The 57,161-nt window shown below is 61.2% G+C and carries 53 protein-coding genes and 1 pseudogene (2 of these 54 running past the window's edge); 29 read left to right on the top strand and 25 right to left on the bottom strand.

What is annotated here, in order from left to right; all coding sequences use genetic code 11:
- The 9 genes from L0U82_RS36830 to zigA form a co-directional block, all read left to right on the top strand.
- Nucleotides 1-843 carry the 3' portion of an aldehyde dehydrogenase gene (locus L0U82_RS36830; RefSeq protein ID WP_326489808.1) on the top strand. The gene continues 669 nt to the left of window position 1, outside the view, so only the last 843 of its 1,512 coding nucleotides appear in the window; its start codon lies off the left edge, out of view; it ends in the stop codon at nt 841-843.
- 49 nt (nt 844-892) lie between these two features.
- Nucleotides 893-1,984, top strand: a complete 1,092-nt coding sequence (locus tag L0U82_RS36825) for an LLM class flavin-dependent oxidoreductase (RefSeq protein ID WP_233838758.1) — start codon at nt 893-895, stop codon at nt 1,982-1,984.
- 27 nt (nt 1,985-2,011) lie between these two features.
- Entirely contained in the window at nt 2,012-2,857 is an 846-nt protein-coding gene (locus L0U82_RS36820) for an alpha/beta fold hydrolase (protein WP_233838757.1), read from the top strand.
- A 345-nt stretch (nt 2,858-3,202) separates the two neighbouring features.
- The gene (locus tag L0U82_RS36815; RefSeq protein WP_233838756.1) at nt 3,203-4,387 is read left to right on the top strand and encodes a quaternary amine ABC transporter ATP-binding protein; all 1,185 of its coding nucleotides are present in this window, start codon (nt 3,203-3,205) and stop codon (nt 4,385-4,387) included.
- The gene (locus L0U82_RS36810) at nt 4,380-5,354 is read left to right on the top strand and encodes an ABC transporter permease (RefSeq protein ID WP_233838755.1); all 975 of its coding nucleotides are present in this window, start codon (nt 4,380-4,382) and stop codon (nt 5,352-5,354) included. Before L0U82_RS36815 ends, L0U82_RS36810 begins: the two co-directional genes overlap by 8 nt.
- A gap of 68 nt (nt 5,355-5,422) precedes the next feature.
- Entirely contained in the window at nt 5,423-6,451 is a 1,029-nt protein-coding gene (proX, locus tag L0U82_RS36805; protein WP_233838754.1) for a glycine betaine/L-proline ABC transporter substrate-binding protein ProX, read from the top strand.
- Nucleotides 6,452-6,502: 51 nt separating this feature from the next.
- Entirely contained in the window at nt 6,503-7,975 is a 1,473-nt protein-coding gene (locus L0U82_RS36800; RefSeq protein ID WP_233838753.1) for an NAD-dependent succinate-semialdehyde dehydrogenase, read from the top strand.
- 25 nt (nt 7,976-8,000) lie between these two features.
- Nucleotides 8,001-9,386 carry an aspartate aminotransferase family protein gene (locus L0U82_RS36795; RefSeq protein WP_233838752.1) on the top strand — a complete coding sequence of 462 codons (1,386 nt, stop codon included), beginning with the start codon at nt 8,001-8,003 and terminating at the stop codon, nt 9,384-9,386.
- Between the two features lie 395 nt (nt 9,387-9,781).
- Nucleotides 9,782-10,999, top strand: a complete 1,218-nt coding sequence (zigA, locus tag L0U82_RS36790; protein ID WP_233839366.1) for a zinc metallochaperone GTPase ZigA — start codon at nt 9,782-9,784, stop codon at nt 10,997-10,999.
- 51 nt (nt 11,000-11,050) lie between these two features.
- Here the strand turns inward: zigA and L0U82_RS36785 are convergent, their stop codons facing one another.
- On the bottom strand, nt 11,051-11,950 hold the full coding sequence (locus L0U82_RS36785) for a LysR family transcriptional regulator (RefSeq protein WP_233838751.1): 900 nt from the start codon (nt 11,948-11,950) through the stop codon (nt 11,051-11,053).
- A gap of 77 nt (nt 11,951-12,027) precedes the next feature.
- Between L0U82_RS36785 and L0U82_RS36780 the strand changes: the two genes are divergently transcribed.
- On the top strand, nt 12,028-13,329 hold the full coding sequence (locus L0U82_RS36780; protein WP_233838750.1) for an aspartate aminotransferase family protein: 1,302 nt from the start codon (nt 12,028-12,030) through the stop codon (nt 13,327-13,329).
- Between the two features lie 365 nt (nt 13,330-13,694).
- Here L0U82_RS36780 and L0U82_RS36775 read toward each other — a convergent pair whose 3' ends face one another.
- The gene (locus L0U82_RS36775) at nt 13,695-15,131 is read right to left on the bottom strand and encodes an ISNCY family transposase (RefSeq protein WP_233838749.1); all 1,437 of its coding nucleotides are present in this window, start codon (nt 15,129-15,131) and stop codon (nt 13,695-13,697) included.
- On the opposite strand from L0U82_RS36775, the gene L0U82_RS36770 reads away from it, so the two are divergent.
- Together L0U82_RS36770 and L0U82_RS36765 are read left to right on the top strand one after the other, a co-directional pair.
- Nucleotides 15,130-15,528, top strand: coding sequence for a hypothetical protein (locus L0U82_RS36770; protein WP_233838748.1), 399 nt, complete (start codon nt 15,130-15,132; stop codon nt 15,526-15,528). The genes L0U82_RS36775 and L0U82_RS36770 overlap by 2 nt on opposite strands.
- 318 nt (nt 15,529-15,846) lie before the next feature.
- Entirely contained in the window at nt 15,847-16,695 is an 849-nt protein-coding gene (locus L0U82_RS36765) for a carbon-nitrogen hydrolase family protein (RefSeq protein WP_233838747.1), read from the top strand.
- Between the two features lie 33 nt (nt 16,696-16,728).
- Here the strand turns inward: L0U82_RS36765 and L0U82_RS36760 are convergent, their stop codons facing one another.
- The 4 genes from L0U82_RS36760 to L0U82_RS36745 form a co-directional block, all read right to left on the bottom strand.
- Nucleotides 16,729-17,289, bottom strand: coding sequence for a hypothetical protein (locus L0U82_RS36760; protein WP_233838746.1), 561 nt, complete (start codon nt 17,287-17,289; stop codon nt 16,729-16,731).
- A gap of 811 nt (nt 17,290-18,100) precedes the next feature.
- Complete coding sequence (locus L0U82_RS36755) at nt 18,101-19,111, bottom strand: hypothetical protein (protein WP_233838745.1); 1,011 nt, start codon at nt 19,109-19,111, stop codon at nt 18,101-18,103.
- Between the two features lie 19 nt (nt 19,112-19,130).
- Nucleotides 19,131-21,815: a hypothetical protein gene (locus tag L0U82_RS36750; protein ID WP_233838744.1), complete on the bottom strand. Its 2,685-nt coding sequence runs from the start codon at nt 21,813-21,815 to the stop codon at nt 19,131-19,133.
- 845 nt (nt 21,816-22,660) lie between these two features.
- On the bottom strand, nt 22,661-22,906 hold the full coding sequence (locus L0U82_RS36745) for a helix-turn-helix domain-containing protein (RefSeq protein ID WP_233838743.1): 246 nt from the start codon (nt 22,904-22,906) through the stop codon (nt 22,661-22,663).
- Nucleotides 22,907-23,296: 390 nt separating this feature from the next.
- On the opposite strand from L0U82_RS36745, the gene L0U82_RS36740 reads away from it, so the two are divergent.
- On the top strand, nt 23,297-23,497 hold the full coding sequence (locus tag L0U82_RS36740; RefSeq protein ID WP_233838742.1) for an XRE family transcriptional regulator: 201 nt from the start codon (nt 23,297-23,299) through the stop codon (nt 23,495-23,497).
- 287 nt (nt 23,498-23,784) lie between these two features.
- Here L0U82_RS36740 and L0U82_RS36735 read toward each other — a convergent pair whose 3' ends face one another.
- Both L0U82_RS36735 and L0U82_RS36730 read right to left on the bottom strand, forming a co-directional pair.
- Nucleotides 23,785-24,195, bottom strand: coding sequence for a hypothetical protein (locus tag L0U82_RS36735; protein ID WP_233838741.1), 411 nt, complete (start codon nt 24,193-24,195; stop codon nt 23,785-23,787).
- Between the two features lie 250 nt (nt 24,196-24,445).
- A complete protein-coding gene (locus L0U82_RS36730; RefSeq protein WP_233838740.1) occupies nt 24,446-26,137 on the bottom strand; it encodes a phage integrase family protein in 1,692 nt (563 codons plus the stop codon).
- 487 nt (nt 26,138-26,624) lie between these two features.
- Between L0U82_RS36730 and L0U82_RS36725 the strand changes: the two genes are divergently transcribed.
- Nucleotides 26,625-26,819 (top strand): type II toxin-antitoxin system VapB family antitoxin, encoded by a 195-nt coding sequence (locus L0U82_RS36725; RefSeq protein WP_326489796.1) that lies wholly within the window; start codon nt 26,625-26,627, stop codon nt 26,817-26,819.
- Entirely contained in the window at nt 26,816-27,256 is a 441-nt protein-coding gene (locus tag L0U82_RS36720) for a VapC toxin family PIN domain ribonuclease (protein ID WP_233838739.1), read from the top strand. Before L0U82_RS36725 ends, L0U82_RS36720 begins: the two co-directional genes overlap by 4 nt.
- Before the next feature lie 282 nt (nt 27,257-27,538).
- Here the strand turns inward: L0U82_RS36720 and L0U82_RS36715 are convergent, their stop codons facing one another.
- The 3 genes and pseudogenes from L0U82_RS36715 to L0U82_RS36705 all read right to left on the bottom strand — a co-directional run.
- Nucleotides 27,539-28,012, bottom strand: coding sequence for an RES family NAD+ phosphorylase (locus L0U82_RS36715; RefSeq protein ID WP_233839361.1), 474 nt, complete (start codon nt 28,010-28,012; stop codon nt 27,539-27,541).
- On the bottom strand, nt 28,012-28,452 hold the full coding sequence (gene parS, locus L0U82_RS36710) for a type II RES/Xre toxin-antitoxin system antitoxin (RefSeq protein ID WP_233838738.1): 441 nt from the start codon (nt 28,450-28,452) through the stop codon (nt 28,012-28,014). Before parS ends, L0U82_RS36715 begins: the two co-directional genes overlap by 1 nt.
- A gap of 270 nt (nt 28,453-28,722) precedes the next feature.
- A pseudogene (locus tag L0U82_RS36705) lies at nt 28,723-28,892 on the bottom strand (IS256 family transposase); the annotation flags it as partial.
- 497 nt (nt 28,893-29,389) lie between these two features.
- Between L0U82_RS36705 and L0U82_RS36700 the strand changes: the two are divergent.
- Both L0U82_RS36700 and L0U82_RS36695 read left to right on the top strand, forming a co-directional pair.
- Nucleotides 29,390-29,626, top strand: a complete 237-nt coding sequence (locus L0U82_RS36700; RefSeq protein WP_233838737.1) for a helix-turn-helix domain-containing protein — start codon at nt 29,390-29,392, stop codon at nt 29,624-29,626.
- 5 nt (nt 29,627-29,631) lie between these two features.
- A complete protein-coding gene (locus L0U82_RS36695) occupies nt 29,632-30,462 on the top strand; it encodes a shikimate dehydrogenase family protein (protein WP_233838736.1) in 831 nt (276 codons plus the stop codon).
- A gap of 677 nt (nt 30,463-31,139) precedes the next feature.
- On the opposite strand, the gene L0U82_RS36690 is transcribed toward L0U82_RS36695, so the two are convergent.
- Nucleotides 31,140-31,841 carry a TetR/AcrR family transcriptional regulator gene (locus L0U82_RS36690; RefSeq protein ID WP_233838735.1) on the bottom strand — a complete coding sequence of 234 codons (702 nt, stop codon included), beginning with the start codon at nt 31,839-31,841 and terminating at the stop codon, nt 31,140-31,142.
- A 212-nt stretch (nt 31,842-32,053) separates the two neighbouring features.
- On the opposite strand from L0U82_RS36690, the gene L0U82_RS36685 reads away from it, so the two are divergent.
- The gene (locus tag L0U82_RS36685; RefSeq protein WP_233838734.1) at nt 32,054-32,845 is read left to right on the top strand and encodes an SDR family NAD(P)-dependent oxidoreductase; all 792 of its coding nucleotides are present in this window, start codon (nt 32,054-32,056) and stop codon (nt 32,843-32,845) included.
- Between the two features lie 51 nt (nt 32,846-32,896).
- Here the strand turns inward: L0U82_RS36685 and L0U82_RS36680 are convergent, their stop codons facing one another.
- A complete protein-coding gene (locus L0U82_RS36680) occupies nt 32,897-33,682 on the bottom strand; it encodes an enoyl-CoA hydratase/isomerase family protein (protein ID WP_233838732.1) in 786 nt (261 codons plus the stop codon).
- Nucleotides 33,683-34,176: 494 nt separating this feature from the next.
- Here L0U82_RS36680 and L0U82_RS36675 point away from each other — a divergent pair, with 494 nt between their 5' ends.
- The 8 genes from L0U82_RS36675 to L0U82_RS36640 are packed head-to-tail and all read left to right on the top strand — an operon-like array spanning nt 34,177 to nt 42,006.
- Entirely contained in the window at nt 34,177-35,346 is a 1,170-nt protein-coding gene (locus L0U82_RS36675) for an ABC transporter substrate-binding protein (protein WP_233838731.1), read from the top strand.
- A complete protein-coding gene (locus L0U82_RS36670; protein WP_233838729.1) occupies nt 35,343-36,158 on the top strand; it encodes a CoA transferase subunit A in 816 nt (271 codons plus the stop codon). Before L0U82_RS36675 ends, L0U82_RS36670 begins: the two co-directional genes overlap by 4 nt.
- Nucleotides 36,155-37,033, top strand: a complete 879-nt coding sequence (locus L0U82_RS36665) for a ketoacid-CoA transferase (RefSeq protein WP_233838727.1) — start codon at nt 36,155-36,157, stop codon at nt 37,031-37,033. The genes L0U82_RS36670 and L0U82_RS36665 overlap by 4 nt, the downstream gene beginning before the upstream one ends.
- A complete protein-coding gene (locus tag L0U82_RS36660) occupies nt 37,030-37,902 on the top strand; it encodes a branched-chain amino acid ABC transporter permease (protein WP_233838726.1) in 873 nt (290 codons plus the stop codon). Before L0U82_RS36665 ends, L0U82_RS36660 begins: the two co-directional genes overlap by 4 nt.
- Nucleotides 37,903-37,912: 10 nt before the next feature.
- Entirely contained in the window at nt 37,913-38,896 is a 984-nt protein-coding gene (locus tag L0U82_RS36655) for a branched-chain amino acid ABC transporter permease (protein ID WP_233838725.1), read from the top strand.
- Complete coding sequence (locus tag L0U82_RS36650) at nt 38,893-39,675, top strand: ABC transporter ATP-binding protein (protein WP_233838724.1); 783 nt, start codon at nt 38,893-38,895, stop codon at nt 39,673-39,675. Before L0U82_RS36655 ends, L0U82_RS36650 begins: the two co-directional genes overlap by 4 nt.
- Entirely contained in the window at nt 39,668-40,372 is a 705-nt protein-coding gene (locus L0U82_RS36645) for an ABC transporter ATP-binding protein (RefSeq protein WP_233838723.1), read from the top strand. The genes L0U82_RS36650 and L0U82_RS36645 overlap by 8 nt, the downstream gene beginning before the upstream one ends.
- Nucleotides 40,373-40,389: 17 nt before the next feature.
- The gene (locus L0U82_RS36640; protein WP_233838722.1) at nt 40,390-42,006 is read left to right on the top strand and encodes an AMP-binding protein; all 1,617 of its coding nucleotides are present in this window, start codon (nt 40,390-40,392) and stop codon (nt 42,004-42,006) included.
- Nucleotides 42,007-42,102: 96 nt separating this feature from the next.
- Here L0U82_RS36640 and L0U82_RS36635 read toward each other — a convergent pair whose 3' ends face one another.
- Genes L0U82_RS36635 through L0U82_RS36605 form a run of 7 tightly spaced genes read right to left on the bottom strand, consistent with a single transcriptional unit; the run spans nt 42,103 to nt 49,837 of the window.
- Nucleotides 42,103-42,945 (bottom strand): HpcH/HpaI aldolase/citrate lyase family protein, encoded by an 843-nt coding sequence (locus L0U82_RS36635; RefSeq protein ID WP_233838721.1) that lies wholly within the window; start codon nt 42,943-42,945, stop codon nt 42,103-42,105.
- The gene (locus L0U82_RS36630) at nt 42,942-43,394 is read right to left on the bottom strand and encodes a MaoC family dehydratase (RefSeq protein WP_144113822.1); all 453 of its coding nucleotides are present in this window, start codon (nt 43,392-43,394) and stop codon (nt 42,942-42,944) included. Before L0U82_RS36630 ends, L0U82_RS36635 begins: the two co-directional genes overlap by 4 nt.
- Before the next feature lie 10 nt (nt 43,395-43,404).
- Nucleotides 43,405-45,471, bottom strand: coding sequence for an acetyl/propionyl/methylcrotonyl-CoA carboxylase subunit alpha (locus L0U82_RS36625; protein ID WP_233838719.1), 2,067 nt, complete (start codon nt 45,469-45,471; stop codon nt 43,405-43,407).
- Between the two features lie 9 nt (nt 45,472-45,480).
- The gene (locus L0U82_RS36620) at nt 45,481-47,079 is read right to left on the bottom strand and encodes an acyl-CoA carboxylase subunit beta (protein WP_233838717.1); all 1,599 of its coding nucleotides are present in this window, start codon (nt 47,077-47,079) and stop codon (nt 45,481-45,483) included.
- The gene (locus L0U82_RS36615) at nt 47,076-47,552 is read right to left on the bottom strand and encodes a Zn-ribbon domain-containing OB-fold protein (RefSeq protein WP_233838716.1); all 477 of its coding nucleotides are present in this window, start codon (nt 47,550-47,552) and stop codon (nt 47,076-47,078) included. The genes L0U82_RS36620 and L0U82_RS36615 overlap by 4 nt, the downstream gene beginning before the upstream one ends.
- Nucleotides 47,553-47,591: 39 nt before the next feature.
- A complete protein-coding gene (locus tag L0U82_RS36610) occupies nt 47,592-48,815 on the bottom strand; it encodes a thiolase family protein (protein WP_233838710.1) in 1,224 nt (407 codons plus the stop codon).
- Complete coding sequence (locus L0U82_RS36605; protein ID WP_233838709.1) at nt 48,812-49,837, bottom strand: thiolase C-terminal domain-containing protein; 1,026 nt, start codon at nt 49,835-49,837, stop codon at nt 48,812-48,814. Before L0U82_RS36605 ends, L0U82_RS36610 begins: the two co-directional genes overlap by 4 nt.
- A 359-nt stretch (nt 49,838-50,196) precedes the next feature.
- Between L0U82_RS36605 and L0U82_RS36600 the strand changes: the two genes are divergently transcribed.
- Nucleotides 50,197-51,021, top strand: coding sequence for an enoyl-CoA hydratase/isomerase family protein (locus L0U82_RS36600; RefSeq protein ID WP_233838708.1), 825 nt, complete (start codon nt 50,197-50,199; stop codon nt 51,019-51,021).
- A 60-nt stretch (nt 51,022-51,081) separates the two neighbouring features.
- The gene (locus L0U82_RS36595; RefSeq protein WP_233838707.1) at nt 51,082-51,957 is read left to right on the top strand and encodes an alpha/beta fold hydrolase; all 876 of its coding nucleotides are present in this window, start codon (nt 51,082-51,084) and stop codon (nt 51,955-51,957) included.
- Nucleotides 51,958-51,984: 27 nt separating this feature from the next.
- Here the strand turns inward: L0U82_RS36595 and L0U82_RS36590 are convergent, their stop codons facing one another.
- The 3 genes from L0U82_RS36590 to L0U82_RS36580 all read right to left on the bottom strand — a co-directional run bounded on the left by L0U82_RS36590 (nt 51,985) and on the right by L0U82_RS36580 (nt 54,777).
- Nucleotides 51,985-52,434, bottom strand: coding sequence for a PaaI family thioesterase (locus L0U82_RS36590; protein WP_233838706.1), 450 nt, complete (start codon nt 52,432-52,434; stop codon nt 51,985-51,987).
- 36 nt (nt 52,435-52,470) lie between these two features.
- The gene (locus L0U82_RS36585; protein WP_233838705.1) at nt 52,471-53,034 is read right to left on the bottom strand and encodes an AMP-binding enzyme; all 564 of its coding nucleotides are present in this window, start codon (nt 53,032-53,034) and stop codon (nt 52,471-52,473) included.
- Nucleotides 53,035-53,463: 429 nt separating this feature from the next.
- Complete coding sequence (locus L0U82_RS36580) at nt 53,464-54,777, bottom strand: serine hydrolase domain-containing protein (protein WP_267929941.1); 1,314 nt, start codon at nt 54,775-54,777, stop codon at nt 53,464-53,466.
- A 694-nt stretch (nt 54,778-55,471) separates the two neighbouring features.
- Between L0U82_RS36580 and L0U82_RS36575 the strand changes: the two genes are divergently transcribed.
- Nucleotides 55,472-55,696, top strand: a complete 225-nt coding sequence (locus L0U82_RS36575) for a hypothetical protein (RefSeq protein ID WP_233838703.1) — start codon at nt 55,472-55,474, stop codon at nt 55,694-55,696.
- Nucleotides 55,697-55,895: 199 nt separating this feature from the next.
- On the opposite strand, the gene L0U82_RS36570 is transcribed toward L0U82_RS36575, so the two are convergent.
- Together L0U82_RS36570 and L0U82_RS36565 are read right to left on the bottom strand one after the other, a co-directional pair.
- The gene (locus tag L0U82_RS36570) at nt 55,896-57,020 is read right to left on the bottom strand and encodes a biotin/lipoyl-binding protein (RefSeq protein WP_233838701.1); all 1,125 of its coding nucleotides are present in this window, start codon (nt 57,018-57,020) and stop codon (nt 55,896-55,898) included.
- A 16-nt stretch (nt 57,021-57,036) separates the two neighbouring features.
- On the bottom strand, nt 57,037-57,161 hold the final stretch of the coding sequence (locus L0U82_RS36565) for a type I secretion system permease/ATPase (RefSeq protein WP_326489795.1). The gene runs 2,020 nt beyond the window's last position; the window shows 125 of its 2,145 coding nt (coding positions 2,021-2,145); its start codon lies beyond the right edge, outside the window — the gene reads right to left on this strand; it ends in the stop codon at nt 57,037-57,039.

The following is a 57,161-nucleotide window of genomic DNA, read 5'->3' as shown; positions in this document are numbered from 1 at the left end:
CTGACGCGGCACCCCGGCATCGCCCGATTCGTCTTCACCGGCAGCACGTCGACCGGCCGCAAGATCGCCGGCAATGCCGCGCAAAACCTCGTGCCGTGTCAGATGGAACTGGGCGGCAAGTCGCCCCACGTGGTGTTCTCGGATGCCGACGTCGAACGCGCGGTGAACGGCGTGGTGGCAGGCGTGTTTGCGGCGGCCGGGCAGACCTGCGTCGCCGGCTCGCGCTGTTTCGTCGAGGCGCCGGTCTACGAGCGTTTCGTCGAGGCGCTGGTCGAGCGCACGCGTCGCATCACGGTCGGCCATCCGACGAGCGAGGCCACCGATATCGGACCACTCGCACTGGCCGCGCAGCTCGACAAGGTGCAGGGCTACGTCGCCTCGGGCGTGCAGGAAGGCGCGCGGATCGCGATCGGCGGCCGCAAGCCGCTCGACACCGCGCTGCAACGCGGCTGGTACTTCGAACCGACGGTGATGACGCAGGCGCGCAACGACATGCGCTTCATGCGTGACGAAATTTTCGGTCCGGTGGTCGGGGTGGTGCCGTTCAACACCGAAGAAGAATTGATCGAGCTCGCCAACGATACCGAATACGGACTCGCGTCGGGTATCTGGACGAACGACATCGACCGCGCGTTGCGCTTCGCACGCGACGTGGATGCGGGCACCGTCTGGATCAACACCTTCCGCTCGGCTGCCTACATGTCGCCGAACGGCGGCAGCAAGCACAGTGGGTATGGCTACCGTGGTGGCTTCGAAGTGATGCGCGAATTCTCACGTCTGAAGAACGTCGTGGTCGACTACTCGGGCGCGATGCAGGACCCGTTCGTGATTCGTCTGCGCTAAGCAGCAGCCGTTTCGACGCGTGTCCGCACAACAGATCAGGAGGTTGTAAATGAAATTTGCCGTCTCGCTCAGCATGGAGCGCTTCTCGCCGGCCGATTCGATGGCCGAGAACATGTCCCGGATGCTCACGCTGGTCCGCATGGCCGATGAGGGCGGTTTCGAGACGCTCTGGACAGCGGAGCATCACACGATCGAATGCACGGTGTCGCCCAACCCGTTTACCGTGCTGACGTGGCTCTCGCAGCACACGCAGCGCATCCGGCTCGGCACCGCGACACTCGTCGCGCCGTACTGGTCGCCGATCCGCCTCGCGGGCGAGGCCGCGATGTGCGATCACCTGACCGGCGGGCGTCTCGAGTTCGGCATTGCGCGCGGTGCCTATCAATACGAGTTCGACCGGATGGCGGGCGGCATCCCCCAGCAGGAAGGTGTGGCCTATATGAAGGAGCTCGTGCCGGCCGTGCAGAAGCTCTGGGCGGGCGATTACGCGCATGACGGGCACTACTGGAAGTTTCCGCTCGCGACCTCCGTGCCCAAGCCATTGCAGCAGCCGCATCCGCCGATCTGGGTCGCCACGCGCGATCCAGGCAGTTTCGACTGGGCCGTGGGAATCGGCGCGAACATTCTGTCGACGCCGTTGTCCGCGCCGCCGTCCGAGGTGGCCGTGCTGGGCGACAAGTTTCGCAAGGCGGTGGCCGATCATCCCGAGCGTGCGCGTCCGCGGTTCATGATGCAGCGGCGTACCTGCGTCTACGACCGGCCCGAGGAGTGGGAAGCCGTCGTGAGGCACAGCGTCGACTATGGCCGCACCTTCGAAAACCTGATGCAGAACATCGGCACGGTCACGAACGGCTTCCCCGAGGCGGTGCCCTACGAAATCGTCGCGAACCGCGCCAACTACGATCCGGCCGCGCTGCGCGACAACCTGATGTTCGGCACACCGGACGAAGTGATCAGAAAGCTGCAGATTTACGAGGACCAGGGCGTCGATCAGTTCTGTCTCGGTCTTTCGTTCAATCTGCCGTTCGAGATGCAACGCAGAACCTTGCGTCTGTTCATCGACGAGGTGATGCCGCACTTCGCCGCCCGCGAGCGTGAGCGTGAACGACAGCTCGAAACGAACCTCGCGGCCCAGGGTTGAGTGGCGATGACAGCGACAGGGTCCGACATGACTCCAACGACAGACAGCCGGCGGTTTTCCGCGCGCGGCGTCGAATTAAACTACCGGCTTCAGGGCGACGGGCCGCGGACGCTAGTCTGCATTCATGGCGTCGGGTCCTATCTTGAAGCGTGGGACGGCGTAGTGGCGCGGCTCGGCGACGGCTTTCGCGTGCTGAGCTTCGATCTGCGCGGCCACGGCCGCTCGTCGCGTGTGAAGGGGCGCTACGAGATCGACGATTTCGTCGGCGACGTGCTGGCGCTCGCCGATCACGCGGGGTTCGGCCAATTCGACCTCGCCGGCTTTTCGCTCGGCGGACTGATCGCGCAGCGACTTGCGCTCACGCATCCGCAGCGTCTGCGCAAGCTCGTGCTGCTGGCGACCGTCGCGGGCCGTACAGTAGAAGAGCGCGAACAGGTTGCGTCCCGGCTCGCGGCGCTCGAGTCCGGCGAGCGCGGAGCGCACCACGATGCGTCGCTGTCGCGTTGGCTCACCGAAGATTTCCAGCAGCGCAACCCCGAACTGATCGCGCAACTGCGCCGTCGCGATGCCGACAATGATCCGGACTGTTACGCCGCCGCTTACCGTGTGCTGGCGCAAACGGATTTCGGTGGTCTGATCGACCGGATCGCCATGCCGACGCTGATCGCGACCGGCGAGGACGATCAGGGCTCGAGCCCGCGCATGGCGAAGTTCATGCACCAGTGCATTCGCCAATCGCAACTGGCGATCCTGCCGGGTCTGCGGCATTCGATTCTGATCGAGGCACCGGACACAGTGGCGGCGCTGATGCGCGGCTTTTTGGGCAACGGGGCGGATGAGGGGGCGAACAACGATAGCGAGGAGACGCACTGATGATGGTCGATCAGCGTTATCGAATCCGAAGCGGCAGGTTAGCCAATCGTCAGCGTCCTGTATCGAACGAAAGCCTCGCGATCGAAGCCGTTGGAGATCGATCCGCGCGCCTGTTTTCCGGGTGGGCCCGGCACGTTGAGTCAGGTGACGCAACTATGGTAATAGGCTGACTAAGAGGACCGCGCGGCGCCGTCGGCACTGACGAATGCCAACGGAGGGCCGGCCTTCCTGCCGACGATGTCAGAGAACATCGGGCAGGGCGGAAACAGAATGCAGGTGCCGGGTAGCTGTGCTGCCGTTGCGGCTACCGTCCGGTTTCTCCCATCAATGCGAGGAGACGAGACAATGACTGAGCGTTTGAAGATTGACCATCTGTACAAGGTGTTTGCCGATAAGCCGGCGCGTGCGCTGGCGATGTTGCGCGGCGGTAAGACCAAGTCCGACGTGCAGCAGGAACTGGGGCAGGTCGTCGGTCTCGACGATGTATCGCTGAGCGTGCCTTCCGGCGCGATGTACATGATCATGGGCCTGTCGGGCTCCGGCAAGTCGACGCTCGCGCGTTGCATCAACCGGCTCAACGAGCCGAGTGCCGGCAAGATTCTGCTGGACGATCAAGATCTCTGCACGCTCGACGAAGCCGGCCTGCGCGACGTGCGGCGCAAGCGGATTTCGATGGTGTTCCAGCATTTTGCGTTGCTGCCTAACCGGCGCGTGATCGACAACGTCGAGTTCGGCCTGAAGCTGCGCGGTATGCCGGCGCAGCAACGGCGCAAGCGCGCCGAGGAAGTGCTGAACGTTGTCGGCCTCGCGCGCTGGGCTTATCACTTGCCGCACGAACTCAGCGGCGGGATGCGGCAACGCGTCGGTCTCGCACGCGCGCTTGCTACCGACGCCGACGTTCTGATCATGGACGAAGCGTTCAGCGCACTCGATCCGCTGATCCGTACCGAGATGCAGGACGAGTTGTTGCGGCTGCAACGCACGCTCAACAAGACCATCCTCTTTATCACGCACGACTTCCAGGAAGCGCTCAAGCTCGGCACGCGCATCGCGATCATGTCGGAGGGACGACTGGTTCGCGAAGGCACGCCGCAATCGATCGTGCTCGAACCCGGCAGCGATTACGTCGCTGCTTTCACCCGCGAAGTCGACCGCGCGCGGCTGTTCGATGCGGGCTCGGTCATGACTTCGCTGGTGACGGTACTGAGCGGGCCGACCGGCATCCTCAAATGCGATGCTTCTGGCCAGCCAGGACCGGGCTTCGTCCTCGACTTCGACGAACGGATTCTCGGCACCGTGACGGCCTCTGAGATCGAGCGAGCCCGCGGCAGCGGTTTGCTGCCGCGGCCAGATCTGCGCTTCACCTGCGTGCGCGCCGATACGCGGCTCGTCGACGTAGCGGGCTGCTGCAATACCGACGAACCGATCGGTGTGCTAGACAACGCCGGCCGCTTGATCGGCCGCCTGGAAGCAGGGCAGATTCTTGCCCGTATCGGCGCCCAGAGCGCCGTGAGAGCACACCATGTTTAAGGCCGACGATCTCGCAGTGCTGCCCATTGCCCAGTGGATCCAGCAGGGCGTGCAGTGGGTCGCGCTCCATTTGCGCCCAACCTTCCTCGCCATCAAATGGCCGATCGAAAAGCTGCTGGCATTCAACGACGGCGTGCTGCATGCGATTCCATTTCCGCTCATGGTGCTGTTGACGTTCCTGCTGGCATGGCGCCTGGCGAGTCTCGGCGTGGCTGCGTTCAGCGCGGCGGGGCTGATCGCGATCGCGGTGCTCGGCGTATGGAGCGACGCGATGACGACACTGTCGCTGATCACCACGGCGATCGTCTTCTGCGCGCTGCTCGGCATTCCGATCGGCATCTGTTGCGCGCGCAGCGAGCGCGTCTGGCGAGTCGTGCGACCCATTCTCGACATCATGCAGACCACGCCGACCTTCGTGTATCTGGTGCCGGTCGTCATGCTGTTCGGTGTCGGCACGGTACCTGGGGAAGTCGCGGTCGTGCTCACCGCGATGCCGCCGCTGATCCGCTTTACGAACCTCGGCATCCGCATGGTCGAGCACGAGATCGTCGAAGCGGGCCTCGCGTTCGGTGCGGACCGGCGTCAGCTGCTATGGGAGGTGCAGTTGCCGCTCGCGATTCCCACCATTCTCGGCGGTTTGAACCAGACGGTGCTGACGGCAATGGTGATGTCGGTGGTCGTGGCGATGATCGGCGCGGAAGGACTGGGACTCGTCGTGCTTCAGGGCCTGGGACGTCTCGACGTCGGGCAGGCCGCGGTGGGCGGCATCGCGATCGTGCTGCTGGCCATGATGCTCGATCGCGTCACGCAGAAGCTCGCGCAGCCGCGGCCCGGCAAACGCGGCGCGTTGCTATCGAGCGTCAGACGGCTGTTCTTCGGTAACCGCAACGCCGCCGCCGACGCGGCGGCACAGGTAGTCGCGCATCCGGCGGCCCATCGTCTCCGTGACGGGGAAAAGGCACTGTGATGTAAAGCACGTAACACGCATCTAACACATGCTGGACTTACCACAAGAGATAAGGATAGGAGACATTCATGAAGATGTTGGCAAAGACATTCGCAATCGCGGCGCTCAGCGTATTGACTTCGCTGGGCACGGCAGCCTCGGCGCAGACCTTGCCCGGCAAGGGCAAGACCGTGCACTTCGCGCAGAGCGACAGCCTGGGCGGCAATTACGTCGAGGTGCAGATCGTCACGAAAGCGCTCAAGGCACTCGGCTACGACGTGACGATGACCACGATGAGCACGCCGTTGTTCTTCCAGGCCATCGGGCAAGGCGACGCCGATCTCGGAACGGACGCCAACTTTCCGCAGAGCGACCCGTACCTGCACGCGGTCGACAAGCAGGCTGAACGGGTCGGCAACGGCATGATCGGCGGCGGCGGCATCAACGGTTATCTGATCGACCGGAAAACGGCGCTGGCCTACAACATCACCAGCCTCGACCAACTCAAGGATCCGAAGATCGCCGCGTTGTTCGGCGACGACGGCAAAGCCCAGTTGATCAGTTGCGATCCGGGCTGGAGTTGCGGCGACGTGGTCGAGTATCAGCTCGATAAATTCGGTCTGCGGCAGACCGTGCATCCGGTGCGCGGCAAATACGAGGCGCTGATGGCCGACGCCGTGACGCGCGTGAAGGACGGCAAGCCGGCGTTGTTCTATGCGTGGAGTCCATCGTGGATGACGAATGTGCTGGTGCCCGGCAAGGATGTCGTGTGGCTGCCCACGCCTGCCGATGCGCTGCCGGCGAATGTTCCGAACCGCGGTTCCGCGCTCGTGAAAGGCGTCGAAGGCTGTGCCGGCGGTGCCAATCCGTGCCGGATGGCGATGGCGTCGTGGAACTACGGCTCGGTGGCGAATCGCAGCTTCCTTGCCGCGAATCCTGCCATCAAGACGCTGGTCGAACAGATCGCATTCCCGGGCCAGACATGGTCGGGCTGGGAGCTAGCAATCAGCAAGGACGGCGGCTCGCCGGCGGAGATCATGAAGCTCGCGGACGAATGGGTCGCGGCGAACAAGCCGCAGTTCGATCAATGGGTCGCTACGGCGAGCAAGGTGCATTAAAGGCGACGGGACACGGTAATGGAACACGTTGCGTGTAATCAGGAGACTTGCGTGTCGCTGGATCACCCGGGTCTGTTCAAATCGCTGTGCTACGTCGACGGTCGCTGGGTTCGCGGCGACGCCGTTCGCAGCATCGCGGTGCGGAACCCCGCGAACCAGCAGGAGATCGGCGCGGTGCCGATGCTCGAAGCGCCACAAATCTCGCAAGCCGTCACTGCCGCGCAGCGCGCGTTCGAAAGCTGGCGCCATGTGCCGGTCGCGAAGCGCGCGGCGTTGCTGCTGCGCTGGCATGAACTCGTGATGCGTCATCGGCATGACCTTGCCCGCATTCTGTCGCTCGAGCAGGGCAAGCCGCTCGCCGAAGCGAGCGGCGAAATCGGTTACGGCGCGAGTTTCATCGAATGGTTTGCTCATGAAAGCAGGCGTCTGAATGGCCGCACGATTCCGACGCATATCGATGGCGCGCATCTGGGCACGATACTCGAACCGGTAGGCGTCGCCGCGTTGATCACGCCGTGGAACTTCCCGAACGCGATGATCGCGCGTAAGGCCGCCGCGGCGCTCGCGGCCGGCTGCACGGTCGTCGTCAAGCCCGCGCACGAAACGCCGTTTTCGGCGCTCTCTCTCGCGCAGCTCGCGCAAGAGGCGGGCTTCCCGCCCGGCGTCTTCAACGTCGTGCTCGGCGAGCCGCAGATGACGATGGAAACACTCGTGCGCGACCCGCGCGTGCGCACGGTCAGCTTCACCGGATCGACGCGCGTCGGTGGTCTGGTGATGCAGGCGGCAGCCCGCTCGAACATCAAGAAGATCTCGCTGGAACTCGGCGGCAACGCGCCGTTCATCGTGACCGAAGATGCGGATCTCGAACAGGCGGTGCGCGTTGCGCTCGCCGCGAAGTTTCAGACCTCGGGCCAGGATTGCTGCGCGGCGAATCGCACGCTCGTTGCACGGCCGCTGTATGAGCCGTTCGTCGAACGGTACACGGAGGCCGTGCGCGCGCTGCGAGTCGGCGCCGCATTCGAGGCGGACGTGGAAGTCGGTCCGCTAATGCATCAGGCTGCATTCGATACGACCGTCGCCCGCGTCGAAGATGCGCGTGCGAAAGGCGCGCGTATCACGGTCGGCGGCATGCCGCATGCGCGCGGCGGCTGGTTTTTCGAACCCACCGTCATCGCGGACGCGACCCCCGGCATGCGCGCCTATGACGAGGAAGATTTCGCGCCGATCTCCGCGGTCTCGCCGTTCGATACGCTCGACGAAGCGATCGGGCGCGCCAACGACACCGAGTACGGGCTGGCCGCCTACGTCTGCGCGACGCGTGCCGACACGATCTTTCAGCTGGTGCGGCGACTCGATTTCGCGATGATTTCCGTCAACGGCGTGAGGTTCACCGGTGCGCCGATTCCGTTCGGCGGGATGAAAGCGTCGGGTCTTGGCCGCGAAGGGGGACTGGAAGGTTTCGAGCCTTTTGTCGAAACCAAATACTTTTGCCTGGGCGATCTCGGCTTACCGCTGACCGTCTAGGCTGATCTGATAAATGGAGCCATTCATGCAGCAGCGACTCGACCAACTGTTCGCCGAAGACCGCGCACACTTCATGCACCCATCCACCCACGCGCACGATCACGCGACGGGTGCGTTGCCGGGCAAGATCATCAAAGGTGCAAAAGGAATCCGCATCGAGGATCATGCAGGCAAAACCTATATCGACGCCTTTGCGGGGCTGTATTGCGTCAATATCGGCTACGGCCGCACCGAAGTCGCGGACGCGATCTACGAGCAGGCGAAGGAGCTCGCGTATTATCACACGTACGTCGGGCATTCGACCGACACGATCATCGAGCTGTCGTCGCGCATCATCGACTGGTCGCCGGCGGGCATGAAAAAGGTCTATTACGGCATGTCGGGTTCGGACGCCAACGAAACGCAGATCAAGATCGTCTGGTACTACAACAACGTACTGGGACGGCCGAACAAGAAGAAGATCATTTCGCGTCAGCGCGGCTATCACGGCTCGGGCATCGTCACCGGCAGTCTGACCGGGCTGCCGAGCTTTCATCAGAACTTCGATCTGCCGATCGACCGCTTCATGCACACGGTTTGCCCGCATTGGTATCGTCAGGCACCTGCCGGCATGAACGAACAGCAGTTCGTCGCCTATTGCGTCGACGAACTCGAAAATCTGATCGCGCGCGAGGGCGCCGATACAATTGCCGCATTCATCGCCGAACCGGTGATGGGAACCGGCGGCATCATCGTTCCGCCGCAAGGCTATTGGGCAGCGATCCAGCAGGTGCTCAGGAAACACGACATCCTGCTGATTTCCGACGAAGTGGTATGCGGGTTCGGCCGCCTCGGCTCGAAGATGGGCGCGCAGCACTACGGCATCGAGCCGGATCTGATCACCATCGCCAAAGGTTTGACGAGCGCTTATGCGCCGTTGTCGGGGGTCATCGTCGGCGAGCGGGTCTGGGACGTGATCGAACGGGGCTCGCACGAATACGGCGCGATGGGCCACGGCTGGACTTACTCCGGGCATCCGGTCTGTGCGGCGGCGGCGCTCGCGAATCTCGACATTCTTGCGCGCGAAAACCTGACGCAGAATGCCGCGGATGTCGGCAGCTATTTCGGCGAACGGCTGCATGCGGCTTTCGACACTCATCCGCTGGTCGGCGAGGTTCGGAGCGTTGGCATGCTAGCGGCGCTCGAATTCATGGAGAACAAGGCCGAACGTCGGCCGTTCGATGCCGCGCTGAAAGTCGGACCGAAGATGTCGGCCGCGGCACTTCAACGCGGCGTGATAGCCCGTGCGATGCCGCACGGCGACATTCTCGGCTTTGCGCCGCCGCTCGTCACGACGCGCTCCGATGTGGACGAAATCGTCGGCATCGTGCGCGAGGCAGTCGACGAGGTGGCGCAAAGCGTCTTGAAGTAACCGCATCGAAGGGACACACCGCCGCCGGGTCACGGCGGTGCGCCTCTCGCATTGCGGACATGCATCCGATAGATGCGCACTCTCCTAAGCACACGCGCACCGGTCGATTCGAGACCGGCTTCAGCGCGCTGTGCCCGCTGACGTACCGGCCTGCGCATCGATGCGCGGACGCCTGATACCGATCTACGTCGCGATTCCAAAACGAAAAATCGCCGAAATGGAAATCGGCGGGGCCGTGTCCGCTCATGTGGCGTCGTGAAGCGGACATCACCCCAACAATGATATAACATAACACTATCGCAGTGCTCCGGATAGAGCACGATCGCAAGCGCCCGCCCCCGGAGCGCCCCCACAACCGTGATGACTACCGCCCCCGTCTTTCACGAGACATCTCAATGAATATCGACGCCCAGACCCTACCCAACAACACGAAGCTTCCTGTCACCGTCCTGTCAGGTTTTCTCGGAGCAGGCAAGACGACGCTGCTCAATCACATCCTCAACAACCGCGAAGGCCGTCGCGTGGCGGTCATCGTCAACGATATGAGCGAGGTCAATATCGACGCCGCGCTGGTGCGCGACGGCGGGGCCGAGTTGTCGCGTACCGACGAAAAACTGGTGGAGATGAGTAACGGCTGCATCTGCTGCACGCTGCGCGAGGATCTGCTGATGGAAGTCGATCGGCTGGCGAAAGAAGGGCGCTTCGATCAGCTCGTCATCGAATCCACCGGTATTTCCGAGCCTCTGCCGGTGGCCGAGACGTTTACTTTCGAAGGCGAGGACGGTCGTAGCCTGAATGAAGTGGCGCGACTCGATACGATGGTCACGGTGGTCGATGCCTACAATTTCCTGCGCGATTACGGTTCGCAAGACAGCTTGCAGGCTCGTGGCGAATCGCTGGGAGAACAGGACGAACGCACGGTCGTCGATCTGCTGATCAATCAGATCGAGTTCTGCGACGTGATCGTGCTCAACAAGATCGACCTGATCGGCGACGCGGAGCGCGAGCGGCTGATGGCGATCTTGCGCCGCCTCAATCCACGTGCCCGCATCGAGATTGCCGAGTTCGGCAAGGTGGCGTTGGACAGAGTGTTGAACACCGGCATGTTCGATTTCGAGGAAGCCTCGAGGGCGCCGGGCTGGCTGCAGGAACTGCGCGGCGCGCACACGCCCGAAACCGAAGAGTACGGCATCCGCAGCTTTGTCTACCGCGCGCGCCGGCCGTTTCATCCGCAACGATTCTTCGATCTGGTCGAAAGCGAATGGCCTGGTGTCGTGCGTTCCAAAGGCTTCTTCTGGCTCGCCAGCCATCCGACCTCAGCCGGTTCCTGGTCGCAGGCCGGCGCGATGGCCCGGCATGGCGAGACTGGCTACTGGTGGGCAGCGGTGCCGCCCGAACGCTGGCCGCAGGAGCTGGAAGCCGTTGCCTTCATTCGCGCTAAATGGGATGACCAGGTCGGCGATGCCCGCCAGGAACTCGTGCTGATCGGCGTGGATATGGACGAAGCCGCGTTGCGCGCGCGCTTCGATCACTGCCTGCTGACCGATGAGGAAATGGCGCGCGGCCCCGCGGTGTGGACGACCTGGCACAACCCGTTTCCCAACTGGTCCTGACGCGGATCGCGCTGCCTGCGCGAGTGCGATCGCCTCTGACGTACCGGCCGCTCACAGCAGCGGCAACGTCAGTCTGATGTGCTGCGCGAAGATCTCGGTCAGATGAGCGGGATGCTCGCGCCCGAACTTCAGCGCGATGCCGACCGCGGGCAGTGCCGGCAGCCCGGAATCGGTGTTGAGAATCGCGAGGTCCGGCGCAACGGCCGTCTGCGTCATGACGGCGAAGGCGAGGCCCGAGCGTACCAGGGCCGTGAGACCCGACAGGCTGCTGCTCGCGCAAGCGATGCGGTAGGCGCGGCCTGCGCGCCGCAGCGCCGCGCAGGCCGCGATGTGATCGAGCGTATCGGGATCGGAAAGCGCCAGCGGCAGCACGTCGAACTGCGCGGAGTCGAGCCCCGGGTAGCCGATCCAGACTAGCTGTTCGCGGCGGATCACGTCATTGTCGGTGGAGCCGTCCGCGCGACTGTCGTCGGGCAACGAAATCATCGCGAGGTCGATCGCGCGATTCTCCAGATGTTCGAGCAGACGCGGCGTCGGTTCGCAGACGACCTCGACGAGCGCGTGCGGATGCTGGCTCGAAAACTGGCGCAACAGCGCGGGCAGGAAGACCGCGGCGTAGTCGTCGGGGCAGCCGAAGCGGATCGTTCCCGACAACCCCGTGCCGCACAGATCGGCCATTGCCTCATCGTGTGCCCGCAGAATCCGCTGCGCGTGGATCAGCAGGCGCTCGCCCGGATCGGTCAGTACTACGCCGCGACCGGTGCGCTGAAACAGCGGCTGATCGACGATTTCTTCGAGCCGCTTCATCTGCTGGCTCAGTGCGGACTGGGTCCGGCCGACGAGATGGGCCGCGCGGCTCAGCGCTCGCACCTCGGTCACGACGGCAAAGGAACGCAACAGATCGATATCGAGCGAAAGGCTCAAGATAGTAGCTCCTCTTATACCTTGCATTAGAACTATTCGTTTCTATAAAACCAGAGCGCTGACTAAACTGCAAGGCAATCTCATCACCCTTCGGGAGAAGTCGCGTGTCCCTGAACAACGACGCCACGTTCTGGCACAACGCCAGGCAGCACCTCATCCGCTACGGCGGCACATTCGAGCCGATGATCATCGAGCGTGCCCAGGGCAGTTTCGTCTACGACGCCGACGGCCGCGCGATCCTCGATTTCACGTCCGGGCAGATGAGCGCCGTGCTCGGGCACAGTCATCCCGAGATCGTTGCGGTCATCAACGAATACGCGGGCAAGCTCGATCACCTGTTCAGCGGAATGCTGTCGCGGCCCGTCGTCGATCTCGCAACACGCCTCGCCGACATCACGCCCGAAGGGCTCGATCGCGCGCTGTTGCTCAGCACGGGCGCGGAGTCGAACGAGGCCGCCATCCGCATGGCGAAGCTCGTCACGGGACGATACGAAATCGTCGGCTTCGCGCAGTCGTGGCATGGGATGACCGGTGGCGCGGCGTCGGCGACCTACAGCGCCGGCCGCAAGGGAGTCGGTCCCGCCGCCGTCGGCTCGTTCGCGATCCCCGCGCCGTTCTCGTACCGGCCGCGCTTCGAGCGCAACGGCCAGTACGACTGGCAGGCCGAACTCGACTACGCGTTCGACCTCGTCGATCGTCAGTCGAGCGGCAATCTCGCGGCCTTCATCGCGGAGCCGATCCTCAGTTCCGGCGGAATCATCGAGCTTCCCGAAGGCTACATGGCGGCGCTCAAACGCAAGTGCGAAGAGCGCGGCATGCTGCTGATCCTGGACGAGGCGCAGACCGGCGTGGGGCGCACCGGCACGATGTTCGCCTTCGAACGCGATGGCGTCGTGCCCGACATCCTGACGCTATCGAAGACGCTCGGCGCCGGTCTGCCGCTCGCTGCCATGGTGACCTCGGCGCAGATCGAGGAGCGCGCTCACGAGCGCGGCTTCCTGTTCTACACGACGCACGTGTCCGATCCGCTGCCGGCTGCCGTCGGGCTGCGCGTACTGGACGTGGTCCAGCGCGAGGGGCTGGCGGCGCGCGCGGGCGTGATCGGCGCCCGGCTCAGGCGTGGCTTGCTCGATCTGATGGAGCGCTTCGAGTGCATCGGCGACGTTCGCGGGCGCGGCTTGCTGCTCGGCATGGAGATCGTCAAGGATCGCCGCACGAAGGAGCCGGCGGACGGCCTCGGTGCAAAGATCACGCGCGAGTGCATGAACCTCGGCCTCAGTATGAACATCGTGCAGTTGCCCGGCATGGGCGGCGTGTTCCGGATCGCGCCGCCGCTAACCGTCAGCGAGGACGAGATCGATCTGGGGCTGTCGCTGATCGAGCAGGCGATCCGGCGTTCGCTGTGATTTGCTTGCGCGTTGGTGGATGAATCTGCCGGTGTTGCGTTCGTGCGTGTGCGAGCGCAACACCGGCACCTGCAGCGGGCGCCGCGCACCGGCATCCGCAATCATGCTTCACCTGTCTTCATTCGCGCGATTCAGCACGGGCTCCGTCATATGCAAGCACCCGAAGGATGCGGCACGAAGAACACCAAACCGGACATTTGAACCTGGCTAGAACACGACATTAGGATATAGCCACTACAGACAATGTCGAGGCCAGTTACAGATGTCGTAGCGCCAGCTAAATACAGATGTCGTATCTGTTCATGCTGTGAAGCTCATGCAGTGTCGAAGGATGCCAGTTGAACGGGCAGGGCGTGTCAGTCCGTTCAGCGAGTGCGTGCAGACCGCGGGCCCGGTGTGGCGTGCAGCTTTGGCGCGAGCTGTGCAATGGCCTGATCGACGTCGGCCCGCGTGAACTCGCGCGGCTTTTTTGTGCCGGCCCTGCGTTCGGGCTTGCGGACCTCGATGCCACGGTTGGTCCGCGATGGCGAGCCCGAGATGCGCCGGTCATCCCGCTGCGCCTGCAGCGCCTGCGCCACCTGCAGCGCCTGCGCCACCTGCAGCGCGTGCGCCAGCCGCTTGTGTTCAATCACCGCGCCCTGATCGACTTCCGCCAGCTTGTCGTAGCGGCGGCACGCCAGCACGCGGCCATCGGCCCGGATCTCGATGCGTCCGTCCGGATACTCCCACACGTCGATGTAGCGGTGAATGAGCCCGCGGTTCGCCGGCGTGTCGTCAAGCAGGTACAGCACCCGGTCATACAGCACCGTCAGCGCTTTCGACACGCGGCGCGTCTCGCGCCACGTCATCAGCCGGTCCAGATCCTCGTCCTCCCGCAACGGCCGGTGCGCATCGAACGCGCTCCTGGGCGGCCGGGCAAAGCGCGTGTTGTAGGCCGCGATGAAGGCGGGCGCGTACACGTTGGCTTCGGTGAGGGTGCTGATGCCGCGCAGCCGCAGCTCCTTCACCAGCCGGTCCTGCAGCGTCAGGTGCGCGCGCTCCACGCGCCCCTTGGCCGGACTGCTGTTCGCGCAGAACGTGTCGATGTTGAGCTCGTACATCGCCCGCCCGAAGTGCGTCACGCTGCGCCCGGTGCTGGCCGCGGCCGTGCTGCGGAATACGCTGGCCCGGTCGCTGTAGAACGCCACCGGCTTGCCGTACCGGTCGAGATAGGCCCGGGTCGCCTCGAAGTAGCTGAAGGTCGACTCGGTGGCCGTGAAATGCAGCACCATCAGCCGGCTGGTCGCATCGTCGACAAACACCAGCAGCGTGCAGGCCGGCGCGCGGTCCTCGAACCAGCGATGGTCGCTGCCGTCGATCTGCACCAGCTCGCCTAGGCACGCGCGCCGCGCCCGCGGCTGGTAGACCTTCGGCGGACGCCGCGCACGCGGCGTCCACAGCCCGGCCTCCGTCATCAGGTGCCGCACGGTTTCCTTCGACAACGTGAGGCCATGACACTCGCGCAGCTTCTCGCAGGCCAGCGTCGGCCCGAAATCGGCGTAGCGCTCATGGATCAGACCCAGCGCACGGTCCAGCAGAAGCTCGGACAGATGGTGGTTGCTGCGACAGCCGCGCCGGCGCGACACCAGCCCCGCAACGCCTTCGCTGCGATAGCGGATCACCAGCCGCTCGACCTGACGCCGGCTCAGGCCGAGCCGTTCAGCCGCACGCCACGTCATCATCCGCGACTCGGCGACCGCCTCGATGACCTTCAGCCGGTCCAGCTCCTGCATGCTCATCGTGATCGTCCCGGAGCGCGTCATGACCGGTCTCCACAGGCGGGAAAACCGCACCAGCATGCGCTACCAACAGGCGTGGGTACGACATCTGTACTTTGCCAAAGTACGACACTACTACTTTGTTCCTACAGACAAACTGTTGATAATTTATCTTATGTCAACTCGCATCAGCCAAACCAAACTCAAAAATCCGCACACAGTCGACCAGCCCTTAGCTAATAATGCCCGACAGCAAAACCATGTTGAAAATATCCGAAATCAGGCTTTTCGCTCTTACGACATGGCTTTGCTCCCGCGCTACGGCGGCAGCAAAACTATGTGGAAATGCTCGAAACTGATCACTTCGCTTCTACAACATATCTTTGCTTTCGCAAGCCCGGCCACGCTCTTACGACATATCTTTGCTGCGAGCACGCCATAGCCGTTCGCGTGGTCTCGGTTGGCGATGCCCGGCGCGGTTGCTGCACTTCATGTAAGTGAGCTGATGCGTAGGAAACGACCGAGCCACCCGCAGTCGTGACGACTCTTGACAACGGCGGTTGGCGATGGTGAATTGAGGTCTGTTTGGCGGATATTCTTGACCGCAGGCCGACCGATTCCTGGCCGGTGTCTGGTCGCCGCCGGCTTGGAAACAATCCGGGGCTGGCTGACGGGGCGTTGTTTCGAACTTTTATCAGCGCCAAGACGGATGGACACATCGCCTGTACACGCAGCACGACCAGGACCTCAGGAAACTTTGATGCTAGTGGCCACGCTTCAGCCTCCCGCTTCTGTATGGTTCTGCGGGAAGGACGATGTTATCACTGCGTGGGTAGAATCAGAGGTCGTCAATAAGGAGTTCGACATACTGGTTCTGCCGGAGTGCGCGGCACATCTGGCCGTCAGACTCGACGGAATCGGCTCGGAAGGTCTTGTGACGCCATCAGCAACGCTGCGGTACTGGCTCAGTTTGAGTTACCGCAAGCATGCAGTCGTGGTCGTGGGCGCCGTGGAAAGCGCACGAAACAAACGCGGGAAAGAAAGTAGTTTCTTGACGACTCTGGTTGCTTTCGAAGGAAAGCTCATCGCGCGTTACGTCAAGGTGCATCTTGATGCCGTCGAAAAGAAATACTTCAAACCGGGCCACCAGTACCACTGTATTGTCAAGCTGCCCTTCTTCACGGCCGCCGTTACGTCGGGTTCCGAATTGTTGAATCCCCTGTCGACCGCTGCGTTTGACGGACCCGGCATAACGATCGCCCTGGTTTCGGGCGCGATTTCCAACGAGAGCGTCGCCAGACAGATCATTCTCACCGCCAAACAGTTCGGGATCTATATTGTCTTTTCGAATCCGGTTGGCTCGTGCGGCGTCGGTCAAAGGAAGAAACACTTTTGCGGGCGTAGCGGAGTCTACACCCGGCTCGAAGAACCGCTTGCGGAGACCGTGGACGGATCCGCGATCGGGATCGCGAGTATTCCGGATATTCCGAAGCAACGACAGAATCAAGGCCGCATCTGGTATTCCGCGCCAAAGAGCACTCTCCGTTATCATCGCTCCATCTGGTCAAACGATACGATGTGGCGCGACGGATTTGCGGACCCAATCTAGGTAGCTCTTACGGACCTGTGATAGTTATGTCCGCTAGACGCGGTTCGGGGTATGCCGGTCGTAGCGGTTCGTCAGAAACAGTAGCTCAAGTCCGTCCTTCACGCTGATCTGCGGGTTCTTGAATCTTCCCAGCGGCAGCCCATCGATCGTCGGGAAGGTAACATTCCCCACCCGTGGCCAGGTGTTGTACACGAACCTGGAAATGATCCTGTCGGCCGGCAGAAAGTCCCCCCTGGATGGGCGCGACAATCTTTCTATCGACCAGAAAAAAGTGGCAAACTGGGCGAGAACAATAGCCTGCACGGAGAGGTCACTACTGGGTGCTTCCCAAGTCCTGAGCGTGTCCACAGGCGCACACCCTCTGCCGAAATGAAATTCCGGAGGCCGAAGTTCGGAATGGACGGTAAGGTCGTCGCTGTATTCCCAGACATGTCGCACCAGTGCGTACGCCAGGGCGGCTGACGGCCAGTGGCCCCGACGAAGGGCTCCCTCACCGTCAAAGATTGACCAGCGTGTGATGGAGACGGGTGGCAGCCGCCCTGCGCTTTTGATCCAGTTCCTGATTTCGCCGAGCAGCGCCGTGTATGCCAGCACGCTATACGGATCATTATCGCAGTACGACGAACTCGATATTGGCCAGCATAACCACGTCATGGCCCTGTCCGGATTGCCGGCGTCATGCTCGCGACCGGGCGGGAGGCGGCATAATTGTGCGCACATCCGGTAATACATGTCGGAAGGCGGCCACCATCTATCTATTCGTTGAAAATATTGCCGTTGTGGGCGAGCGACCTGAATGGCCTGCCCAATCAGCGGTAGATGGCGTCTTCTCCACCTCTGAAGTGGTGCGAACGCGCGCCTGATCGCGTCGGGGTCCTCTCTAAAGGCGACATGAGCGCCGAGTGAAGGGTCTTGAGCGCAGATCCATTTCCGGCAAACGGAGCAGCGGTAGGGATGATTTGGCGGATTCCGCTCGGCCACTCCGAGTTGGTGCATTGCGGCCCCGCAGCGCTCACAGGCAGACTTCAACGCACAACCGTGCAGCGGGCACATAAGGAGTCCTTTAAGCTGATACCACCCGCTGTGATATAGCGCTGCGGCACAGGCTGGGCAGTACTTCAGATTCTGCTCAAAATGCCCGCTGCCCCAGTAGTCCAGAGACTGCACTGGATCACGATGTTCGGCGATCGCCTTCATTACCTCCGGCACAAAGAACGGTGTCAGTTGTAGCCTTCCGCTGGCATCTCGCGCGCACTGGGCATCCCAGTTATCCGCATGGAAGTGCTCCCCCCGTCTGATTTCTCCCATGGTGATCCTGTTGAACACGCACACGCGCCCAAAGATCGAATACTCGGACTCGTACGGCAACGGACCCCAGAATTTGCCTACATAGTCCCGCCGTCTATTATCGGGCATCGTTGTGTCCATCGGAATTCTCGAGCAACGGAACGAATCTGGCAGATTGCGCGATCAGTAACGCGTCGTTCCAGATCCGCTCAGGTAGCATGAAGCTACTCTGGTCGTTGCCGCTGCTCGTAACGAGGACCCAGCGAATCGAGTCAAAAACGGTGTGAGTTGTTACAGTGCCTTGCGGAATGTCTGCCATCGCGGCGAGGAGCCTGGCAGACTGGTCTTTCAGACTGAACCCATTCTGGTAGGCTTTGGGGAGAAAGGATTCACCCCAGTGGCGGGGATCTTCCGGTCCGATGATCTGCGTATCGATCTCTTCGAGGATCACCGCAAGATCCTCTTCACTATTCAGCGCGCGTAATGCGAAAGGTGATCCGAGGAGCGACCGCATGTCGTTCGCAGCCTCGACGCCGACCGTCGAGAGATTCAGGCCAAATCGTGCGATTTGTCCGCAACTGACGACGAACATTCTGAAGCCCTTTCGGTTCAATGCGTCCGACAGGTCCAGCAGAATTCGAGTCAGATCGCCATCAAGATATTCAACGTTTCTTATAAACAGAACGAGGTGTGGTAGCGGGCTACCATAGAGCCTCTCTTCAAGCATCCATAAGACCCGGCTACGTAAGTCCTCATTGCTGCCCTTCAGCGCGCGGTGCCCCAGATCTGAAAGAAGGGCCTGCCAGCGCGCGCGCGTAGTATGGGGCGCATCTCTGCGCAGCGTGATCTCCGCCACGGCGAGCGATGGGAAATCGCGAAAAAGCTGGGACCTTATTGAGATCATGGCGGACTTGCGCCCCATTCCCGATTCAGCAAGTAGCGAAAATCCGTTGAGCCCAAAGCACAAACGCCGCTTGAATTCGAGATAGGCTTCGAGACACGGTTCCGTCCGGATAACTGTGCCGCGAATCAGTGGATGATCGAGCAGGCGTTCTTCGGGAAGAAGACCTAGTGTGAGTTCGTCGGCTACGTCGCGATGAGCGCTTGGGTCACCATTCACCCCTGTCATGTCAAGATGCGAAGTCCGTCTAGGCATGGCGGCCCCTCGTCGATCTCCGGCCAAACAGCCCGAACGGGTCGTTGACTTCTGCCGATCGCGTATCGCGGGCCGGCGCAGAGCTTACGCTGCGCAGGTGATCGCCGCTGGATTGCGGCGCCTGAGCCTGACGGTTGTTGGAAATGTGACCTGAGTCATCTTGGCCAGTGCCATGCCGTCGTTGATTCTCGTGATGCTTCGCCTCCTGCATTGCGTCCGCGTCCGATTTCTCTCGCTTTGCCCTGTATGCCCTCTTCTCGGTTGATTTCCCTGGCTGCCGTTCGCGCCACCGGTTCGGATCACGGCTGCGGCATCGCGCCCCACTCGATGAGATCAGTTTGTCGATGCGGATGGAAACGCACTCGTTTCGTCTACGGTCCGGACGTAATTCTCCGAGGTAGCTGGTCTTGCCTGTTGAATCTGCGATGAATATCCAGTCGCGCGAATCCATGATCGATGCAACCATCTGTCTGACGTCGAACCGTCTCACGTGACAGAGCAGCTTTTTCCCAATCAATTCTGGATGGCTGCGTAGCAGATCGTTCGTGAAATGGCGACTTCTGAACTTGATGTATGGGCGAACGCCTTTCGCGAGATTTCCTCGCACCGTAGCGGGGAAAGTGTAATCGAGAAGTCTTGCGGCCTTCAGCGTCGCCGCGGGCAATGGTTGTCGAAGCAACCCGCCTGACGAACTCGTGAGCGCGGCCTGGAGGGCTTCAACGGGGGAAGAGTAATTCAAACCCTGCGTCGGAGTGAGGTTGATACCCCGCGCCGCCGCCTGAAACGAGTCGGCGAGCTCTTCGACGGCTATCGCAATGTTTCCCCTCTCGTCCGGTTTCGTACGACGGGCCAACTCTTCCGTGACCCGTTCGACGGTGTCACGCGAAACCCACGTGTACGTCGGGCCGAAGTGAACAGCGCAGCCGAAGGTGTAAATGGAGTTACGCACGAAACCATCGGCGATGTTTCCCAGCGCGTTGTCGACGCGCAGTACGCAGAAGGAACTGCCCTTCAGCGAATCCACGATGTCGTAAGCGAATGCAGGGCTGTGCCCATCATCCGCACTGTTACCGTCCGTGCAGTAGCGACGTGAGTTGAGAAAGCAGTCGAGGGTTTCGAGTCCGCTGTCGGCGCTTGGCGTCTGCTCTAACGTTGCCACGCAGGCGAGAACAGCCGAGTACAGTTCCTCGACAAAGACAGAAAAGTACCACCTCGGTATGAGCTTGAAGAGCGTTTTTCCGTAACCATTGTCCACCGATACTTTCGTCGGCTGGGAGTGACGGTGAAAGTCAAGTATCGCGAAGGAGCCAGGTCTGATCGGGCGGATGAGCCTGGGCGGCACGCCCCCAGTCATCCGCCATCGTTTGGATACTGTTTCTCCCCCGTAGATTGACTGGTAAGTGTCAGGATCGGCGGCTATCAACGTTTTCACATATCTGGCAAAGGCCCCCTTCCCCTGGTCACCATTTGATAATGGATAGCTATCCTCTGCGATGCCACACTCCTCGATCTCCCTGCGTACGCGGACCCAACTGTCGTCGATATTGAATTCTTGGCCATCCGCACACGGCTCACGACCAAACAGTTCCTCGTAGATCTTGACGCGAACGTTGTCGTGCTTTTCCAGAAACGCGGTCCACGCGCCGGCGAGTCCCGTTCGCATGCCTTCGACCGGCGTGATTTCGTTCTTTCTTTGATAGCGTTTCAACCGTGCTCCCGGAACCAGGCCGTAATAGCCAGCGAATGTGCCGCTTACCTTCCGGTTGACGCAACGGCCGACAAGGCGCCTGACTTCATTTTCCGACAGTGTCGTGAGATCCCTTATGTGCGTGAAGGTCGCATCCTGACGGTACAGCTCCACAGCCCGCTTGCGGTTCAGGTATTGGTCGAGCTTGTCTCCAAGCGTGCTTTCATCAGGAGCCTGCCATTGGATGGCGGCGAGCGCGGCCGGGATCAGTTCGCGCGGGCGCCCTCTGCCCCGGGTACGGCCCGCGGGGATGCCTGCACCTTCTGGTGAAAGTGGCATCGATGCACAGTCCGGTCCGGCAGACAGGATGCCCGGCAGGGTCTGCGCATGGATGTCATCCGGAGCCGCTGGACATGCCGGCCATTGTTTCGGGTGCGCAGTGCGTCGCAGGAGGGTTGACGTTGAGAAAAGATGCTGGGCCAGATCGGCGTACAAAACGCCTTCGGCGAGCAATCTTGCCAGAGCCGCCAGAAGTAGAGCTGGATCGTGCCCGGGAAGGTCGACGAGATCGCCGACCGTCAGACTTTCTTTCTGCAAAAGCGCGTTGCTTAACTCTTTCCGTGCCGGGCCCAGATCGATGAACGCTGCCGCCGTCATCGCGCGGCAGAGCGTCAGTCCGTTGTCAAATTCGATTGCGGACCGCTCAATATCACAGCCCGTCACCAGCAGTACGTCGTCAGGAAGGTTTTTTCTGTCTTCGGGAGCCTCACGCCGACAGAGTACGAACTCGGAGTGCCCGTTTCTGTAGTCGACCTGCAGGTCAGCAGCGGCGTAGCTCAGGTCATGTGAGGGATTTCCGAGCCTTACGGGTCGATATCCGACGACCTCGGGGCGGATTTCCAGTATGACTATGTAGGCAAATAAAACATCACTTTCAACGGCCAGAAGTTTGCCCAGTTTCGGCGAGTGGAAGAACCAGATGTTCACCATCCGGCCCTTCCTCTCCTTGATTACTCTGGCTGTTGTCTTGTCATCCCGGAGATATCCGGGCGTCAGCAATATCAGTCGGCTCACGCGTGCCTCAGGTCGGGACCCGCGGGACGAATAAAATCCCTTGACTTTGGAAGAAAAACGTCCAAAATCAGAAGCGGGTGCAATAAAAGGGATGCGGACTTTGCCGAGTCCGTGTCAACGCATTCTCGGGAGTTTCGGGTCTCGCTTCTCCTGAAAGATATATGAAAGCCGACTCATCACAGTCGGCTTTCTTTTGGGTTGTGGGAATAAAGTCGTTTGAAAAATAGACTAACTGATCCCGGAATTCAAATAAAATTCGCACTGTTCCAGTTTGTACCTGGGCCGTAACTTCGTTATTTCACGGCATTCGTCTCCTGCAAGATAGCGCACGCCGGCAGATCTGGGAGGTTCGAAACGGCTTGCCCAATCGCTGCGCGGCGATGCCCCTTTTCTCGGAAATCAAAGAGTCGAACAAATCGCCGCTTTCACACCAATTGCGTATTGACACTCGTTATGTATCAGAAAATTCGGCTTTTAACTGGATATAAAAATAGCTGAATGCTTAACGCGTCTGTACAATACAGAAATATTTATTTTGATCATTAAGGCATCCGCTTTTTACGACGTCTTGTCGTATCACGAATAAACGTTCGTCCGGAATTGATATATGCGGTGACAGCAACACCGACAGTTTGACGAAATAGCCAACCGCGCTTTTTTGGAAGAGTTTAAAAATGGAGACTATCGGAAGAGCGAAACGACATGTGGCTAAATCGGTGCGAGCATCCCTTCGCGGGACGCACCGGTTTCCCGGTCACTGGCTACATTCCCGCCAGGATTAGCAGTTTCGACGGCGGACATTTGAGCGCGTCTGCAATGCGGACGAGATTGAGAATGGTCAGGTTGCGCTCACCGCGCTCTATACGGCCCATGTGGCTCCGATCGATTCCTGTCGCGTATGCCAGCGCTTCCTGTGACCAGCCCTGGTCGCGGCGATACTGCCGCAACGCAGCCCCAAGCATCTTGAGGTGGCCTGCGTCGTCGAGTTTGCTGGAGATTCGTTGCATCCCGGGATAGTCCGGGGATCAGCACGATTTGACCACGGCATTTACGACCCATTTTGCTACTCGCGATCGTGAAAGTCCCGATTACCATCACTCTCCCTCGGCGGCCCCTAACCCCGAGACGAAAGTGGGTTCGTTAGCTCCCCGACGAACTGACATATTTGGTTGCGGGCACAAGCAGATGGGGCGACGTTGACATCGCAGACGTTGGCACTTTGCCGCTTAATGCACGGCGACGAACGTTGCGTCAGTATGCGACTACGGGCGAAGCGTTCTACGTGCAGCCGGCAGGATATGATGTCTGATAGACGCATGACTGTTCGATGTGCGCTGCCGAATACGTCTCATAAGGTCGTATCCCAAGAATCGATGACAGCAACCAGCCGGACGTAGTTGAGTGTGCTGGAGCGGGGCCTGCAAAGCCCGACACTCGACAAGCTGGAAGGTATCGCCAACGATATTGGCGTCCATCCATTGACCTTGTGCATCTATGCCTGCACTGCAGGGGCATCGGATGCCGAAATACAGGAAATCAAAACCCAGGTTCAACGCGAGCTCGAAGAACTCATCCGCTATGACCTCAATGCGCAGTAGCGGCCCGACTCGTGCCACGACGGTGAAGGCCCGCCCATAAGCCTGATTTATCAAGACCGATAGATCCACCATTCGATGCCGCAGCAGGTTGCGGTTCGAACCAGCAACTCTGAAATGCGCGACGCCGCCTGGCACAATGCTGTGCCGCAAGCGGCGCACAGTATTTTTATCTCCAGTAGATAGCAACGCCGGGAACCGTGCCTTGCGCTTCGCCATGACGTTCCGGTCGTTGCGATTCAGCTCCCTGAGCCGTCAGAAGTCAACGCGTAGGGCCTGGTCTGCGGAGACTAGTCGTCAGTTGAATCACTCCCCTCGAGCGACGAACAGAATACTTCGACGTCGTACGCGGCAATCGATATTTCCCCTGAAATCGCGCGAAGGTCCTGAAGGGTCATCTCTTCCCGGGAGAAATCCAGGCCCTTGGTCTGTTTTGCGCTGTATTTTGTGCGGACAGTCACACGCTCGTTCCTGGTACGACACATGCCCATGCCCCACCGGGAATGTGATATCACATTGCGTTTCGCCTCTGAATTTTCCACGCACTTCAGAATCTCCCTGAATTCGTTGAATCTGGCTGGATGCCTTTCCTCTACCAGCGACGAGGACAGATTTTGAAGGCCACGAAAGGAGAGTTCTGCCGTAACCATTTTCGCCAGGTCTTCCTCAAGTCCCAGCAATCGGTGCGTCAGTTCAATCATGTCCCGCTCGAGCAGGGCAAACTGGACAGTAATTCTTCCGATCTCGACGAGAAAGTCATTCGTGAATGCAGTCCCCTTCGACAATACCTTGAAATCTGTTTCGCTTAAATCGACCATATATTTTTAACATGAGTCGACAATAGTGGACCGCATGGTGTCGATGCCAGCACATGCTCCCCTGACCGACCGCCATTCGATGTCCTTGCGATGCCCTGTGTTGTCCCAATACCTCCGGCAGACCGAACCCGGACTATGCCTTGCGTGCGTCGAAAGCGCGCTCGAACTGTTGAGCCCGCTGCACCTCGTCGCTGTGCAGATAGATTGACGTTGTCGAGATCGACGCATGGCGCAAGTTGTCACGCACCATGACCAGCTCGGCGCCGCGCGCCAGCGCGTGCGACGCGTGCGTGTGCCTCATCCAGTGCGGACTCGCGCGGCGCAACTTTTCCGCGAGCGCCGGCCGTTCGCCCTCGACTTCGCCGGCGACCAGCACGAAGAACCGTCGCAGTACACGCCCGAGCCGCGTACTCTCGATACCTCTGCCGTCCCCTTCGATGCTGCCGACGAGCGGCGTCGCTGGATTCCAGCGCGCAGGTGTGACCGGCAGCCGGCGTTGTACCAGATACTGATCAAGCGAAGTCCGTGCGAGCGAAGGCAATGCCACGCGTCCCAGCTTGCCACCCTTGCCAGATACATGCAGCCAGTGATTGCCGTGTTCATCGCGGTGAACATCGCCGAGCGTGGCGCCAACAAGCTCGCTCGCGCGCAGGCCTGTTGCATAGCCGAAATCCAGCAGAAACCTCAGGCGTTGCGCAGCGGGCACGCTCCAGCCATGTGACCATTCAAGGCCATCGGCAACCGTGCGTATCAACAACCACTCGCCTTCAGAAAAGCCCCGGGACACGTCCAGCCGGTTACGTTGTGCCTGGCTCCCGACCTTGAGACCAGCGAACGGATTCGCGAGCACGTAGCGCTGCTCGACCAGCCAGCGAAACAGCGCCGACAGAACGTTTAATGCGTACGCTGCCGAGCGGGCTGACAGCGGGCCAGTGAACGGCCGCCATTCAATACTGGGCCGCGGGCGCGACGGTCCGATCCAGCGCCCATGCGGTGCCGGACGCCGCAGGAAGCCCCGGTAGGCAATTGCATCGTCCGTATTGAGCGACGACAGCGCGCGACCGCGTTCGACGATTGCCCACAGGACCAGGCGTTCCGCCTCCTTGCGGTAGGCGCGCTGCGTTGCGGCCGATTCATGTAGCGCCAGCCAGGAGCGGATCGCCTCGTAGTCGTTTGATGCATTCAGCAGGCAGGCGACCTGTGGTGCCCGGTACTGCCCCTGCGATCCGTCCACATCGTGCGGCACGCGCAGTTGTTCCCACGGGACGATGCGGTCGGCGGGCGCCACGACGACCAGCGCCCGTGCCCGTTCGGTCAGCGCCGGGTGCGTCGCAAAGAATGCTTCGATGCGGCGCGCGCTGGCAATACCGAGTCCTGCGATCGAAGGCCACCAGCGCCGTCGCCGCGGAATCCGCACCGTGAGGTCTGCGAGCGTCCGGATGCCGTTCGCGTGCAGCGCCCGCGCAATGCGCGGCGGCAGCCAGGTTTCAATGGCGTCGGTGATCAGCGGCTCAGGGCCGGGCAGATTGCGTAGCGTCTCAATCGCGCGGGCCACGCCGTCGCCCGACGTCTTCGTCGGCCGGCCGGTGAACACACTCGCGAGGTCGGCGCGATGGCGGACCAGGGCGTACGAGACGAGCCGCTGGCGAATGTAACCCAGGACGCCACGCGAGGACGCGCCGGCCACACGGCGCGCCCCGAGATATCTGGCAACGGCTGCCCTTGCGTCCAGTCCGGCATACCAGCTGCGCAATGCGGCGAGTTCGGCTTCATCCGGGAAGACCGGGTCGTTCCCGTCCGCAGGAGCGGTGTCACACGTTTTCATGCGCGCCAGTTTAAACCTGATTTGGTACTGGACCGATAATAAGAGTTATCAGTCCAGCTTCATCCGGGTACAAACATATTCCCTACCAGTTCCCGGCATATCGACACTGCAGCTTGCGCTGGAAGCGCTCGACATCAGATGGTGAGTGAAAACGCCATACGAGGTTCAAGGATCACTTTCCTCGGGGTATCCTGAACCAGGGGGAGTGAAGTGCGTCAGGAGCGGCATCGTTAGTCATTGATTTTTTAAGAAAGTTCTTTCCCAGCAAAGAACGGAATGACCGCCTCCCACCTCGACGGGCCGTCCGGGACCGCAGACTCGCATGGTGAGCGTGTCACATTTTTGGTTGGGCAGCCCCGCCGTAAAGGAGAGTCGCCACGAACGCATGCTGTTCGTGGGTGAGCGGCAATAGGCACTGCTGCTCGCTGTCGCCAAGCAGACAGAAGTGTGTATATTTAGTGAAATAGATGCACTTTGCGAGGTTGCCATGCGCACCAAGATAGAAATCGACGACAAGTTGATGGTTGAAGCGCTTGCCGCAACCGGCGCCAAGACCAAGCGCGAAGCTGTTGAGCTCGGCTTGAAGACGATCATCCGGCTCAAGCAGCAAGAGCAACTCCGCCAGTTCCGAGGGAAACTCCACTGGGAGGGTGATCTCGACACGATGAGAACCGATCGATGACACTCGTCGATTCGAGTATCTTGATCGACTATTTTCGGGGCGTCGTTTCGCCAGAAGCCGACAAGCTCGACAAGTTGTTGGGAACCGAGGTTCTGCTGACCGGGGAATCTGATTATGGCGGAGATGTTGCAGGGATTCTCGGCCGAGTTCGATTTCAATGTGGCTCGGCAGTTGATGACAACGCGCCTGAGTGTAGTGTCACTCGTCGGTCCCGAAAACGCCGTTCAGGCTGCACAAATTGCCGCAGCCTGAGGGCGCAGGGCGTGCCGATCAGGAAGATCATTGATACGTTTACTACGACTTACTGCATTGAGAACGCTGTTCCGCTATTGTTTAGCGACCGAGACTTTAGCCATTCGTCGATTACCTTGGCATTCGATCAGCCATCTTCGACGGCTGACCACGATAGATGCGTGGCTCGTTCCGCTAACGGCTGATCGAATAGGCTTCAAAGGCAACTCGAGCGTGCCAAAATCTTCCACCTAACCCTTCTTGGTATTTCGACCGAGACTATAGTCGCATGGGGCTCCCCGGGCGGACATTTACATGTCAACTTTGCGTTGATCTTCTGACCACATAAACCGGTCCAGGAATTCCGCCGCACCCCCAAACGCGACATCTGTACTTTGGACTAACAGTCGTGCGAACGACAACTTTAATTATGTCAAATTAGCCATCATTGTCTTTGGCGCCGTTTACGGACACTCACGCGTCGCTCGCTATGTCGGTGGCGCAGCGCTCCGCAACAACCGCGGATCGGTCAGCCACTCCTCGCGCGTGCCGATTTCGACGTGAGCAAAATCAGTATGATCGGGGTTAATCAGATAATTGGATTCAGCCGGGACAACTGCACTGGGAACGGCCAGCACTGCACTTGCGCGCGCCTGCGACCACGTAGCCCCGATTTGCTGGAGTTCACCGCGCGCGGAGATGTCCCTCCAGTCGGCGGGCAAAGTGGCTGGATCGATATGTTCCACGATTCTTTCGGGGAATCTGGCTGGGATCATCACATAGTGCGCACGCAACGGTGAATCTTGGACGAGCATCTCCAGGAGCGCCAGCGATTGCGTGTGCGCCGTGTACACCATCGCTACACCTTTGGGATTCCACCGGCCACTATACAGTCGAGCACCTTCTCCAGAGAAAGCCGTATCCGCGTACCGCTCGGTGACCACCCGCCATACCGTGAGCATCACGCAAACACGCCATGCTCGATGCGCCCCAGCGTGTCCATCACGCTATCGGTGCCAATGTCGGTATCCACAAGGCTAAGAGGTGTCGAACCTTCCAGCGCCGCAATCGGTGTCTTCAGCCACGCGAGCGCCGTGTCGAGATCCTCAAAAACCTCTGCAGCGCGCGCGACCACGCGCGCAAGCCGCAGCAGCTTTGCTGACTCTTCGCGACTTAACACACCTTCTCGCTTGCGTCGTGCCAGTGTTCGCTCAGGAATATCGAGTGCCTGCGCCAACTCCGCCTGCGACAGTCCGATCGATCTGAGCATCGCATCGAGCGCCTGCGATGAAATCCCATGGCGGACCACATCTACCCATTCCAGCCCCGATCGGGGCGCGCGCGGGAATACAGTTCGACCTCCGAGCAGCGAGTCGGCTGACACCCTTTCGATAAGATTCACGGTTTCACCTCCTGCCATTTGGCACTTATTTTACACCAAAATGGCGGGGCCCGTCTGCCGTTGTCGCCCTGCGCGCTAAGCTACAGATGCCATCGTTGCCATGGCCCATTTCTATCATGACGGACTGCAACGGCCCGCCGCGCGGCAGCGAGGTGGAGCATGTCTGGCCCGAGAATACACCGGGGGCGCCGGAGAAGTACGCTTCCATTGCGCGCAGGGACACGAACGGCTCTGTCGCGCAAAGGCGCGGCTCTCGGCAATATTCCAGCACCCGAGTTCGGCACCCAGCGCACGCTCGATGAGCGCCTTCTTGAACGCCACCGATGCGAGCTGCACGGCCTCAGCAGTCATCGGCCGTTCACGAACTGGTCGATCAGTTCCTTCGGAATCGTCGGCAGCGCGGGCGCGGCTGCCGGATCCGGCTTCGGTTTGCGAGGCATGGGCATGCTCCTTTTACATGCCTCTTATGCCTCCGAACACAAAATTCTGGACAGGCTCGGCAGGTGATCGTGCGCCGTGCTGTATTGGGCTCTCGCAACGAGAAATTTTCTCTTTCGCCGCGGGACCTACATGGCGAAATTGTTGAGCATGCGGCGTCGCTCCTATCGCCTGCTTCCGAGCAAGCGTCCCGCTTTCGTCCGGTTTTTAGCATGGATATTTTCATCGCGGCCCGCGCGTCATTCCCTCTTCGGCGGAGGCCATGCCAACCTCGATATTCGCGAGGGACGCGCTAGCAGCTTTTATGAACCTGAAATCGACGGTAGCGCCGTTAGTGGACAGCGCTCCTCTTATTCGCTGCATCGCTACAACAATGTAGAATCGTTGCCTTTCAACGTCTATAGCGCTATCACGACGTCTTGCGGAAAGTTTGGCGCGGCGGATTCAACCGGTCGATGCAACACCCCTGTTCCAATATGGAATCGGAGAGTGGAGCACTATGGAACGACAGAGGAAGCATTGGCTGAACGCGCAGCAGAAGAACGACATCTGGAAGATGTGGCGCGCAGGCGAGTCACTGAGTGCAATCGCGCGGATGCTCGGACGTCATCCGTCCGGCATGCTCACCGTCTATGCTCAGGTTGAAAAAAGCGGCGCTCAATGGAATGTCCATAAGGCAAGGGTCAGTCGCAGTGCTCGTCGTCTGATGATTGGCGAAGTGTTCACCGGGGATTAATTCTCATGCTGAGAAACCTGACTGGGTCGACGCGCCTGTTAGGCATCGCGGGAGACCCGGTTGCCCAGGTTCTGGCGCCGCCCATCTGGACAACGCTATTCCAGCGCAATGGCATGGATGCGGTGTGTGTTCCGATGCACGTCCAGCCAGAAGATTTAACGGCCTTTCTAAAAGGCGCGGGTGTCATCAGAAATCTCGATGGCTTGATCGTCACTGTTCCCTATAAACCGATCGTCGCAAGTCTGATTGATAAGCCCACCGAGCGCGCGAGCCTGGCGGGCTCAGTGAACGTTATGCGGTGGGAACAGGACGGCAGCACATGCGGTGACGTTCTCGATGGCGTCGGCTTCGTGAATGGACTGGCCGCACGCGGGCAAGACGTCAAGGGTAAGCGAGCGCTTGTAGTCGGCTGCGGCGGGGTGGGATCAGCGATGGCGTTTGCCCTCGCCGCGGCAGGCATCGACAGTGTGTCCGTTGCGGACACCGAGCCGGCTCGCGCGCTCAAGCTCGCCGCCCGTCTCACCGCCAAAGGTTTTAACGCGAACGTTGCACCTGCCGTGGCGGCTCACTTCGATCTCATTGCGACCGGCACGCCAATGGGCATGAAAGAAGACGATCCTCTGCCTCTGGATTGCACCTGGCTTCGCCCGGGCACGATCGTCTGCGAGGCCGTCATGCATCCAGTCGAAACTCCGCTCCTGAAGCTGGCAGCGGCGGCTGGCTGCTTCGTGCAGCCAGGGACTTATCTGCTGGACTACCAACTGCAGCTAATGGCGCAATTTTTCGGCTTCGATGTCGAAATCGAGTTGCCTCAGGCGCAACACTACGCGGTTTGAATTGCGGAGATGCGCCGATTTCAAATTGAGGATTTCCGCCCAGTTTTAGCTTCGTCAGAAACCTCGTCTTCCACGAGATAGGAGGAAGACGCTGCAGCGCTATCCAACCCATAGAAAAATCGGTTAGGGCGCCTGTGCTGGAACGCCTCGGAAGGTGCGGGCGGAAGGCAGCCGAGTCCAACTACGGCCCGAAAAGCGCCGCCAGGTTTGACTCCCACTTCGACGGACCGTCACATACCCATAATCGTACCCATACTTCGATGTGACGACCGGGTGGGGTTCTCATTGTGGCTGCTCAGACCTGCCCCACAAGGGATTGCTCGATCCGGGGATGCACGGCTACTCCAGATCTAGCCCAAGAAACGGCGGAACAGAATAGACCGAGAGAGCCGGATAAATGCCGTCCTATCCACTCGTTCGCCGTCTGTGACGCCGTCCCACGTCTCTATTTGCAACGAAGGATAACGACCTCTCTTACCCTCTGCACGTCTCTCCAGCCACATAGTGCGAACTTAAACGCCCTGCACGCTCGTCCGCCCGCCGCGTAGACTATCACCGCCTCATCGGTTCCGATACCCGATCGTTGACGATGCGATTCAGCTATGGCGAACCATCCCGGAACACATGACGATCAATCGCCAAAATTTTGTCCTTGATCGCCTGACATCCGAAATCAGCTAGGCCAGCGGACGCGGCGACTCGTTTGTGCGCGTGCCGTCGAGAAACTCTTCTGCATCGACTTTCGACGGATCTTCGATCAGTGCCTTGACCGGCGTGCCCGCAAGCGAGCGTTCGAGAATCTCGACCAGCGACACGGCGATTTGCGGCCCGCTCCACTGCCCGTCAGGCTGGTACCACTTCCGGCTCCAGTTCATCGCACCCATGATCATGAAGATGGCGAGTTTCGGATTGCACGGCACGATGCTGCCATCCGCAATGCCTTCGCTGACTAGCTCGCGAAGACCATGTTCGAACTTGTCACGCCGCTTGACGATCGCGCGCATATGCGTGGGCTTCATCGCGTTTTCTTCGAGCAGCACGACGTAGCTGCCGTCTTCGCCGAGCATCAGATCCACGTAGCGCCTGAGCGTCATCACGAGCTTCTGCAGGCCGTTACCGTTGCTCGCCCGCGCCTGGGTGAGAATTTCGACGGCGCTGTTCATCGCCGAATCGTGGCAGAAGTACAGCAGTTCTTCCTTGCTCGGTACATAGGTGTAGAGCGCCGCCTTAGTGACGCCAAGCTTCTTGGCAATCTCAGCGAGAGACGTTCCGTGATACCCGCGCCTGTTGAACGACGCAGCGGCTTCGCGCAGAAGCACGTCGCGCTTGCGATCGAACTGTTCGCTCGCGCCGAGCACCGCATTCTTCCAGGTGCTCATTGTGCGGCTCCAATCGTCAAAGAAAATGCCTTCATACGTGCTGATGCCTTACTGAAATTATCTGATCACCGATTCATTGTATTGTCGATCACGCGCAGCCCTCTGATCAGCGCACTGGAATTCTAACCCATCAGTAGGTCCATCACCCAGCGGGTCAATTTAGCTATTACACTGAAATTTCCCCGACCTTCCTGCGCCAGGACGCCACGCTCATGCCAGAACTCATCTCCGTATCGAAGCTTCGGCCCATTGTGGCCGTCGTCACCGGCGGCACGGCCGGAATCGGCCGTGCGTGTGCCAATGCGTTGCTCGCAGCCGGCGCGGCCGGGGTGCTTCTGAACGGCCGCAACGCGGCGCGCGCGGACCTCGCGCGCGCGGAATTGCAATCCACCTACCCTCGTGCGCAAATCGCCATCTCTCTCGGTGATGCCGCACAGCCTGTCGTTGCCGAACGCATCATGGCCGATGCAATCGCCGCGTTCGGGCGTATCGATCTGCTGGTCAACTCGACGGGCGGCAACGATCTGCCCAGGCTGTTGCACCAGACGCCGCTCGAAGCGATTCCCGGCATTCTGGAACGCTGCCTGTTCGCGCAACTGCTTTGCAGTCGCGCGGCGCTCACGCATATGCGCGAAGCAAAGCGCGGCGCGATCATCAACATCGCATCCGATGCGGCCAAACTGCCGACGCCCGGCGAGAGCCTGATCGGCGCGGCCATGGCCGGCATCGTAATGTTCACGCGCGGACTCGCCATCGAGGCGAAACACGACGGCATTCGTGCAAACGTCGTGACGCCATCGCTCACAGGCGGCACCGAGCATTACGAGAAAATCATGGCCGACCCGTTCGCGGGCAAGCTGTTCAGCAAGGCCGCGCAAATGGCCAAACTCGGGCTGGTCGACAAAGACGAAATCGCGGAACTCGTGGTCTTTCTCGCGTCGCCTGCGGCTGCCAAAATCACCGGTCAGGCGATCAGTATCACGGGCGGCATCTCAGCCGTTTAGGCGTCGCCGAATCATCGGGCGCTCACGCCTGCCGTGCTTATGGCGCTTCGATCAGGAACGAAATCGGGGCGCACGCCGCGAGCGAAACGCGTTGAGTCCTTCGGTGACGTCGTCTTCCAGCAGGCAGGCAGGCACGGTCTCTTCTTCGAGCATCAAACCTGTCTCCAAGGTGCCTTCCAGTCCTTCGATTGCGAGACGTTTCATCGTCGCGATCCCGATGCGGCTGCGCGTCGCGAGCTTGCCGCAATAGTCGAGCGCCACTTCGAGCAGCCGCTCAGGCTCGACAACCTGGTTGACGATGCCCCAGCCGAGCGCGGTCTGCGCATCGAGCCAGCGCGCGGAATAGAACAGGTCGAGAGCACGCCGTAAGCCGATCAGGCGCGGCAGTCGCTGGCTCGCACCAAAGCCCGGCAACAATCCATATTGGGCATGTTGGTCGCCAAAACGCGCATCCGCCGAGGCGATCGCGACGTCGCACGCCAGCATCAGTTCGAAACCACCCGCCAGCGCCAGCCCCTGACACGCCGCGACCACGGGACGGTGACAATGCGCAATCCGGTTCATGACACGATGCGCCGTGCTGATGAATGCCTGCATCTTCGCGAGTTCCGTGCGCAACTCGAGCACTTCCGCGAGGTCCGCGCCAGTGCAGAAGTTCTTGCCCTGCGCGCAAATCAGGATTGCGTGCACGCTCGAATCGGACGCGTCAAAATCATCGAGCGCTCTTTCGAGGCCGGCGAACACCGCCAGCGAGAGACAGTTGAATTTCTCCGGCCGTGCCAACTCGATCACGCCTACGTCGCCCGCTCGGCTCGCCACGACACCATTCGGCTCCATCGTTCCTCCACGGACATGCGTTGACGTGTCGATCCGCCGCCTCGCTCGTCTTGCACACTGTCGAGAGCGGCTGTCGATAAACAGAGGGTATCGATCTGACACCCTGCATGTCAACTGGTTATCAACCGATCTGACCGTCCGGTCAGCCCACGGAAAGCGAGGTTAGATCTCGTTCGTTGTACGCGATTCACGGGTACGGGTTTTCGCTTAGCCCGGCGGAATTTCGCCGATCCGCATGCCCAAGTAATGACCATATCCGGCCTGGCTTTTTGTCCGGAATCAATCATTTTTATTCCAAACTAACCACGCGGTCAGTCTGTTGACACACGGGTTAGCTTGGCGTTAATCTGAAAATAAGTCTACATCGCCAGCAGTCGAAATGCGCAACAGCGTTCTCCCGGAGGCGGTTGCTTCGGGGAGCGGCAGCGTTCGGGTGCCTGTCGTTGGCGTCGCAGGTTAGCGCCACAAAAAATCACAAGATCAGGAGACACACGATGACCGTTTCTTGCTTCTCGCCGCTTCGCGTTGCGCTGGCCGCTATTGCCAGTGCGGTGTGCGTGTGCAGCATGACCTCCGCGATGGCCGCCGATACGGTGAAGATCGGCTTCACCGGGCCTTCGTCGGGAGCGATGTCGCTATTGGGCCAAGGGGTACGCGATGGTGTCCAGGTCTACGTCGACTATGTCAACGACCAGGGCGGCGTGAATGGCCGCAAGCTAGAACTGGTCGCCGAGGACGACGGTTATGAGCCAATGCGTTCGCTCGCGGGCGCGAAGAAGCTCTCCGAACAGGACCACGTCGTCGCGCTCGTCGCGCCGACCGGCACACCCGGTACAGCCGCAATGCTGCCCTACGTGCAGGAACGCCGGCTGCCGTTGATCGCGCCCTACGCGTTCAGCCACAAACTCACTACACCGGTTCAGAAATACGTGTTCACGTCGTTGCCCGAGGTGCGCTTGCAGGCCGACCTGCTCGGCACCTACCTAGTGAAGACCCTGAAGCACGACAAAATCGCAGTGATCTACCAGAACGATGACTTCGGGCAGGACGCGCTCGCGGGGTTCGACGCGCGAATGCAGAAGCTGAACGTCAAGGAAGCGAAGCTGCCGTTCGATCGCGGCACGACCAATTTTAGCGGCGTGGTCGCACAGGCCAAGGAGTCCGGCGCCACCGATGTCGTGTTTTTCGGCATTCCCCGCGACGCGGCGCTGGTCATACGGGAAGCGAACAAGATGGGCTGGAAGCCGCAATTCAGCGGTCACAACGCACTCGGCGATCCGCAGACGTTCCAGCTCGCCGGCCAGGCACTCGTGAACGGTACGATCGCTGTCGCAGTGATGGAGCCGCTTGACTCGAAGAAACCCGCCGTGCAGGAATTCATCGCACGGCAGAAGAAGTACCTGCCGAAATCGCCGCCAACCACCTACAGCATGCATGGCTACACCGCCGCGATGATCTTCGTCGAGGCGCTCAAGCACGTGCAGGGTGAACCAACCGGCGACAAGATCGCTACCGCGCTGGAACAGATGAAGAATTTCGACACGGGTTTAATGGCGCCGCTGACGTTTTCGCCGACCAATCATGCCGGCAGCAACGCGGTCGCCTTCATGCGCGCCGAGAACGGCAAATGGGTGGTCAACACCGACTGGATGCAGGCCGAATGACTGCTGACAAGCGATCCACGCTGCGCGATGCGCTCAGTACCGTCCACGATGGCATGAGCGTGGCGCTCGGCGGCATGACGCTGTACCGGCGGCCGGTCGCCGCGGCGCTCGGCATCGCGGCAGCGAAGCGCCGCGATCTGGAACTGATCACGCTGACCGGCGGTATTGAAACCGATCTCCTGATCGGTGCGAACTGCGTACGACGCTTGCGAAGCTGCTATACCGGACTCGAAGTAGTCGGCTTCGCACCGCACTTCACGCGCGCGGTACAGAACGGCACGCTCGAACTCATCGAGGAGACCGAATACACGCTCAGCTATGCGCTCCAGGCAGCGGTGATGCGTGTGCCATTCCTGCCGATGCGCGGTGCGATCGCGCGTACCGATATCCCGAAGGTCCGAGCCGACCTGAAGGCTTTCCACTGTCCTTTAACGGGCGAGTCTCTGTTCGCCGTTCCGGCGCTGCGCGTCGACGTCGCGATTTTGCACGCGAGCGCGGCCGACCGCCACGGCAACTGCAATCTGCAAGGTCAGCTTGCGCTCGACCGGCATCTGCCGGCTGCCGCTGCCGTGACCATCGTCACGGCCGAGCGGATAGTGGAAACCGACAAACTGTTAGCGATGCAAGGCGGCATTCAGGTGGCGGGCGTTTTCGTCACGCACGTCGTCGAAGCATCGGGCGGCAGTCTGCCGACGTCCTGCCTGCCCGATCGCAAGCTCGATCTAGCCGCGGTGCTCGACTATGCCGACGCCGCGAATGACGCGGCCGCGTGGCCACGCTGGCTCGACCACGCCACGGGAGCGTTTGCATGACTGCGACGTCGCTTACCCACCTGCAGCGCCGTAAAGCCGACCAGATCGTCGTATGCATGGCGCGAATGGTCGAGGATGGTGACTTTCTCGCCGAAGGTATTGGCACGTTTATGTCGACATCTGCGTACATGCTCGCCAAGCACATGCATGCGCCCAGTTGCACGAGCCTCTGCCCCAACGGCAACACTTTGACGCAACGCACACGTACGCTGACGCTCGGCCATGACGAGTTCGACACGGTGCCGCGTGGGTCGCTGTGGCTAGACTATTTACAGATCAATCTGCACTACATGCCCGGCATCTTCCTGTCCGGTAAACGCTGGACCGAGTTCATGCGGCCCGCGCAGATCGATGCTCGCGGCGCAACGAACAACGTGACGATCGGCTCGCATGCCGCCCCGCGCGTGCGTCTTCCCGGCTCCGCCGGCATTCCGGATGCGTCGACCGCCGCGCGACGCTTCTACTACTACGCGCCGCGCCATACGCGCCAGGTGTTCGTCGAAACGCTCGATTTCATCAGCGGCGCAGGCAATGCAGACTCCGGCGGCATTCCCGATATGACGATCACCGTGGTGAGCGATCTCGGCGTGCTGATCACCGGCGCATCGGGGCGCTTCGAAGTCGCGCAGCTGCACGACGGCGTGACTCGCGAGGAAATCGAATCGAATACAGGTTTCACGCTCGGCTGGCGAGACAACGTGCGTAACAGTGAGCCACCGAACGACGCCGAATTGCATCTGCTCAACGAGGTGATCGATCCGCAAGGTCTGCGCTACCTCGAAATGCTGAGCGGCGGCGCGCGCAGAGAGCGCTTGCGGGAACTCGCCGCGTCGGCTGCGACGGCAACCCACACAAGAGGGCGGGAAACCTTATGAACGCAGCGCTCATCATCGGTGGTCTCGCATCCGGCAGCCTCTATGCGTTGATCGGCATTGCGGTCGTGCTGGTGCTGCAGGCCACCGACGTGCCCAATTTCGCGCAAGGCGAAATGGCGATGTTTTCGACCTTCGTCGCCTACACAATGCTGAACACGTACTCGCTGTCATGGTGGATCGCGTTGCCCGCCGCAGTCGTATTCGCAATCCTGCAAGGGATCGTCGTGCAGCAACTGATCATCCGGCCTTTACTCGGTGCACCGATTCTCAACGCCGTGGTTGCAACGCTCGGGCTGAACATGGCGCTGCACAGCATCGCGGGCATGATCTGGGGCAATCTGACCAATGTGTTCACGAGTCCGGTAGCCGATTTGCCGATGCTGCAGGTGTTCGGCGTCAACGTCTCGCCGGACAGCGCGTTGACGATTCTCGTGTCGGTCGCGATGATCGTCATCTTCACGCTGATTCTGCGTCATACCCGCGCCGGGATTGCGTTGCGCGCGGCGAGCCAGAACCAGTCGGTCGCCAGGCTGATGGGCATCTCGGTGAGCCGTTCGTTCGCCGTCGCATGGGCGATGGGCAGCGTCGCGGGGCTGGTCGCCGGCATCCTGGTCGCGCCAATCCTGTTCCTCGATGTCAACATGATGGCGCCGCTGCTCATCAAAGGCTTCGCGGGCGCGGTACTGGGAGGACTGACCAGCTTGCCGGGCGTGTTCGTCGGCGGCCTCGTGCTCGGCGTGATGGAGAACCTGCTCGGCGCGTACGTGTCCGGATCGTTCGGCGACGCCCTCTCCTTCGTGCTGATCATCGTCGTGCTGCTGGTCGCGCCGGCCGGCATCTTCGGCCGCACCCGGTCGACCAAGCTGTGAGGGCCGCGCCATGTCAGTGATCAACCGGATCACCGCCGGACGCTCCACGCCGGGCGTGCGTCTGAAGCAGAGTCGCGATCAGTGGTTTCTCGCTGGCTTCGTCGTGCTGTACATGGGCATAGCGCTCTTCAGCGGCGGCTACGTCGTCTATCTGCTGAACCTGACCGGCATCTTCGCGCTCGTCGCGATCGGCCTGACGATTCTCTCGGGATTCTCGGGCCAGTCGAGCTTGGGCCATGCGGGCTTCTTTGCGATCGGGGCCTATGCGTCGGCGATCATCACCCAGCGGTACGGCGTGCCATTCTGGGTCGCGATTCCACTGGCCGGCGCGATCGCAACCGTGCTCGGCGCGTTGATCGCGCTGCCCGCGCTGCGCCTGAAGGATCTCTATCTGGCAATCGCCACGCTCGGTTTCGGCATCGTCACGCAGAAGACGATTTTCGAATGGCGCTCGCTGACGGGCGGCGGCGGCGGCCTGCAGGTTCCGGCGCCCGAATTCTTCGGCATTCCAATGGCCGACGGTAGCCGTTTCGCGTGGGTGATCGCGATCACGCTGGCGGCGGGCACGTGGGCCGCGTTCCAGCTCGCGTCGGGCCGTACGGGCCGCGCGCTTTCGATGCTGCGCGAGAACCCGACCGCCGCGGCGTGCATCGGCATTCGCGTCGCCCGCTACAAGGTGATCGCGTTCGCGCTAAGCGCGTTCTATACCGCCGTCGGCGGCGGTCTCTATGCCAACGTGCTGCGCTATCTGAACCCCGAAAGTTTCGACATGAACATGTCGATCATGTTTCTCGCGATGATCGTGATCGGCGGCATGGGCAGCGTGCGCGGCGCCCTGCTCGGCGCAGCGTTCTACGTTGTGGTGCCGGAAGCGTTTCGAAGCTTCAAGGACGCACCTGGGCTCGTGTTCGGCATCTCGCTAATGCTCGTCGTGATCCTGCTGCCCGGTGGCCTGAACAGCCTGCTCGGCAAGCGCGCAAAGGGGCGGCCATGAAGCCGCATGGCGCGCTGGCGGTCCGCTCGCTCTCGGTGCGCTTCGGTGGCGTGCACGCGTTGGAGAACGTATCGCTGAGCGTCGCGCCAGGTACGATTGTCGGCCTGATCGGTCCGAACGGCGCGGGCAAGAGCACGCTGCTCAATTGCATCTCCGGGATATCGCGGCCGACTGCCGGCACGATCGAACTCGGCGGCGAGAGTCTCGTCGGCAAACGGCCCGACCAGATCGCCGGGATGGGCTTGGGGCGCGTATTCCAGCACCCGCAGCTGATTCCGGAATTGAGCGTGCTGGAAAATCTGATGGTCGCGCACCATCGGCGCCTGGGTTATTCGGTGATCGGCGAGATGATCGGATTACCCAGCGTTCGTCGTGCCGAGGAACAGGCGCGTCACGAAGCGATGCAGGTGGCGACGCGTGTCGGCCTCGCGGCGACTGTCGACATGATGACCGGCAGCCTGCCGTACGGGCATCGCAAGCTGATCGAACTGGGGCGGGTGATCCTGATGGGCGCGACGCAGTTGCTGCTCGACGAGCCGATCGCGGGTCTCAACGAAGCGGAGATCGAACACCTCGGTCAAGTCGTGCTGGAATTACGGCGCGAGCAAGGACTCTCCGTGCTGCTCGTCGAACACAACATGGGCCTCGTGCGGCGGCTGTGCGATCGCGCGTTCGTACTCGATGCGGGCAGCACGATCGCCGAAGGCACGCCCGACGAAGTGCTCAACGATCCGCGCGTGCTGCTCGCATATCTCGGCGAGGTACCCACGGATGCTTGAAGTCGACGACCTGAGCGTCAGCTACGGACCGGTGCGCGCGTTGAGCAACGTGTCGCTCAAGGTCGAGCGCGGCCAGTTGGTGGGCATTCTCGGCGCGAACGGCGCCGGCAAGACAAGCCTGTTACGCACGATCAGCGGTCTCGTCCGCGCGAAAAGCGGCACGATCCGTTTCGACGGCAACGACATCGGCAAAACCGGACCCGAACGCATCGTGCGCATGGGCATCGCGCATGTGCCGGAAGGACGCGGCATGTTTCCCGATCTGACCGTGCGCGAGAATCTGCTCGCCGGTGCGCATACGCGGCGGCAGCGCGGCGAAATCGCCGATGACTACGCGAAGATGCTGGCGATGTTCCCGTCGCTCGCGCGGCGCGAGAAACAGCACAGTTCGACGCTGTCGGGCGGAGAACAGCAGATGCTCGCGATTGCGCGCGCGATGATGTCGCGCCCTCGCCTGCTGCTCGCGGACGAGGTGAGCCTCGGTCTCGCCCCCGTCATCACCAAACAGGTTTTCGCCCATCTTCAGAGCTTGCGCGATGCAGGTATCACGGTCGTGGTGGTCGAGCAGAACGCGCATCTGCTGTTGAAGATGGCCGACCATGTGTACGTGCTCAGACATGGACGCGTCGAGCTGCAAGGCAGCGCGCAGGCCATGTCGTCCCATCCTGAACTGACCAAAGCCTATATGGGCGAGTAGACGAGGAGCGAGACACAATGCAGGACTACGCGCTGGAAGACCGCACGATGGGTCGCGTGCTTGCCGAAAAGGCCAAACGCATCCCGCAAAAGACGTTTCTGATCTGGAAAGACCAGAAGACCACCTACGGCGAAGTGGAAACCATCACCAATCGCTATGCAAACGGTTTTGCAGCGCTAGGCTTCAAGCATGGCGACCACGTCGCGATCATGCTACCGAACTGCCCGGAATTCTTCTGGACTGTATGGGGTTTGAGCAAGCTCGGCGCCGTCGCGGTGCCGATCAATACAGCGGCAAAGGGTGAATTGCTGCGCTATTTTCTGGAGAAATCCGAAGCGACCGCATTTATTGTCGACGAAGAATGGAACGATCGGATCGCAGCGGTTCGCGACGAACTGCCGCTCGTCAGGCGCTATTACATTCACGGGCAGAATACGTCCCGCTGGATCACGTCGAACGACGCGAGCAGCGTGCATCCGCTGTCGTCAGTCGAATCCGACGACACATCGCAGCCGCCGCCTGATCGTGTCTCGCACGACGATACGCAACTGATCATGTTCACTTCGGGCACGACCGGGCCGTCTAAAGGTGTGCAGTGTCCGCACTCGCAAGGCCATGCAGTGGGACGTGCGTTGACGCTGAATTTTGGCTATCGCGATGACGACGTGCTGTACACCTGTCTGCCGCTCTTTCACGGCAACGCCGCGTATTACTCCGTGTACGCCGCGCTCTGGGCCGACGCCGCAATAGCGCTTGCGCCGCGCTTTTCGGCAACGCGTTTCTGGGACGACATCCGCAGCAGCGGAGCGACCCAATTCAACACGCTCGGCGCAATGACGAACATCATCTGGAAGTTGCCGCCGGGTCCGCATGAACGCGAAACCAGGCTGCGTCTTTGCATGGCGGTGCCCGTGCCCAAGGAAATCTACAAGGAGTTTCAGGAGCGTTTCGGCGTTACGTTGACTTCGGTGTTCGCGATGACGGAAAACTTCGCGATGACCACCTTCACGCCTGACGATCCGGCGGAAAAAGCCGGTTCAGCCGGTAAGCCACGTGGCGAGTGCGAACTGCGCATCGTCGACGACGAGGGCCGCGATCTGCCGCCGCATGGAGTAGGCGAAATCTACATGCGGCCGTTGAAGCCGGGCAGCATGATGAAAGGCTACTACAAGATGCCGAAGGAAACCGCCAGGGAATTCGACGACGGCTGGTTCAAAACGGGCGATCGTGGCTACCTCGACGAAGACGGATACCTGTACTTCATGGACCGGAAAAAGGAAGCCATCCGCCGGCGCGGTGAAAACATCTCCGCCTACGAGGTCGAGCTCATTCTGTGCCGGCATCCGGCGATCCACGAAGTCGCGGCGATCCCCGTAGCGTCCGAACTGAGCGAGGACGACGTGATGGTGTACGTCGTGCTAAAACCCGGCGAGTCGATGACCCACGCGGATGTGGTCAACTTCAGCAGCGAGCATATGAGCTATTTCATGGTGCCGCGCTTCGTCGAGTTCGTCGAAAAACTTCCGAAGACCGCAAGCGAAAAGCTCGAAAAATACAAGCTCAAACTCGATGCGCAGGAGCGCCGCGCGCAGCTTTGGGATCGGGAGAAGGAAGGGATCGTGGTGAAGCGCTGATCGTTTCCGATGCTTGCCATATATAAAAAAGTGCGGCGATGTTTTTACATCGTCGCTTTTTTTACTACTACTCTTTCGCTATCGGACCATCCGGCGCTAACGCGCGAGCATTCGCTTCGCCAGTCGCAGATGCGGCGCGTCCAGCATCTTGCCGTTCATTGATGCGACACCGCCTTGCGCATGCTCCATCGCTTTGACGACTGCCCTCGCCCATTCGAGTTCTTCCGGCGTCGATGAGAATACGTCGTTGATGACAGCCACCTGATCTGGATGAATTGCCGCTTTCGCGATGAAGCCGTCTGCGCGAGCCTCTACGGCTTCGGTGGCCAGCGCATCGTGGTCCTTGAAATTCACGAATACCGTATCGATCGGCACGCACTGCGCCGCGGCCGCCGCCATCAGCATGAGATTGCGCGCGAGCAGAAAAGGTGCGCGGTATGTGCCGTCCTTCGCGCGATTGTCCGCGATACCGAGATCGGCTGACAGGTCTTCACCGCCCCACATCATTGCGTGCAGTCGGGGCACGGGCCCGCGGAACTCCGAAAGCGCAAGCACGGACGCGGCGGTCTCGGTCACGATGCCGCAGATTTTGAGCGAAGCTTGCGGATCGATTGCGTCGAGCGATGCGCTCACGCGGCGGATGTCGTCGACACCGCATGCTTTCGGCAACACAACGCCCGCGATCGCACGGACCGGCAGTGCTTCGATATCGTTTGCGTGGTAACTGGTCGACAATGCGTTGACGCGAATCCACAGGCGTTCGCGCGGTACGCGGACGGCGTTCAACGCGTCGCGGGTGACGGTGCGTGCCGTCGCTTTTGCTTGCGGCGCCACGGCGTCTTCCCAATCGAAGATAAGTGCGTGCGCGGAGCCTTGCAGCGCGCGTTCGATCTTGTGCGCACTATCGCCGGGAACGAACAGCCACGACGCGGCGCTCATGACGGTTTGCGATGCATGAACGCGGCACGCGTGCAGCGTGCGACCTCGACATCGTCCTGATTGAACGCCATATGCCTGAACTCGACAATGCCCGCGCCAGGACGCGACTTGCTCGAGCGCAACGACATCACCTCGGTAACGACATGAATCGAATCGCCATGAAACACAGGGGCGGGAAACGATACGTCGGTCATGCCGAGATTGGCGATCGTCGTGCGCAAGGTCGTCTCCGATACCGAAATGCCGATCATCAGGCCGAGCGTGAACAGGCTGTTGACGATCGGCTTGCCGAACTCGGTCGACGCGGCGAAATGCGCATCGATATGCAGCGGCTGCGGATTGAGCGTCATGTTCGAGAACTGCATGTTGTCCCACTCGGTGACGGTGCGTGTCAACGCGTGCTCGAAACGCATGCCAACCTCAAATTCCTCGAAATAGAGTCCGCGCATGTTGTCTCCTTCATTTGTCGATCGATTCGGTTGCGTTCGGCACCTTTGCGATGTCCTCCGCAGGTGCCAGCGGCGCGAGTTGCACGAGCGTCTGCCCGCGCGGCACGATCTCGCCCACCTGGCAATGGAGCGACTCGATGACGCCGTCACGCGGCGCGGTGAGTGGGAAGATCAGCTTCATCGCTTCCATCACGACCAGCACGTCGCCGACCTTCACCGTATCGCCCGCCTTCACGTGAATTTCGGTGACCGAGCCCGGCATATCGGACCGGACCTCGCTGCCCCGCGCGCCCGCCCGTGCGGCGACCCGCGCGAGTGCCGCAAGCTCGCTGACGACCGCCATGCGCCAGCGCATGCCGCGATGATTGACATACACGTGCTCGCCGTCGCGCGACATCGTGAACGTGCGCCGCACGCCGTGCACGGGCTCGATATGGACGCGCGTTGCGCCGTCGATGCACGCGTCGAAGCGTGCATCCAGGCGCAAGGCTGGCGCGCCGCCGGATGTGGCGCGCCAGCCATCGCCGTCGCGCTCGATGCTGATGGTGCGTTCGTCGCCATCGATGGAGACTCGCATGCGCGCGGCCGCGCGTCGCCCCGCTGCGGACATGAAACGATGGCCGCTTTGTCGCTGCCAGTAGTCGTCGCGCGCGGGCTCGCGAGCAATGATCGCATGCAGCGCCGCCGCGGCGATCGCCTGTTCGAGCACCTCGGGTTCGGCCTTCCAGCCTTTCTCGAAGGCCTCTTTCAGAAAATCTGTCGTCAGACGGCCGGAACGGAACAGCGGATGATCGGCGATCGCGCACAGCAGCCTCTGATTCGTGCCGATGCCCGCCGCCTCGAACGCATCGAGCCCGGCTCGCAGACGCTCTACCGCCTGCGGGCGCGTCGCACCGAAGCCGATCACTTTCGCGACCATCGAGTCGTAGTGAGGCGTCACTTCCGAGCCGCTCATGATGCCGCTATCGATGCGCACCCCCGCGACCAGCGGTTCCGCGAACCGCGTCACGGTACCGAACTCGGGGCGATGGCCTTGCGCCGGATCTTCGCAATTGACGCGTGCCTCGATGGCCCAGCCGCTCACGCTGATCGCCGCCTGATCGGTGACCGGCAGACTCTCGCCGGCAGCGATGCGGATCTGCCATTCGACCAGATCGAGTCCGGTCACAGCTTCGGTCACCGGGTGTTCGACCTGCAAACGCGTATTCATTTCCAGGAAATACGGCGTATCGCTGCCGTCGCCGAATACGAATTCGACGGTGCCGAGCGAGTCGTAGCCAATTGAGTGGCCTAGCTTGAGCGCCGCGTCGAATAGTGCCGCTCGCACGGGAGCCGGCAGATTCGGCGCGGGCGCCTCTTCGATCACCTTCTGGTAATTGCGCTGGATCGAGCACTCGCGCTCGAATAGATGCACGAGATGCCTGTGATGGTCACCGGCAAGCTGCACTTCGAGATGACGTGGCCGCAGGATCAACTTTTCAAGCAGCACGCGGTCGTCGCCGAATGCGCGCAACGCTTCCTGCTTGGCTAGCGCGAGTTGCGCGGCGAAATCGTCGAGATCGTCGACGCGGCGCATGCCCTTGCCACCGCCGCCCGCGCTCGCCTTGATGAGGATCGGCACGCCGATCTTGCGCGCCTCGGCGAGCAAAGCCTCGGGCGCCTGCTGATCGCCGTGATATCCAGGCACGCAGGGTACGCCGGCCTGTTCGGCAATGCGCTTCGATTCGATCTTCGAGCCCATTTTCTCGATCACGTCGGCACGCGGTCCGATCCATGCGATGCCGTGTTCCGCGCAACGGCTTACCAGTTGTGTGCTCTCGGACAGAAAACCATAGCCCGGATGAATCGCGCTCGCGCCCGCTTCGAGCGCCGCGCGAATGATCGCATCAGCGTCGAGATAGCTGCGCGCCGCCTCCGGCGGTCCGATGCGCACAGCGGTATCGGCTTCGCGCACATGGCGCGAATGACGGTCCGCATCGGAGTAAACGGCAATCACGCGGATGCCCAGACGGCGACAGGTACGCGCGATTCGGCAGGCAATTTCGCCGCGGTTGGCAATCAGTATCGATTCGAACATGAACGGCCCTTACATTCGGAAAACCGGCGTCGGGCCGGTGGCGGGTGCCTCGGCCGCGGCCAGCGCCAGACACAACCCGATGACTTCACGCGTCTCGGATGGCTCGATCAGTCCGTCGTCCCACAACCGCGCGGTCGCGTAGTAGGGATCGCTCTGTTCCTCAAACTGCGCGCGCGTCGCGCGATCGATTTCCGCGATTTCGTCCTCGCTTGCGGGGCTTTTGAGGCTGCTGCGGCGCAGGTCCGTCAATACCGTCGAGGCGACGTCCGCGCTCATCGTCGCGATCTTTGAATTGGGCCATGCGAACAGGAAGCGAGGATTGAAGCCGCGCCCGCACATGCCGTAGTTGCCCGCGCCGAACGAGCCACCGATGATCACCGTGAATCGCGGCACGCGCGCGGTCGCCATTGCATAGACGAGCTTCGCACTATGGCGGGCGATGCCGCCGCGTTCCGCCTCGGTGCCCACCATGAAGCCGGTGATGTTCTGCAGGAACAGCAGCGGAATGCCGCGCTGGTTGCACATTTCGATAAAATGCGCGCCCTTCGCCGCTGATTCGGAAAACAGCACGCCGTTGTTCGCAATGATGCCGACCGGGTAGCCGCACCAGTAGGCGGTGCCGCAAACCAGCGTACTCCCGAAGTCGGGCTTGAACTCCTGGAACGCGGAATCGTCGACGAGACGCGCGATCACCTCACGCACGTCGTACGGCTCCTTGAAGCCGGGCGGCACGATGCCGCGCAAATCGCCGATGTCGTAGCGCGGCGGTTTCACGTCGTGCAGTGCGCCGAACAGCGTACGTGGCCGGTTCAGACCGGCGACGATGTCGCGCACGCGCAGCAGCGCCTGCGCTTCGTTTTCGGCGAGATAGTCCGACACGCCGGACACGCGCGTATGCATTTCGGCACCGCCTAGCGTCTCGCCATCGACGATCTCGTTGATCGCTGCCTTGACGATCTGCGGACCGCCTAGGTGGATGCGCGCCTGGCCGCGTACCATCACCACTTCGTCGGAAAGCGCGGGAATGTATGCGCCGCCCGCCGTGCAGCCACCGAACACCGCCGAGATCTGCGGAATGCCTTGAGCGGACATCTGGCACTGCCGGAAGAACGTATTACCGAAGTGATCCTTGTCCGGAAATACACGATCCTGTTCCGGCAGATATGCGCCGCCGCAGTCGACAAGGTAGATGGTCGGCAGCCGATGCTGCTCGGCGATTTCCTGCGCACGTACGTGCTTCTTCACCGTCTCCGCGAAAAAGGAGCCGCCTTTGACGGTCGCGTCGTTCGCGATCAGCATGCACGGCATGCCCGCGATCAGGCCCACGCCGGTGATCACGCCGGCCGACGGCACGGCGTTGCCGTACAGGCCCCATGCAGCCAGCGGCGACAGTTCGAGAAACGGCGACAGTGGATCGAGCAGCAGATCGATGCGTTCCCGCGCGAGCATCTTGCCGCGCTGATGATGACGCTCGACGAGCTTCTCCCCGCCGCCGGCGAGCACATGCGCGTGGCGCGCGCGCAATTCGTCGAGCAACGCATCGTAGTGCGCCAGATTCCTCTGGAAGGTCGCCGACTGGCGGTCGACGCGCGTTGCAATCGTGCTCATTCGGTCATCGTCACGTAGTGGAAATCGGTGATGCGGCCTTGCGGCGCATCGATGAATTGCACGCGCACGCGCGTGCCTGGTGCGAGTTTCGCCGCGGCGGCGGGCACATCGGACAGATCGAGCCCGCGCACGAAGTTGAGCATCGCCGTGCTCACGCCATCCAGCCGCACATAGGCGATTGCATACGGCGGCTCTGGCAGATGATCGAAGGCCGCGCTGACGATCGTCGCGGATTCGATCGTGCCTTCACTTCCCGCGTCGACGTATCCATCGCACTTTTCGAAACTGCGCTCGCAATAGGCACGCGGCGGCAGATACGTCATGCCCGACGCGCTGCAGGAAGTAGCGACAATGCGCTTGTGCTTCAGCGCATCGAAGAACCGCGCGCCGACCTCACCGACGGGATAGCGATAGCGCACCTGCCATTCGCCGGGAAACGTGTGTGGATCGTTCGTCTCAGTTGAAGCGCCCATATCGACTGCCTCCTGTCAGTGCCGTTCTTCGCGGCGTCATTAGCCCGCATCGGAACGGCGCGGTTCGTCGCTCAGCATCGTGACCGTAAAAAATTGCGTGGACCCGCCAATCGCGGTAGTCAGTGCGTTGTGTACGTTCGGCACCTGCATCGCGTTCGAGTTGCCCATCACCTGACGCGCCGCTTCGGCCGCGCGCACCAGCCCGACCGCGCCGATCGGGTTCGTGCAGAGCGTGCCGCCCGATGGATTCACGGCGAGCGCGCCATCCATGTCGAACGCGCCTTCATCCGACAGATGCTGTGCGGTGCCCGGCGCGCAAAACCCCATCGCTTCGAGTTGCGGAAAGTGAAACGAGCTGAAAGGATCGTAGATTTCGACGGTCTGGATCTGCGCGTGCGGATCGGTAATACCGGCCTGCCGGAAACATTCGCGCGCCGCCGGACGCATTTCGGCGAAGGTGGCGAAATCGGTTTCGGCGTACGGGCCCTGCCGGTCGCCCATGAACACCGTGTTCGATACGCCCGCGATGCCGGTGACGAATGCAGGGCGGGTGCAACGTTCGCGCGCGAGCCGCTCCGATGTCATCACCAGCGCAGCGGCGCCAGCCGAACGCGGACAGATGTCGAACAATTTGTACGGCCACGATATGCGTGGTGAGTTCATGACAGCGGCGATATCGATATCGCCCTTCAGGTGCGCACACGGATTGTTCAACGCATTGCGACGCGCGCGCACGACGACGTTCGCATACTGTTCCTCGGTCGTACCGTACTTGTGCATGTAGCGCTGCGTCGCAAGCGCCGTCATCGTGACGGTGTTGAGCGCAACGTCCTGCTCGTAGAACGAGTCCCAGATCAGGTTCAGCAGAAACTGCGCATCTGGTGATTCGGTGATGCGGTCCGCGCCCACGACGAGCACGGTCTCGTATTGCCCTGATGCGATATGGGCATGGGCGGCCTGCAACGCGGAGCCGCCGGTCGCGCCGCCGGTCTCAAGCCGCATGAACGGCTTGCCGCGCGCCCAGGTGTAATCGACCGCCCACTTGTCCGCGTCGGCCACGCCCATGAACGACGTCGGACCCATGGAGAACACCACGGCATCGATCGCCTCCGGCTGCAGGTTTGCGTCGACGAGGGCGAGTGCGACCGCGTCCTGCGCAAGCTCCGGATAGGTCTTGTCGTCGAGGCGCGAGCGGAATTCGGTCAGCCCCGTGCCGATGATCGCCACGTTTGTCGCGTTATGAGATGCACCCGGATGCGTCATCGGCCGGCTCCGACCATTAGCACGAAACCGTGCGTCTGCTGCGCGAATCCCGACGCGCCGTGCGCGAGCGCGCGCTTCGCACCGTCGACCTGATGCCCGCCCGCGCGCCCGCTCACCTGCAGCGCCGCTTCGGCCGCATTGAGCAAACCCATCGAAAAGTACGGGTTTTGCGCCCACGCGCCGCCCGAAGGGCTCACGCGCGTGCTAGACGGCGGTCGCAATGCAGCCTGGTATGCGAGGTCGGCCCACGCATGCTGCGCATCGAATTCGATCACGTCGATGTCGTCGATGTCGACCCCGTCCGCGCGCTTGAACGTCTCCATCGCGTGTTGCCTGAACACGTCGAGACTGGCGAGGCGATCTGCATCCAGCTGATAGCGATCCACGCCCCACGCCATGCCCGCGAGGCGTGCGAGCGGCCGCGCGTCCGGATGCGCGCGGACCCAATGCCCGGAGGCGATCACCAGCGCGACCGCGCCGTCCGTGACGGGCGCACGATGCGCCGCGCGCAGCGGGTACGCGATGCGCTCCGATCTGGCGATGTCGGCCGCTTGCGGCACGTCTCTTGGAACGGCACGCGGATTGTCACGCGCGGCCGCGATACGTTCGATCAGACATGCAGCTACGGCTTCCTCGCTAAAGCCGTAGCGCTGCTGCACCGCATTTGCGAACAGGCCGTCGGCAACGGCAAAGTTCATGCCGACCGGGCGTAGAAAGAACGGTTCGCTGCGCATTCGCGCGATGTCTTCGAGATCCACGACCGAATTCTGACTGGTACTGACGACGAGCCCAAGATGAAGGTGCCCGGACGCCACGCGCATCGCGCCAAGATGCAATCCGGTGAGACCGGAGTCGGTCGTGCGCATTTCGTCTTTCAGATAACCGCCTGACGGCGCGGCGAGCAGCATACTGCTGATGCCGCGCGCGTCGAGCTCGTCACTGGCCGCGAGCGTGAGGTGATCGATGTCGGCGCGACGCACGCCGGCGTCGTCGAGCGCGGCGCGTGCCGTCCGATATGCCATTTCCTCCAGCCGTGCGTCGCCGATTGCCGTGGCAGCCGGGTGGATGGCCACTCCTAGCACATAGACATCCATAGGGACCTTTTAACCATGCGGTTCGCGTTTTGTCCGTCTCCAGCAAGCATGATAACGATCGCAACCCTTTCGGTCAATTAACTAACCGCATGGTCAGTTTGTGGAAAAGCGGGTAAATTACTTGCGTAAAATGGATGCATGACGCTTCGCAATGACACATACTAACCAGATGGTCAGTTATGTTCCTTGACAGATAACCGGCGCATATGGTTATCCTACGCATGAGAAACGCGTCACGTATTGCTCATCGCGCGCGTTTCACGCAAGGACATCGTCGAGGAGACAGCATGAGCGAGCATTTCGAAGGGCCGACGTTCGAGGGCGCCGCATTGAAGGTGGAATGGATCGAACGCGGGATCGCTTTGATCACATTGACCCGTCCGCAGCAGATGAATACGTTGACACTCGAATTCCTCGACGAATTCGAGCGTGCGCTCGATCTGCTCGAAAGCACGCGAACGCGCGCGCTGATCGTGACCGGTCAGGAACGTGCGTTTTGTTGCGGTGCGCATCTGCGCTACTTTGCCGGGCCCGAAGCGCGCTTCACCTCCCCGCAGCCCGCGCGCGACGACTACCTGGCGAAAATCGCGGTGCTGTTCGACCGGCTCGAGGAAATGCGCTTTCCGACCATCGCCGCGATCAACGGATTTGCGCTCGGCGGTGGCTGCGAGCTTGCGCTGTCGTGCGATTTCCGTGTCATCGCGGCGCACGCCAAGATCGGCTTGCCGGAGACGAAGATCGGCGCGGTCGCGGCTGCAGGCGGCGTGCAAAAGCTGATCCGTCACGTGGGACGCAGCCGCGCGCTCGACTGGATTCTGCGCGCGACACACATTGATGCACAGACGGTGGAGCGTTACGGGCTCGTGTCCGCAGTCGTGCCGGGTGAAGCGTTGATCGCCACGGCGCTCGACATCGCGCTCGAATTGCGCAAGCTCGGCCCGCAGGCACTCTCTCAATCGAAGCGGTCGATCTATCTGAGTGAAGACACGGATCTGCGCAGCGCGCGGCGCTTCGGCATAGAGGCCATTTCCATTCTCGTCGGCGGCGACGAATGGAAAGAAGGCATGAATGCCTTCGTCGAGAAGCGGCCGCCCACCTTCGACTCGATGTGAGGACACGATGCCGCGCGACCTCTCACGCTTCGCACAGCGCAGTGGCCGGAAAAGCCGGTCATGAGCGCGGGTGAACTCCTGCCTGGCACACCGGCACCCATGCACGTGTGGGATGGTGCGCGCGGCGTGCGGCTCGCCGCGGATACGTGGGGCGATCCGCTTGACCCTCTCGTCATATTGCAGCACGGTGGCGGCCAGACGCGCCATGCGTGGAAGCACACCGGCCAGCAACTGGGCGCTAGCGGCTACTACGCTGTGTCGTTCGACGCGCGCGGCCACGGTGACTCCACCTGGGCGCCGGACAGCGACTACACCGAAGACGCGATGGTCGAAGACCTTCTCTGCGTCGTTTCGGCGGTCGGCGGAACGAGACCCGTGCTGATCGGCGCGTCGCTGGGCGGCATCACCAGCATGATCGCGGCGGGTGAAAAGCATCTGGACGCACGGGCCCTGGTTATCGTCGACGTCGCACCGCGTGTCGAGTCCCATGGCGTTGAGCGGATTCACCGGTTCATGACGGGCCGGCCTGACGGCTTCAGGTCGCTCGACGAAGTCGCCGATGCCATTTCGGCTTATCAGCCGCATCGACCACGCCCCGCGTCGCTCGATGGGCTCGCGAAGAATCTGCGTGTCGGCGCCGACGGGCGATACCATTGGCATTGGGATCCGCGCTTCCGTCCCGATCTGCGCGATCCGCTCGCACTCGAACCGCGTCTGTCGCAATGCGTACGCGCATTGACCGCGCCAACGCTGCTGGTGCGTGGCGCAAAATCGGATGTGCTCAACGCGGCGAGCGTCGAGCACTTCGTGGCGTTGTGCCCGCATGCGCAGACTATCGACGTGGCGGGCGCAGCGCACATGGTGGCAGCCGACCAGAACGATCTGTTCGGCGACGCGATGCGCGGCTTTCTCGCTCACGCACTGGGCCGAGCGTAAGAGGCGCGCGCGCTCCTGGAACCGCCCTCACTCGTGCGGCGCTGTCGTCGCGCGCTTGACGATGATCGTCTGCTGCATGACTGCACACAGTGTTTCGACGCCTGCCTCTACGCCATAGACCTCTGCCTTAGTCACGATCAGCGTCTGACCCGCGCGTATGACGGCACCTCGCGCGACGAGCCGCTCTCCTTTTGAGGGCGCGACGAAATTAAGCTTGTATTCGGCCGTCAGCACCGACGCGTCCACGGGTGTCAGCGTCATCGCGGCAAAGCCCGGCGCCGTATCGCCAATCATGCCGACGATACCGCCGTGTATGTAGCCATGCTGCTGCTCTATGCCTTCCCAATGCGGCACCTGCACTTCCACCGCGCCTGCCTTCACATTGGTCAGCGTCGCCTTGATCAGGCGCATCGCGCTCAGCTTGCCATAGGCCTCGATGACATGCGGGGCAAAATCCGGAGAAAGCGGTGTATTCATAGGAGGTCCCCGTGTAGTGATCGTCGGCCGCCCTTGCTATCGCTCGCGAACCGCGGCGAGCACCGCTTCGAGCGCGCTCTGGTCTTCCAGTCCGCTCGTGTCGCCGGTGATCGCGCCCGTCTCCGCCGCTTCCCGCAACAACCGGCGCATGATCTTGCCAGCGCGCGTCTTGGGTAAAGCAGCCGACACGAAAACGTTGCCCAGGCGCGCGAAGGTCCCCACTGCTTTCTCGACATGGGCCGAAACGTCCGTTGCGGCTATCGCAGGATCGATGCCCGGCTTGAGCGTGACGAACGCGACAGGCACGGTGCCGCGCAACGCATCGCGCACGCCGACCACCGCTGCCTCAACCACACCATCGCAGCCCGAAGCCGCGCTTTCGATTTCCATCGTGCTGATCCGGTGCGCGGCGACGTTGATCACGTCGTTGGACCGTCCCAACACCCACAGCTGACCGTCGCGGTCAAGCACGGCCTCGTCGGACGTCGAGTAGTACCCGGGGAAGCGCTGGAAATAAGACTGGACGTAGCGTTCTGGATCGTCCCAGATGGTTCTCGCGAGAGTCGGGAACGGCTGCTTCAGGACCAGATTGCCGCGCACGCCGGGGCACGGGCGTACCCTCGTCGGCCAGACAGCGCGTTCTTCGGGCTCGCGGGATCGCCGAAACCTTCGCAGTCGCGCATCCGGCGGCCTTCTGGATGTCCTTCGTTGCAGATCACCTGCGAGTCGGACTCCCTCAGCTCGTGCACGCAGGCTGGGGCCCGGAGCGAAGCGGCGCGCCCTGGAAACTCGCGAAGTAATCAGTCAACGGGAAAGATATCCGGAAAAGAAAAATTACAATACCGACCGATGGAATCGCGGCAGTTTGATCGGCACGAGAAAGCGCAAAGACGCATTCGTCCGCAGCATAGCCGGCACCCAATGACATCGAGAAGCTGCTCAAGCTTCCGGCGATCTCCACACACGTCCTTTCGTCTTCGAACATTGGTGAATTAGCGATCAGAGCACGCCCCAGATCGACCATCGAATTCAAATGCGCTTCAGGCCGTCGTAAAGCCGCTGTTCAAACCGTCCATACAGATCGACAGTGCGCGGGTCGTAGAACGGCAGAATCTGCGTGAACAACGATCCAGTGACGCGCTTGACCGGGTCAACCCAAAAGAAGCAGTTCAGCAGGCCGGCCCAGCTGCCGCTGCCTGCGCTGCGTCCGTGAGGGCCAGGCGCGACGTTGATATCGAACGAAAGACCCCACTTGTGCGGCTGTCCGGGGAACTGATCGAAGCTGTTCGACCATGATGGTTGCGCCGACTTCATTTCCCCAACGAGAAGGTCGCCGATGTGATTGCGGAACATCATCGAAACCGTATCGGCCCGCAGCACGCGTTCGCTGCGGTAAGTACCGCCATTCAGCAGCATCTGCAGGAAGTTCATGTAGTCATGCGGCGTGCTGAACAGCCCCCCTCCGCCCTGGAAAAACTCAGGCCTCTGGTTCATCTCGAACGGCTCGGGCTTCAGTGCCCCATCGGGCTGACGGCGATGCGTCGTCGCCACGCGCTGCTTCTGGGCGCTGCCGATCAGGAAGCCTGTATTGCGCATACCAAGCGGATCGAAGATGTTCTCGCGGAAATAGACTTCCAGCGATTGATCCGTGACCGCCTCCACGAGTTTGCCGACCCAATCCATGCTGATGCCGTATTGCCAGCGTTCGCCAGGCTCGAACTCCAGCGGCGCGGCAAAAGCGCCATTGAGCGAATAGCCGATATCGGGCATGCCCGTCACCTTCTCGTACTGAGTCAGACGATCGTCCCAGATGCTATAGGTGTAGCCCGACGTATGCGTCAGCAGATGACGCACGGTGATCGTCTTGCGTGCGGGACGCAGAATCGGATGTCCCGAGGCGTCGAACCCTTCGAGAACCTGCGGCGACTTCAACTGCGGCAGAATTTCGGATGCCGGCTGCTCCAGTTTCAACTTGCCCTGCTCGATAAGCTGCATGCACGCAGTTGCGGTAATCGCCTTCGTCATCGATGCGAGCCAGAAAATCGAATCGGCCGAAATATCGTCGCCGGCAAGCGCGTTAGCATGGCCGGCCGCGCCCTGATAGACGATTCCGCGATCCGTTGCCGCCATCGCCACGACGCCAGCGACGACATCGTCGTTCACCGCCTGCCTTAGGACGGAATCAATCGAAGCAAATTGCGGCGTGTGTACAGGCGCGGCGGCCGGAGATGCGGGGACGGTAGCCGCCCGGGCGTTGCGATCGGAGAACGAACCTAGCGTGGCGGCCGCTAGGAGGCCAGATGCGCTTTTCAGTAAATCGCGGCGTTTGAGTCGAACAGTCATGAGTTATCGAGTGGTTGCAGATTGGCGGGTAGTGTCGTCAGCGCGGAGTCACAGCGCGTTGCGGTCGGCTCCGGTCCAAGTTGCGTGGATTGTGGACGCAGGCGGTTGAAAACAAAATGATCCGAATGGCACTTGATAATTGACAAACAATCACTTATGAAGCCCGGATTTCTGTTGTATTGGTGACGCGATCGTGAATGCTCGCCGAGACAAAAATGCCTTAAACCGTGGAGGCGGAGTAAGGGAGTTTTCAGCCTCGCAATTACCCACAACCATTAGCGGGCCGCAGTTAAGCGCACAGCTGTTCCTGTGGCGGTCTCAGCCGCCAACGTCAATCTATGAATCCGACCACCGCAGCCGAGCGCGTCCGTTTTTTCGATTTTATGGCTGCGACGCACGCCCATGAGATCAAGCGAATACAGATGCGGACTGCCGTCGCCGTGGCAACTCTGGGGTTGCCGCCAGAAAAGCGTCTGTACCGAGTTGCGTCCACGCGATTGCACATCTGCACGGCAGTAGCGTCACGGCGCGACGCGGGGCCTCATGACTATGTCTGGCGCGTCACACAGTGACTGATGCCGTTCACGTCGATGATTCCCGCGGACTTGGGCTACGCCTTCGTCACCAATCTGCGTATCCCGATCTATGACGTCAATTGCATACACTATCGAATCATGGCCAAACCAGAGCGCCGTTGAGCGATGACGACTGGTCGGTCATACGCGGCGGCGTGCTCTTTCCGGAAATGATTCCGGGCACGTTTTCACCGAAAGCTAACCTGGAAAATAACTACCTCATCGATCGCGGAGAGCAACGGCAGAGCGCTTACACGGGAATAAAGTCGATTCCGGTTCAAGACTACGCGGCGACGCAGGATGTTGGTGGTTTCCAATCGCCGACAGGACCGAAGAGCGTCTGATTGAGTCCGACATCGCGACCGTCGCGGTACGGCGCAGGATTCTTGAACGCCTAAAGGCGCTTGCCACGGGAAAGGAGCCGCCCGAGCCATCCATGCCCTTCGAATATCGCGTACGCTCCATGGAGATCATCGCCGCACGCGACCTGGACGTGACCTCTGCGATAGATAGCGCGATGGCGTCTCTGTCCGCGGGGTCAGTCTAAATGGCACAGGTGACCCAGTTCGGATTAGGTCGACTGGGCATGCCACTCGCGCGCCGTCTAATGGATAGCGGCCACGCTGTCTGCGTCAGCGACGTCGATCGTTGTGCCACCGAAGAGGCCCGGGCTTGGGGCGCGACTGTGGGCGAAACAACTGCGATGGCGGTTCGGGACAGCGAGGCTGTCTTTCTATGCCTTCCCGGCAAAACAGAGATCCAAGAAGTTGTCTTCGGCCAGAACGGAATAATCGCATCCGGTCTCAGAGATTCGCTAATCATCGACCACTCTTCGTTATCCCCGAAAATGACACAAGAGTTTGCCAGACGCGCGAGCGAAGCGAGGCTGATGCGGATAGACGCGCCCGTTTCCGGTGGCCCAGCGGTCCGTGCCACGTATTTTTCAGCAAGAAGCGCCTGATATTCATTGGCCTGCTGTCGGGCGAGCGGCGCAGTGTCAGCAAGCTTTGCTATTTCCTCACGAGTCGTTTCAAGCTCAGCCTGGCGTTTGAACAGTTCGGCCTCTGCGCTGTGTAGCTTGTCTCGATACTCCTGATACAAACCATCCGCGAAATGCTGCGTTTCGCGCTGCTGGATTGGCGACGCACCCTCGACGGCGTGCACAGCCGGCGCGAGCCCGTTGCTTTGCGCTTCAAGCAAGCCCTGGGCTCGAGAAATAGCAAGCTCCGCATCGATCTTTGACGCGCGTGCCTTGTCTGTGTCCGCCGCTGCCTGTGTGGGATCAAGTTCCATGAGGACCTGGCCAGCTGCCACACGCTGACCATCCTGTACCAGAATACTGCGAACCACACCTGTGATTGCCGGCTGTATGATCTTGATCCGGGCATTGGGGAGAAGCTTGCCCTTCGCGGCCGCTACGATGTCGAGCTGCCCAAAAATCGCGATTAGCAGAATGGCCAATGCCAGGAGGACGATGATACGCATCGTCCATCGCGGAACCGGATGAACCGGTGTTTCGACCAATTCCAGATTGGCTGGCAGGAATGCTATCTCATGAGACAGACGCGGCTTCGTGTCGAGCTGGTCACGAATCGACCAGGCCGTGCGCCATACCGCGCCGTAACGACGTAACAGGTCACCGATTGCCAGAACTCGGATGGAATTCATTGTTAAATATTTCTAGTCAGTCGTTCTGAAGAGAGACGAGGTGCGCGTAATATCCACCCAACTTGAGGAGTTCGTCGTGACGCCCCCGTTCGATGATTTGCCCTCGGTCCATGGCAATGATCTGGTCTGCGTGCCTCACCG

It is taken from the genome of Paraburkholderia sp. ZP32-5 (assembly GCF_021390495.1).
Lineage (GTDB): Bacteria > Pseudomonadota > Gammaproteobacteria > Burkholderiales > Burkholderiaceae > Paraburkholderia.
Note: the sequence above shows the minus strand (reverse complement) of the source record. Positions and strands in the feature narration are given on the sequence as shown.

Excerpts from the sequence above, each read along its gene's own strand:
- L0U82_RS36825 (WP_233838758.1), top strand. The coding sequence starts at position 893 with ATGAAATTTGCCGTCTCGCTCAGCATGGAGCGCTTCTCGCCGGCCGAT.
- L0U82_RS36820 (WP_233838757.1), top strand. The coding sequence starts at position 2,012 with ATGACTCCAACGACAGACAGCCGGCGGTTTTCCGCGCGCGGCGTCGAA.
- L0U82_RS36815 (WP_233838756.1), top strand. The coding sequence starts at position 3,203 with ATGACTGAGCGTTTGAAGATTGACCATCTGTACAAGGTGTTTGCCGAT.
- L0U82_RS36810 (WP_233838755.1), top strand. The coding sequence starts at position 4,380 with ATGTTTAAGGCCGACGATCTCGCAGTGCTGCCCATTGCCCAGTGGATC.
- proX (WP_233838754.1), top strand. The coding sequence starts at position 5,423 with ATGAAGATGTTGGCAAAGACATTCGCAATCGCGGCGCTCAGCGTATTG.
- L0U82_RS36795 (WP_233838752.1), top strand. The coding sequence starts at position 8,001 with ATGCAGCAGCGACTCGACCAACTGTTCGCCGAAGACCGCGCACACTTC.
- zigA (WP_233839366.1), top strand. The coding sequence starts at position 9,782 with ATGAATATCGACGCCCAGACCCTACCCAACAACACGAAGCTTCCTGTC.
- L0U82_RS36785 (WP_233838751.1), bottom strand. The coding sequence starts at position 11,950 with ATGCAAGGTATAAGAGGAGCTACTATCTTGAGCCTTTCGCTCGATATC.
- L0U82_RS36770 (WP_233838748.1), top strand. The coding sequence starts at position 15,130 with ATGACCGGTCTCCACAGGCGGGAAAACCGCACCAGCATGCGCTACCAA.
- L0U82_RS36775 (WP_233838749.1), bottom strand. The coding sequence starts at position 15,131 with ATGACGCGCTCCGGGACGATCACGATGAGCATGCAGGAGCTGGACCGG.
- L0U82_RS36765 (WP_233838747.1), top strand. The coding sequence starts at position 15,847 with ATGCTAGTGGCCACGCTTCAGCCTCCCGCTTCTGTATGGTTCTGCGGG.
- L0U82_RS36755 (WP_233838745.1), bottom strand. The coding sequence starts at position 19,111 with ATGACAGGGGTGAATGGTGACCCAAGCGCTCATCGCGACGTAGCCGAC.
- L0U82_RS36750 (WP_233838744.1), bottom strand. The coding sequence starts at position 21,815 with ATGGTGAACATCTGGTTCTTCCACTCGCCGAAACTGGGCAAACTTCTG.
- L0U82_RS36745 (WP_233838743.1), bottom strand. The coding sequence starts at position 22,906 with ATGCAACGAATCTCCAGCAAACTCGACGACGCAGGCCACCTCAAGATG.
- L0U82_RS36735 (WP_233838741.1), bottom strand. The coding sequence starts at position 24,195 with ATGATTGAACTGACGCACCGATTGCTGGGACTTGAGGAAGACCTGGCG.
- L0U82_RS36730 (WP_233838740.1), bottom strand. The coding sequence starts at position 26,137 with ATGAAAACGTGTGACACCGCTCCTGCGGACGGGAACGACCCGGTCTTC.
- L0U82_RS36725 (WP_326489796.1), top strand. The coding sequence starts at position 26,625 with ATGCGCACCAAGATAGAAATCGACGACAAGTTGATGGTTGAAGCGCTT.
- L0U82_RS36720 (WP_233838739.1), top strand. The coding sequence starts at position 26,816 with ATGACACTCGTCGATTCGAGTATCTTGATCGACTATTTTCGGGGCGTC.
- L0U82_RS36715 (WP_233839361.1), bottom strand. The coding sequence starts at position 28,012 with ATGCTCACGGTATGGCGGGTGGTCACCGAGCGGTACGCGGATACGGCT.
- L0U82_RS36700 (WP_233838737.1), top strand. The coding sequence starts at position 29,390 with ATGGAACGACAGAGGAAGCATTGGCTGAACGCGCAGCAGAAGAACGAC.
- L0U82_RS36695 (WP_233838736.1), top strand. The coding sequence starts at position 29,632 with ATGCTGAGAAACCTGACTGGGTCGACGCGCCTGTTAGGCATCGCGGGA.
- L0U82_RS36690 (WP_233838735.1), bottom strand. The coding sequence starts at position 31,841 with ATGAGCACCTGGAAGAATGCGGTGCTCGGCGCGAGCGAACAGTTCGAT.
- L0U82_RS36685 (WP_233838734.1), top strand. The coding sequence starts at position 32,054 with ATGCCAGAACTCATCTCCGTATCGAAGCTTCGGCCCATTGTGGCCGTC.
- L0U82_RS36680 (WP_233838732.1), bottom strand. The coding sequence starts at position 33,682 with ATGGAGCCGAATGGTGTCGTGGCGAGCCGAGCGGGCGACGTAGGCGTG.
- L0U82_RS36675 (WP_233838731.1), top strand. The coding sequence starts at position 34,177 with ATGACCGTTTCTTGCTTCTCGCCGCTTCGCGTTGCGCTGGCCGCTATT.
- L0U82_RS36670 (WP_233838729.1), top strand. The coding sequence starts at position 35,343 with ATGACTGCTGACAAGCGATCCACGCTGCGCGATGCGCTCAGTACCGTC.
- L0U82_RS36665 (WP_233838727.1), top strand. The coding sequence starts at position 36,155 with ATGACTGCGACGTCGCTTACCCACCTGCAGCGCCGTAAAGCCGACCAG.
- L0U82_RS36660 (WP_233838726.1), top strand. The coding sequence starts at position 37,030 with ATGAACGCAGCGCTCATCATCGGTGGTCTCGCATCCGGCAGCCTCTAT.
- L0U82_RS36655 (WP_233838725.1), top strand. The coding sequence starts at position 37,913 with ATGTCAGTGATCAACCGGATCACCGCCGGACGCTCCACGCCGGGCGTG.
- L0U82_RS36650 (WP_233838724.1), top strand. The coding sequence starts at position 38,893 with ATGAAGCCGCATGGCGCGCTGGCGGTCCGCTCGCTCTCGGTGCGCTTC.
- L0U82_RS36645 (WP_233838723.1), top strand. The coding sequence starts at position 39,668 with ATGCTTGAAGTCGACGACCTGAGCGTCAGCTACGGACCGGTGCGCGCG.
- L0U82_RS36640 (WP_233838722.1), top strand. The coding sequence starts at position 40,390 with ATGCAGGACTACGCGCTGGAAGACCGCACGATGGGTCGCGTGCTTGCC.
- L0U82_RS36635 (WP_233838721.1), bottom strand. The coding sequence starts at position 42,945 with ATGAGCGCCGCGTCGTGGCTGTTCGTTCCCGGCGATAGTGCGCACAAG.
- L0U82_RS36630 (WP_144113822.1), bottom strand. The coding sequence starts at position 43,394 with ATGCGCGGACTCTATTTCGAGGAATTTGAGGTTGGCATGCGTTTCGAG.
- L0U82_RS36625 (WP_233838719.1), bottom strand. The coding sequence starts at position 45,471 with ATGTTCGAATCGATACTGATTGCCAACCGCGGCGAAATTGCCTGCCGA.
- L0U82_RS36620 (WP_233838717.1), bottom strand. The coding sequence starts at position 47,079 with ATGAGCACGATTGCAACGCGCGTCGACCGCCAGTCGGCGACCTTCCAG.
- L0U82_RS36615 (WP_233838716.1), bottom strand. The coding sequence starts at position 47,552 with ATGGGCGCTTCAACTGAGACGAACGATCCACACACGTTTCCCGGCGAA.
- L0U82_RS36610 (WP_233838710.1), bottom strand. The coding sequence starts at position 48,815 with ATGACGCATCCGGGTGCATCTCATAACGCGACAAACGTGGCGATCATC.
- L0U82_RS36605 (WP_233838709.1), bottom strand. The coding sequence starts at position 49,837 with ATGGCATATCGGACGGCACGCGCCGCGCTCGACGACGCCGGCGTGCGT.
- L0U82_RS36600 (WP_233838708.1), top strand. The coding sequence starts at position 50,197 with ATGAGCGAGCATTTCGAAGGGCCGACGTTCGAGGGCGCCGCATTGAAG.
- L0U82_RS36595 (WP_233838707.1), top strand. The coding sequence starts at position 51,082 with ATGAGCGCGGGTGAACTCCTGCCTGGCACACCGGCACCCATGCACGTG.
- L0U82_RS36590 (WP_233838706.1), bottom strand. The coding sequence starts at position 52,434 with ATGAATACACCGCTTTCTCCGGATTTTGCCCCGCATGTCATCGAGGCC.
- L0U82_RS36580 (WP_267929941.1), bottom strand. The coding sequence starts at position 54,777 with ATGACTGTTCGACTCAAACGCCGCGATTTACTGAAAAGCGCATCTGGC.
- L0U82_RS36570 (WP_233838701.1), bottom strand. The coding sequence starts at position 57,020 with ATGAATTCCATCCGAGTTCTGGCAATCGGTGACCTGTTACGTCGTTAC.